This window comes from Nocardioides turkmenicus (genome assembly GCF_011045035.1).
GTDB lineage: Bacteria > Actinomycetota > Actinomycetes > Propionibacteriales > Nocardioidaceae > Nocardioides > Nocardioides turkmenicus.
The window spans coordinates 226686-284356 of record NZ_JAALAA010000004.1 but is presented as its reverse complement, the minus strand read 5'-3'; the positions used below and the strand labels follow the sequence as shown (position 1 = coordinate 284356).

At 70.7% G+C, this 57671-nt stretch carries 54 protein-coding genes and 1 pseudogene (2 of these 55 cut by a window edge); 40 read left to right on the top strand and 15 right to left on the bottom strand.

Annotated features, from left to right (window positions below; all coding sequences use genetic code 11):
- The 13 genes from G5C66_RS06755 to G5C66_RS06695 all read left to right on the top strand — a co-directional run.
- On the top strand, positions 1–874 hold the 3' portion of the coding sequence (locus G5C66_RS06755; RefSeq protein ID WP_206443786.1) for a 2-hydroxyacid dehydrogenase. Its footprint begins 56 nt before the window's first position; 874 of the gene's 930 nt are visible here — the last part of the coding sequence; the start codon falls outside the window, past its left edge; its stop codon occupies positions 872–874.
- Between the two features lie 89 nt (positions 875–963).
- Positions 964–1068, top strand: a complete 105-nt coding sequence (mftA, locus tag G5C66_RS06750; protein WP_008355686.1) for a mycofactocin precursor MftA — start codon at positions 964–966, stop codon at positions 1066–1068.
- Positions 1068–1352: a mycofactocin biosynthesis chaperone MftB gene (gene mftB / locus G5C66_RS06745; RefSeq protein ID WP_165110195.1), complete on the top strand. Its 285-nt coding sequence runs from the start codon at positions 1068–1070 to the stop codon at positions 1350–1352. Before mftA ends, mftB begins: the two co-directional genes overlap by 1 nt.
- The gene (mftC, locus tag G5C66_RS06740; RefSeq protein WP_165110194.1) at positions 1349–2581 is read left to right on the top strand and encodes a mycofactocin radical SAM maturase; all 1233 of its coding nucleotides are present in this window, start codon (positions 1349–1351) and stop codon (positions 2579–2581) included. Before mftB ends, mftC begins: the two co-directional genes overlap by 4 nt.
- Positions 2578–3780: a pre-mycofactocin synthase MftD gene (mftD, locus tag G5C66_RS06735; protein ID WP_165110193.1), complete on the top strand. Its 1203-nt coding sequence runs from the start codon at positions 2578–2580 to the stop codon at positions 3778–3780. The genes mftC and mftD overlap by 4 nt, the downstream gene beginning before the upstream one ends.
- Positions 3764–4459 carry a mycofactocin biosynthesis peptidyl-dipeptidase MftE gene (mftE, locus tag G5C66_RS06730; RefSeq protein ID WP_165110192.1) on the top strand — a complete coding sequence of 232 codons (696 nt, stop codon included), beginning with the start codon at positions 3764–3766 and terminating at the stop codon, positions 4457–4459. Before mftD ends, mftE begins: the two co-directional genes overlap by 17 nt.
- A complete protein-coding gene (locus G5C66_RS06725; RefSeq protein WP_165110191.1) occupies positions 4456–5244 on the top strand; it encodes a mycofactocin-coupled SDR family oxidoreductase in 789 nt (262 codons plus the stop codon). Before mftE ends, G5C66_RS06725 begins: the two co-directional genes overlap by 4 nt.
- Positions 5241–6647, top strand: a complete 1407-nt coding sequence (gene mftF / locus G5C66_RS06720) for a mycofactocin biosynthesis glycosyltransferase MftF (RefSeq protein WP_165110190.1) — start codon at positions 5241–5243, stop codon at positions 6645–6647. The genes G5C66_RS06725 and mftF overlap by 4 nt, the downstream gene beginning before the upstream one ends.
- 102 nt (positions 6648–6749) lie before the next feature.
- Complete coding sequence (gene mdo, locus G5C66_RS06715; protein ID WP_165110189.1) at positions 6750–8042, top strand: NDMA-dependent methanol dehydrogenase; 1293 nt, start codon at positions 6750–6752, stop codon at positions 8040–8042.
- An 81-nt stretch (positions 8043–8123) separates the two neighbouring features.
- On the top strand, positions 8124–9308 hold the full coding sequence (locus G5C66_RS06710; protein ID WP_165110188.1) for an AAA family ATPase: 1185 nt from the start codon (positions 8124–8126) through the stop codon (positions 9306–9308).
- A 19-nt stretch (positions 9309–9327) separates the two neighbouring features.
- Positions 9328–10848 (top strand): VWA domain-containing protein, encoded by a 1521-nt coding sequence (locus tag G5C66_RS06705; RefSeq protein WP_165110187.1) that lies wholly within the window; start codon positions 9328–9330, stop codon positions 10846–10848.
- Positions 10845–11765, top strand: a complete 921-nt coding sequence (gene mftM / locus G5C66_RS06700) for a mycofactocin oligosaccharide methyltransferase MftM (protein WP_165110186.1) — start codon at positions 10845–10847, stop codon at positions 11763–11765. The genes G5C66_RS06705 and mftM overlap by 4 nt, the downstream gene beginning before the upstream one ends.
- Positions 11766–12010: 245 nt before the next feature.
- Positions 12011–12616, top strand: a complete 606-nt coding sequence (locus G5C66_RS06695; protein ID WP_165110185.1) for an acetate uptake transporter — start codon at positions 12011–12013, stop codon at positions 12614–12616.
- A gap of 257 nt (positions 12617–12873) precedes the next feature.
- Here G5C66_RS06695 and G5C66_RS26735 read toward each other — a convergent pair whose 3' ends face one another.
- From G5C66_RS26735 to G5C66_RS06665, 6 genes and pseudogenes are all read right to left on the bottom strand, one after another.
- Positions 12874–13485, bottom strand: a complete 612-nt coding sequence (locus tag G5C66_RS26735; RefSeq protein WP_338144090.1) for an HNH endonuclease signature motif containing protein — start codon at positions 13483–13485, stop codon at positions 12874–12876.
- Positions 13486–13640: 155 nt separating this feature from the next.
- Positions 13641–14018, bottom strand: a pseudogene (locus G5C66_RS27055) (DUF222 domain-containing protein); the annotation flags it as partial.
- A 466-nt stretch (positions 14019–14484) separates the two neighbouring features.
- A complete protein-coding gene (locus G5C66_RS06680) occupies positions 14485–15168 on the bottom strand; it encodes a MadR family response regulator transcription factor (protein ID WP_165110182.1) in 684 nt (227 codons plus the stop codon).
- An 18-nt stretch (positions 15169–15186) separates the two neighbouring features.
- Positions 15187–16554, bottom strand: a complete 1368-nt coding sequence (locus G5C66_RS06675; RefSeq protein WP_165110181.1) for a MadS family sensor histidine kinase — start codon at positions 16552–16554, stop codon at positions 15187–15189.
- Positions 16555–16564: 10 nt separating this feature from the next.
- Entirely contained in the window at positions 16565–17806 is a 1242-nt protein-coding gene (locus G5C66_RS06670) for an iron-containing alcohol dehydrogenase (RefSeq protein WP_165110180.1), read from the bottom strand.
- Between the two features lies 1 nt (position 17807).
- Complete coding sequence (locus G5C66_RS06665; RefSeq protein WP_165110179.1) at positions 17808–19019, bottom strand: helix-turn-helix domain-containing protein; 1212 nt, start codon at positions 19017–19019, stop codon at positions 17808–17810.
- 146 nt (positions 19020–19165) lie between these two features.
- Here G5C66_RS06665 and exaC point away from each other — a divergent pair, with 146 nt between their 5' ends.
- From exaC to G5C66_RS06635, 7 genes are all read left to right on the top strand, one after another.
- A complete protein-coding gene (gene exaC, locus G5C66_RS06660; protein WP_165110178.1) occupies positions 19166–20689 on the top strand; it encodes an acetaldehyde dehydrogenase ExaC in 1524 nt (507 codons plus the stop codon).
- A complete protein-coding gene (locus G5C66_RS06655; protein ID WP_165110177.1) occupies positions 20689–21099 on the top strand; it encodes a DUF779 domain-containing protein in 411 nt (136 codons plus the stop codon). The genes exaC and G5C66_RS06655 overlap by 1 nt, the downstream gene beginning before the upstream one ends.
- Positions 21074–23017 carry an acetate--CoA ligase gene (gene acs, locus G5C66_RS06650; protein ID WP_165110176.1) on the top strand — a complete coding sequence of 648 codons (1944 nt, stop codon included), beginning with the start codon at positions 21074–21076 and terminating at the stop codon, positions 23015–23017. The genes G5C66_RS06655 and acs overlap by 26 nt, the downstream gene beginning before the upstream one ends.
- Before the next feature lies 1 nt (position 23018).
- Positions 23019–23300: a hypothetical protein gene (locus G5C66_RS06645; RefSeq protein ID WP_165110175.1), complete on the top strand. Its 282-nt coding sequence runs from the start codon at positions 23019–23021 to the stop codon at positions 23298–23300.
- 20 nt (positions 23301–23320) lie between these two features.
- Positions 23321–23443, top strand: coding sequence for a hypothetical protein (locus G5C66_RS26405; RefSeq protein WP_277602111.1), 123 nt, complete (start codon positions 23321–23323; stop codon positions 23441–23443).
- A 152-nt stretch (positions 23444–23595) separates the two neighbouring features.
- Positions 23596–24696 carry an S-(hydroxymethyl)mycothiol dehydrogenase gene (locus G5C66_RS06640; protein WP_165110174.1) on the top strand — a complete coding sequence of 367 codons (1101 nt, stop codon included), beginning with the start codon at positions 23596–23598 and terminating at the stop codon, positions 24694–24696.
- On the top strand, positions 24693–25304 hold the full coding sequence (locus tag G5C66_RS06635) for an MBL fold metallo-hydrolase (RefSeq protein ID WP_165110173.1): 612 nt from the start codon (positions 24693–24695) through the stop codon (positions 25302–25304). Before G5C66_RS06640 ends, G5C66_RS06635 begins: the two co-directional genes overlap by 4 nt.
- A 9-nt stretch (positions 25305–25313) precedes the next feature.
- On the opposite strand, the gene G5C66_RS06630 is transcribed toward G5C66_RS06635, so the two are convergent.
- From G5C66_RS06630 to G5C66_RS06620, 3 genes are all read right to left on the bottom strand, one after another.
- A complete protein-coding gene (locus G5C66_RS06630; protein ID WP_165110172.1) occupies positions 25314–25529 on the bottom strand; it encodes a heavy-metal-associated domain-containing protein in 216 nt (71 codons plus the stop codon).
- Between the two features lie 73 nt (positions 25530–25602).
- Positions 25603–27045, bottom strand: coding sequence for an MFS transporter (locus tag G5C66_RS06625; RefSeq protein WP_165110171.1), 1443 nt, complete (start codon positions 27043–27045; stop codon positions 25603–25605).
- Positions 27046–27102: 57 nt separating this feature from the next.
- Positions 27103–30210 carry a BTAD domain-containing putative transcriptional regulator gene (locus G5C66_RS06620; protein WP_165110170.1) on the bottom strand — a complete coding sequence of 1036 codons (3108 nt, stop codon included), beginning with the start codon at positions 30208–30210 and terminating at the stop codon, positions 27103–27105.
- A 146-nt stretch (positions 30211–30356) separates the two neighbouring features.
- On the opposite strand from G5C66_RS06620, the gene G5C66_RS06615 reads away from it, so the two are divergent.
- The 5 genes from G5C66_RS06615 (at position 30357) to G5C66_RS06595 (ending at position 36652) form a co-directional block, all read left to right on the top strand.
- The gene (locus G5C66_RS06615) at positions 30357–31256 is read left to right on the top strand and encodes a hypothetical protein (RefSeq protein WP_165110169.1); all 900 of its coding nucleotides are present in this window, start codon (positions 30357–30359) and stop codon (positions 31254–31256) included.
- Between the two features lie 44 nt (positions 31257–31300).
- On the top strand, positions 31301–31507 hold the full coding sequence (locus G5C66_RS06610) for a heavy-metal-associated domain-containing protein (RefSeq protein WP_165110168.1): 207 nt from the start codon (positions 31301–31303) through the stop codon (positions 31505–31507).
- Positions 31508–31581: 74 nt separating this feature from the next.
- Positions 31582–33849, top strand: a complete 2268-nt coding sequence (locus tag G5C66_RS06605; protein WP_165110167.1) for a heavy metal translocating P-type ATPase — start codon at positions 31582–31584, stop codon at positions 33847–33849.
- Between the two features lie 431 nt (positions 33850–34280).
- Positions 34281–35987: a cation:proton antiporter domain-containing protein gene (locus G5C66_RS06600; protein WP_165110166.1), complete on the top strand. Its 1707-nt coding sequence runs from the start codon at positions 34281–34283 to the stop codon at positions 35985–35987.
- Between the two features lie 95 nt (positions 35988–36082).
- Positions 36083–36652, top strand: coding sequence for a DoxX family protein (locus tag G5C66_RS06595; protein WP_241248306.1), 570 nt, complete (start codon positions 36083–36085; stop codon positions 36650–36652).
- On the opposite strand, the gene G5C66_RS06590 is transcribed toward G5C66_RS06595, so the two are convergent.
- The 3 genes from G5C66_RS06590 to G5C66_RS06580 form a co-directional block, all read right to left on the bottom strand.
- Positions 36558–38141 (bottom strand): multicopper oxidase family protein, encoded by a 1584-nt coding sequence (locus G5C66_RS06590; protein WP_165110165.1) that lies wholly within the window; start codon positions 38139–38141, stop codon positions 36558–36560. The genes G5C66_RS06595 and G5C66_RS06590 overlap by 95 nt on opposite strands.
- Positions 38138–38548, bottom strand: coding sequence for a hypothetical protein (locus tag G5C66_RS06585; protein ID WP_165110164.1), 411 nt, complete (start codon positions 38546–38548; stop codon positions 38138–38140). Before G5C66_RS06585 ends, G5C66_RS06590 begins: the two co-directional genes overlap by 4 nt.
- A gap of 73 nt (positions 38549–38621) precedes the next feature.
- Entirely contained in the window at positions 38622–39782 is a 1161-nt protein-coding gene (locus G5C66_RS06580; protein WP_165110163.1) for an ROK family transcriptional regulator, read from the bottom strand.
- A gap of 165 nt (positions 39783–39947) precedes the next feature.
- On the opposite strand from G5C66_RS06580, the gene G5C66_RS25850 reads away from it, so the two are divergent.
- The 4 genes from G5C66_RS25850 (at position 39948) to G5C66_RS06560 (ending at position 43901) form a co-directional block, all read left to right on the top strand.
- A complete protein-coding gene (locus G5C66_RS25850) occupies positions 39948–41117 on the top strand; it encodes a glycoside hydrolase family 19 protein (RefSeq protein ID WP_165110162.1) in 1170 nt (389 codons plus the stop codon).
- 222 nt (positions 41118–41339) lie between these two features.
- The gene (locus G5C66_RS06570; protein WP_338144088.1) at positions 41340–42203 is read left to right on the top strand and encodes an alpha/beta hydrolase family protein; all 864 of its coding nucleotides are present in this window, start codon (positions 41340–41342) and stop codon (positions 42201–42203) included.
- Positions 42204–42282: 79 nt separating this feature from the next.
- The gene (locus tag G5C66_RS06565; protein WP_165110160.1) at positions 42283–42645 is read left to right on the top strand and encodes a non-heme iron oxygenase ferredoxin subunit; all 363 of its coding nucleotides are present in this window, start codon (positions 42283–42285) and stop codon (positions 42643–42645) included.
- A complete protein-coding gene (locus tag G5C66_RS06560; RefSeq protein ID WP_165110159.1) occupies positions 42642–43901 on the top strand; it encodes an FAD-dependent oxidoreductase in 1260 nt (419 codons plus the stop codon). The genes G5C66_RS06565 and G5C66_RS06560 overlap by 4 nt, the downstream gene beginning before the upstream one ends.
- 56 nt (positions 43902–43957) lie before the next feature.
- On the opposite strand, the gene G5C66_RS06555 is transcribed toward G5C66_RS06560, so the two are convergent.
- Complete coding sequence (locus tag G5C66_RS06555) at positions 43958–44488, bottom strand: Dps family protein (protein ID WP_165110158.1); 531 nt, start codon at positions 44486–44488, stop codon at positions 43958–43960.
- 138 nt (positions 44489–44626) lie between these two features.
- On the opposite strand from G5C66_RS06555, the gene G5C66_RS06550 reads away from it, so the two are divergent.
- The 7 genes from G5C66_RS06550 (at position 44627) to G5C66_RS06520 (ending at position 51238) form a co-directional block, all read left to right on the top strand.
- The gene (locus G5C66_RS06550; protein WP_165110157.1) at positions 44627–45586 is read left to right on the top strand and encodes a helix-turn-helix domain-containing protein; all 960 of its coding nucleotides are present in this window, start codon (positions 44627–44629) and stop codon (positions 45584–45586) included.
- A 245-nt stretch (positions 45587–45831) separates the two neighbouring features.
- Positions 45832–47124: an ABC transporter substrate-binding protein gene (locus G5C66_RS06545; protein WP_165110156.1), complete on the top strand. Its 1293-nt coding sequence runs from the start codon at positions 45832–45834 to the stop codon at positions 47122–47124.
- Entirely contained in the window at positions 47121–47852 is a 732-nt protein-coding gene (locus G5C66_RS06540) for an ATP-binding cassette domain-containing protein (RefSeq protein ID WP_165110155.1), read from the top strand. Before G5C66_RS06545 ends, G5C66_RS06540 begins: the two co-directional genes overlap by 4 nt.
- Before the next feature lie 112 nt (positions 47853–47964).
- Entirely contained in the window at positions 47965–48690 is a 726-nt protein-coding gene (locus G5C66_RS06535) for an ABC transporter ATP-binding protein (RefSeq protein WP_165110154.1), read from the top strand.
- Entirely contained in the window at positions 48690–49556 is an 867-nt protein-coding gene (locus G5C66_RS06530) for a branched-chain amino acid ABC transporter permease (RefSeq protein ID WP_165110153.1), read from the top strand. The genes G5C66_RS06535 and G5C66_RS06530 overlap by 1 nt, the downstream gene beginning before the upstream one ends.
- Entirely contained in the window at positions 49553–50599 is a 1047-nt protein-coding gene (locus tag G5C66_RS06525) for a branched-chain amino acid ABC transporter permease (RefSeq protein ID WP_165110152.1), read from the top strand. The genes G5C66_RS06530 and G5C66_RS06525 overlap by 4 nt, the downstream gene beginning before the upstream one ends.
- 39 nt (positions 50600–50638) lie before the next feature.
- The gene (locus G5C66_RS06520) at positions 50639–51238 is read left to right on the top strand and encodes a TetR/AcrR family transcriptional regulator (protein WP_165110151.1); all 600 of its coding nucleotides are present in this window, start codon (positions 50639–50641) and stop codon (positions 51236–51238) included.
- A 19-nt stretch (positions 51239–51257) separates the two neighbouring features.
- On the opposite strand, the gene G5C66_RS06515 is transcribed toward G5C66_RS06520, so the two are convergent.
- The gene (locus tag G5C66_RS06515) at positions 51258–52487 is read right to left on the bottom strand and encodes an epoxide hydrolase family protein (protein ID WP_165110150.1); all 1230 of its coding nucleotides are present in this window, start codon (positions 52485–52487) and stop codon (positions 51258–51260) included.
- Positions 52488–52513: 26 nt separating this feature from the next.
- Positions 52514–52972: a nuclear transport factor 2 family protein gene (locus tag G5C66_RS06510; protein ID WP_165110149.1), complete on the bottom strand. Its 459-nt coding sequence runs from the start codon at positions 52970–52972 to the stop codon at positions 52514–52516.
- A 119-nt stretch (positions 52973–53091) separates the two neighbouring features.
- Here G5C66_RS06510 and G5C66_RS06505 point away from each other — a divergent pair, with 119 nt between their 5' ends.
- From G5C66_RS06505 to G5C66_RS06490, 4 genes are all read left to right on the top strand, one after another.
- Positions 53092–53943, top strand: a complete 852-nt coding sequence (locus G5C66_RS06505; protein ID WP_165110148.1) for an alpha/beta fold hydrolase — start codon at positions 53092–53094, stop codon at positions 53941–53943.
- Positions 53944–54061: 118 nt separating this feature from the next.
- Complete coding sequence (locus tag G5C66_RS06500) at positions 54062–55852, top strand: FAD-dependent oxidoreductase (protein ID WP_165110147.1); 1791 nt, start codon at positions 54062–54064, stop codon at positions 55850–55852.
- 27 nt (positions 55853–55879) lie between these two features.
- Positions 55880–56932, top strand: a complete 1053-nt coding sequence (locus G5C66_RS06495) for a maleylacetate reductase (protein ID WP_165110146.1) — start codon at positions 55880–55882, stop codon at positions 56930–56932.
- Positions 56932–57671 carry the 5' portion of a dioxygenase family protein gene (locus G5C66_RS06490; protein WP_165110145.1) on the top strand. 154 nt of this gene lie beyond the right edge of the window, so the window shows 740 of its 894 coding nt (coding positions 1–740); the start codon lies at positions 56932–56934; its stop codon lies off the right edge, out of view. The genes G5C66_RS06495 and G5C66_RS06490 overlap by 1 nt, the downstream gene beginning before the upstream one ends.

Genomic DNA, 57671 nt, shown 5'->3' with positions numbered 1-57671 from the left:
CGGACTGCGGGTGGAGATCTACGACGGCACCGGCGCTCCACCGGCCGACGTCTCCGACGTGGAGCTCTACGTGCTCCCGTACGGCAAGAGCGCCGGACGGGACCTGCTGCCGCGGATGCCCGCGCTCCGTGCCGTACAGAGCCTGAGCGCGGGGGTGGAGAAGGTGCTCCCGCTCATCGGTCCCGAGGTCACGCTCTGCAACGGGCGGGGCCTGCACGACGCCAGCGCCGCCGAGCACGGGCTCGGCCTGATCCTCGCGGCGCAACGGGAGCTGCCCCGCTGGGTGCGCGACCAGGACGCCGGCCGCTGGCAGCCGGAGCACACCCGGTCGCTGGCCGACTCGCGGGTCGTGATCGTCGGGTACGGGTCGATCGGCGCCGCGCTCGAGCAGCGGCTGCTTGCGTGCGAGGCCGAGGTGGTGCGGGTCGCGTCCAGGGCGGACGCCGACCGGGAGGTGCACGGCGTGGACGAGCTGCCCGCCCTGCTGCCGACCGCCGACATCGTGGCGCTCACGCTCCCGGAGAACCCCGGCACGATCGGCCTGATCGGCGCCGAGCAGCTCGCGCTGCTGCCCGACGGCGCGCTGGTGGTGAACATCGGCCGGGGCCGCACCCTCGACACCGACGCGCTCCTCGCCGAGCTCGCCACCGGCCGGCTGTGGGCCGCGCTCGACGTCGTCGACCCAGAGCCGCTCCCCGCCGACCACCCGCTCTGGTCGGCGCCGGGGGCGATCGTCACGCCGCACGTCGGCGGCGGCGCGGCGACCTTCTACCCGCGCGCCGAGCGCCTCGTGGCCGAGCAGCTGCGGCGCTTCGCCGAGGGGCGCCCGCTGCTCAACGTGGTGCCCCGACCGGGGGTCGCGACACCTCCCTGATCCTGCCCGCAAGACTCTCCGATCGGGGAGGTTGCTCCGCTCACGCCGTCACTAACGTGCGAACGGTCACCACGTGAGAGGAGCAGCAGATGGAACCCCAGAACGAGTCGAACCCGGTCGACATCGCCAGTGACGTCGCCACCGAGGACCTCATCGAGGAGGTCTCGATCGACGGAATGTGCGGCGTCTACTGATGTCCGATCGCATGCTCGAGGAGCCGTGGACGCTGTCGCCCTCGGTGGCGCTGCGTCCCGAGCCCTTCGGGGCTCTCGCCTACCACTTCGGCAACCGGAAGCTGACCTTCCTCAAGCGGCCGGAGTTGGTCGAGGTGGTGCGGCTCCTCGAGCAGCACCCTCGTCTCAGCGGCGCGCTCGAAGCCGCCGGCATCCCTCCGGATCAGCACGAGGCGTACGCAGCGGCGCTCCGCGCCCTCGCCGAGACCGACATGATCCGCCCCCGCCACCAGGAGGCAGTGTGACCATCGCACCTGAACGCCCCATCACTCCCCAGGCCCGTCCCGCAGGCGGCAGCCTCGTCGAGCAGTTCGAGTTCGGCCTCGACGCCCCGATCTGCCTGACCTGGGAGCTGACGTACGCCTGCAACCTCGAGTGCGCCCATTGCCTGTCGAGCTCGGGTCGCCGTGACCCGCGCGAGCTCAGCACCGAGCAGTGCAAGGCAGTCATCGACGAGCTGCAGCGCATGCAGATCTTCTACGTGAACATCGGCGGCGGCGAGCCGACGATCCGCCCCGACTTCTGGGAGCTGGTGGAGTACGCCGTCGATCACCAGGTCGGCGTGAAGTTCTCCACCAACGGCTTCCGGATCACCCCGGAGCGGGCCGAGTTCCTGGCCTCGACGGACTATGTCGACGTACAGATCTCCCTGGACGGCGCGACGGCGGAGGTCAACGACCGCGTCCGCGGAGCGGGTTCGTACGACACCGCGCTCAAGGCGCTGGCGAACCTCCGCGACGCCGGCTTCTCCGACGCCAAGATCTCCGTGGTCTGCACCCGGGAGAACATCGGCCAGCTCGACGACTTCAAGGCCATCGCCGACGAGTACGGCGCCACCCTGCGCCTCACCCGGCTGCGTCCCTCGGGTCGCGGAGCCGACGTCTGGGACGAGCTGCACCCCACACCTGCGCAGCAGCGGGAGCTCTACGACTGGCTGATGGCGCACGGCGACAACGTCCTCACCGGCGACTCCTTCTTCCACCTGGCCGCCTACGGCGAGTCGCTCCCGGGCCTCAACCTGTGCGGCGCCGGGCGGGTGGTGTGCCTGATCGACCCGGTCGGCGACGTCTACGCCTGCCCGTTCGCGATCCACGACCAGTTCCTGGCCGGCAACCTGCTCGGCGAGGGCGGGTTCCAGGAAGTCTGGCAGTCCTCCGACCTGTTCACCGAGCTGCGCTCGCCGCAGACCGGTGGTGCGTGCACGAAGTGCCAGTTCTTCGACGCCTGCCGTGGCGGCTGCATGGCCGCCAAGTTCTTCACCGGGCTGCCGCTCGACGGCCCGGACCCGGAGTGCGTCCAGGGCTACGGCGAGACGGCGCTCGCCGGCGACCGGCTCGTGCCGCCGGCGAGCAAGGACCACTCCCGCAGCCAGGCCAGCCGCAACGCGCCGGTGCTGCTCAATCTCGGTGCCACCAGGCGGCGCCCCGTCTCCGCCTGCAACGAGGACCCGCTCGCCGGAGGTGACCTGTCATGAAGCTCGAGAACCCGTGGAGGCGGAACCCGTGGTTCGAGTCGGTCGCGGTGGCCCAGGAGCGGGCCCGCCGCCGGCTGCCGAAGCCGGTCTACGGTGCGCTGGTCGCCGGATCCGAGCGCGGCCAGAGCATGACCGCCAACCAGGACGCCTTCGCCGACCTCGGCTGGGCACCCCATGTCGTCGGGCAGCACGCCCAGCGTGACCTCGGCACGACCGTCTTCGGCCACGCCATCCCGTTGCCGGTCCTGATCAGCCCCACCGGGGTCCAGGCGGTGCACCCCGACGGTGAGGTCGCGGTCGCCCGGGCCGCCGCGGCCCGCGGCACCATCATGGGGCTGTCCAACTTCGCCTCCAGGTCCGTGGAGGAGGTCACCGCGACCGGCGCGACGACGTTCTTCCAGATGTACTGGACAGGCGACCGCGACACCATGGTCGAGCGCATGCAGCGGGCGCACGACGCCGGTGCCCAGGGGCTGATCGCCACCCTCGACTGGTCGTTCTCGATCGGCCGCGACTGGGGCAGCCCGGAGATCCCCGAGAATGTCGACCTGCGCACGATGCTGCGGCTGGCGCCGCAGGTCGCGGCCCGGCCCCGGTGGGCGTGGCAGTTCGGGCGTACGGGCTCCTTCCCCGACCTCACCGCGCCCAACCTCGCGCCGCCGGGCGGGACCGCGCCGACGTTCTTCGGTGCCTACTACGAGTGGATGACCACCCCGCCGCCGACCTGGGACGACGTCGCCTGGATGCGTGAGCAGTGGCACCAGATCAGCGGCACGCCGTTCGTGCTGAAGGGCGTGTGTCGGGTCGACGACGCGATGCGTGCCGTGGACGCCGGGGTCGCGGGCATCTCGGTCTCCAACCACGGCGGGAACAACCTCGACGGCACCCCGGCCGCGATCCGGATGCTCAAGCCGATCGCCGACCGCGTCGGCGACCAGGTCGACGTGGTGATGGACGGCGGCGTACGCCGCGGCTCCGACGTCGTCAAGGCGCTCGCGCTCGGCGCGAAGGCGGTGCTGATCGGCCGGGCCTACCTCTGGGGGCTGGCGGCCAACGGCCAGGCCGGGGTCGAGAACGTCCTCGACGTGCTCAGCGGCGGTATCGACTCGGCCCTGCGGGGGCTCGCCGTCGGGTCGGTCGCCGAGCTGCAGCCGGAGCACCTGATCGTCCCGGACGGCTTTCATGTACGCACTGGGTGACGCCACCTGGCCGCAGGTGCGCCGGGGCACGGTCCTGCTGGTGCCGGTGGGCTCGCTCGAGCAGCACGGGCCGCACCTGCCCTTCGACACGGACACCACCATCGCATCGGCGGTCACGCAGGGGGTGGCTGACCGGCTCGCGGAGCAGGGCGTCGAGAGCTGGGTGGCGCCGCCGATCGCGATCGGCTCCAGCGGCGAGCACCAGTCCTTCGCCGGCACCGTGTCGATCGGGAGCGATGTGCTCCACCTGGTCGTGGTCGAGCTGGTCCGCTCGGCCCGCACCTGGGCGGAGCGGGTCGTGCTCGTCAACGGCCACGGCGGCAACGCCGCCGCGCTGACCAGCGCCGTCAACCAGCTCGCCTTCGAGCGGCAGGCCGCCTGCTGGCTGCCGTGCCGCACCGAGGAGTTCGACCTGCACGCCGGCCGCACCGAGACGTCGCTGATGCTGCACCTGCGCCCCGAGTCGGTACGCCTGGATCTGGCCGAGCCCGGTGACACCAGGCCGCTCGCCGAGATCCTGCCGGCGATGCGGGCAAGCGGCGTCGCGGCGGTCTCCGCCAACGGTGTCCTCGGCGACCCGACCGGCGCCACGGCGGCGGAGGGAGCGGAGTCGCTGGCCACGATGATCGAGCAGACCACCATGGGCGTGCTGGCTCCCGGCGGCGTGGCAGTGGGATGAGCACCTCCCGGCCGGTGGCCGTGGTCACCGGAGCCGCTCGCGGCATCGGCGCGGCCACGGTCCGCCGGCTGGCCGCCGCCGGCTACGCCGTGCTCGCGGTCGACGCCTGCGCCGGGCCGGACGCGGCGCCCTACCCCACGCCCACGCCGGACGACCTAGAGGCCGTCGCCGCCGGGTGGCCCGAGGTCGGGACGTACGTCGCCGACGTCCGGGACCGTGAGGCGCTGGTCGCCGCCGTGACGAGCGCCGAGGAACGCTGGGGGCACGTCGACGTCGCGGTGGGCGCCGCCGCTGTGGTCGCCGGCGGCAGGCCGTTGTGGGAGACGCCGGACGACGAGCTCGAGCTGCTGTGGGACACCGACGCGAAGGGTGTCTGGAACCTCGCCTCGGCGGCCGTGCCCGCCATGCTGCGCGGCCCGGACCCGACGCGCTGCCGGTTCGTCGCCGTCGCCTCGGCGGCCGGCAGCCACGGCCTGTTCCGGCTCGCCGGCTACACGATGGTCAAGCATGCCGTCGTCGGTGCGGTGAAGGGCCTCGCCGCCGACCTCGTCGGCACGGGTGTCACCGCCGTCGCGGTCTCGCCGGGGGCGACCTCGACGGACATGCTGCGGCAGACCGCTGCCCTCTACCCCGGCACCACCGTGGACGACCTGGCCGCCCACCAGCTGCTGCGCCGGCCGCTCGCCCCCGACGAGGTCGCCGCGGCCATCGCGCTCTGCTGCTCAACCGAGGGCGCCGCCCTCAACGGCAGCGTCGTGCACGCGGACGGAGGCTTCGGCGGATGAGATTCCCGATCGGCTTCCGGGCCCGCATCCGTGACGACGTACGCCGCATCGACGGCCGCCTGCTCGTCGGCGGTTCGCCGCTGCGGGCCGTCCGGCTCACCAAGGCGGCGCGGGCGCTGCTGGCCGACGGCGAGGTCACCGTGGTCGACGCGGTGACCGACGCCCTCGCCGCCAGGCTCGTCGACGGCAACCTGGCCGACCCGGTGCTCGCCGGGCCCGGGGTGGACCCGGCGGAGCTCACCGTCGTGATCCCGGTGCGCGACCGGCCCGAGCAGCTCGACCGCGCGCTCGAGCCGCTGAAGGGCCTCCATCGCATCGTCGTCGACGACGCCTCCCTCGACCGCGACGCCGTCGAGCGGGTCGCCCGCCGCCACGGCGCCCACCTCCTGCGGCTGCCGGAGAACCTCGGTCCGGCCGGAGCCCGCAACGCCGGCCTGCGCGCGGTGCGCACCGCGTACGTAGCCTTCGTCGACTCCGACGTGACCGTCGAGGCGAGCACGCTCCTGAGGCTCTCCCGCCACTTCGCCGACTGTCGCGTCGCGCTGGTCGCGCCACTGGTCCGCAGCCGCGCCCGCAGCCGGGCGCCGCGGTGGTTCGAGCGCTTCGACGAGGACGACTCCTCGCTCGCCCTCGGCACCCGCGCCTGCGTCGTGCGCCCGGGTGCCGCGGTGGGCTGGCTGCCCAGCGCCTGCCTGGTGGGACGTACGGACCGGCTCGGAAAGGGCTTCGAGGAGACGATGCGGGTGGGCGAGGACGTCGATCTGGTCTGGCGGCTGGTCGAGGCCGGTGAGGTGGTGCGCTACGACCCCGACGAGGTGGCCTGGCACGACACCCGCGCGACCGTCCGCGGCTGGCTGGGCCGCAAGTACCTCTACGGCACCGGTGGCGCCGACCTCGCCGTCCGCCACGGCCGCAAGGGCGCCCCGGCCGTGATGACGGTGAGCATGGCCGCGACGGCCGCGGCGCTGCTGGTGCACCGCCGCTGGTCGCTGTCGGTGGCCGCCGCCGGGATCGCCTACGGCACGCTCTCGCTGCGACGACGGCTTCCGGAGACGCCGGGAAGGGATCGGCTCGCGGTCCGGCTCTGTGCCCAAGGCCTCGGCTGGACGGTCCGCCAGGAGGCCGCGCTGCTGTTGCGGCACTGGTGGCCGCTGACCGTGCTGCTCGCGCCACGCAGCGCCCTCGTCCGGCGCGCCCTCGCGGCCTCCCTGGTCGTCGACGTGGTCGTCGCCCGGGTCGACAACCCCGGCACGCGATACCGCCCGTTGGCCCGGCGACTCGACGATCTGGCGTACGGCGCAGGCCTGTGGGCGGGCGCGATCAAGGCACGTTCGGCGACCTGTCTGCTGCCGCGTCGACCCAGCCAGATGACCAGCCAGGGAGGTACCTCTCCCAACGGGTAGGTAGGCCCCTCCCGGGGTGGCCTGTTTCCCGTTCCTCGCCTGTTCGCGGCCCTTTCGCCGTACCTAATGTGCTGAGCGTCACACACGCCAACGGAGGTTGCCATGCAGGTCGACGAACTACTCAAACCGTTCCCTATCAAGGAGTTCCACCCCTTCCCGCGCGCCCTCATGGGCCCCGGCGCTCACGAGATGATCGGACCCGAGGCCCTCAAGATGGGCTTCCGCAAGACCCTGGTGATGACATCCGGCCTGCGCGGCACGGACATCGTCAACAAGATCGTCGAGTCGATGAAGTACCACGGCCTCGAGGTCGTCGTGTACGACAAGGTCGAGTCCAACCCCAAGGACTACAACGTCATGGACTCGGTCAAGCTCTACCAGGAGAACGAGTGCGACTCGTTCGTCTCCATCGGCGGCGGCTCGTCGCACGACGCCTGCAAGGGCGCGCGCATCTCGGTCGCCCACGACGGCCGCAACGTCAACGAGTTCGAGGGCTTCAACATGTCCGAGAACCCGAAGAACCAGCCGCACATCGCGGTGTCCACGACCGCCGGCACCGGGTCGGAGACGTCCTGGGCGTACGTCATCACCGACACGACCACGGACCCCGACAACCCGCACAAGTACGTCGCGTTCGACGACGCCTCCGTCGCCAGCCTGGCGATCGACGACCCGGTGCTCTACTACGACTGCCCGGTCGACTACACCGCGCAGTGCGGCTTCGACGTCCTGGCGCACGCCAGCGAGCCGTACGTCTCCCGGATCAACTTCCAGCCGTCGCTCGGCAACGCGCTGCACGCGATCAAGCTGACCTCGGAGAACCTGCGCCAGGCGGTCTGGAACGGTCAGGACCTCGGTGGTCGTGAGGGGATGATGTACGCCCAGTACATCGCCGCCCAGGCCTTCAACTCCGGCGGCCTCGGCATCATCCACTCGATCAGCCACGCGGTGAGCGCCTTCTACGACACCCACCACGGCCTCAACAACGCGATCGCGCTGCCGCGCGTGTGGGCCTTCAACATGCCCACGCACTACAAGCGGTTCGCCGACATCGCCCGCGCGATGGGCGTCGACACCCATGGCATGACCGACGTGCAGGCCGCCGACGCTGCCCTCGCCGCGGCCATCCGGCTGCTCCGCGACGTCGGCATCACCGAGCGGTTCGTGGACGTCAAGCAGGACACGTACTCGAAGAACCGGCTGGGCCAGGGCCCGACCGCCTACTACGAGAACGCCAAGGAGATCGTCGGCGACGACGCGGACATCGACCGGATCACCAACCACGTCCTCGGTGACGCCTGCACGCCCGGCAACGCCAAGGAGTGCACGTTCGAGACCGTGCGCCCCGTCGTCGAGCACTGCCTGAACGGCGACCTGGACGACCTGCTCGGCTGATCGGTCCAGCTGATCCTTCGGTGTGGCGGGCCCGTCGACGGGCCCGCCACACCGGCCCACCCACCACCTCGAGGAGTGCACGTGTCGATCACCACCGAACCGATCCAGGGCTTCACCGACGTCGAGGACACCAGGGCCCAGCTGGCCACGTGCGGCTACCTCGCCGACGACCGGCTGGCCACCACGGTGTTCCTGCAGACCCGGCTGGAGAAGCCCGTCCTGCTCGAGGGCCCGGCGGGCGTCGGCAAGACCCAGCTGGCCGAGAGCCTCGCCGTCGCCACAGGGCGGCGTCTGATCCGGCTGCAGTGCTACGAGGGTCAGGACGAGACCAAGGCGCTCTACGAGTGGGACTACGGCAAGCAGCTGCTCTACACCCAGATCCTGCGCGAGAAGATCGGCCAGGTCGTCGAGGACGCCGCCGACCTGAACGAGGCCGTCGAGCGGATCGCCAAGCAGGACTCGGTGTTCTTCTCCCAACGCTTCCTCGCCGCCCGGCCGCTGCTCGAGGCGATCGACTCCGACACCCCGGTCGTGCTCCTGATCGACGAGGTCGACCGCGCCGACGAGGCCCTGGAGGCGGTGCTCCTCGAGCTGCTCGCCGAGTTCCAGATCTCCATCCCCGAGGTCGGCACGGTGACCGCCAAGACCATGCCGTACGTCGTGCTGACCTCGAACAACACCCGCGATCTCTCCGCCGCGCTCAAGCGCCGCTGCCTCCACCTCTTCCTCGACTACCCGGACGCGGCCCGGGAGCTGGAGATCATCCGGTCCAAGGACACCGGCCTCGCCGACTCGCTCGCGGCCCGGCTCGTCGACATCGTCCGCGGCATCCGCGACCTCGAGCTGCGCAAGGCGCCCAGCATCTCCGAGACCGTCGACTGGGCCCGTACGCTCGCGGTGCTCGGCGTCGAGGAGCTCACGGCCGACGTGCTCTCCACGACGCTCAACGTCGTCGTGAAGTACGAGCGCGACCTGAAGCGGGTGATGGACGCGCTGCCGCGGCTGGTCGACCCGAACGCCGAGGTGCCCGACCACCTGCACGGCCATGGTCACGGGCACGGTCATGGGCACTCCCATTCCCCGGCTGCCGACACGGCCGACGACGATCGCGACGGCCGTGCCGAGCGCAAGGCGAAGGACCAGCCCGGCCGGCACAACGCGGGCTACTACGGCGGCGCCGGCGGCACCGGGCCACGTACGGCCCCGGCGGTCTCGACGAGCCAGGGCAGCCGGGCGTTCCCGTCGGCCCGCAAACGCCCGCTCTGAGCCGGGATCGAGGCCCGACATGGAGACCGCACTGCACCGCTTCATCCGGCTGCTCCGGCTTTACGGCGTACGCGTGAGCACCGCCGAGGTGATCGACGCGATGCACGCGGTCGCCCAGCCCGGGGTGCTCGAGCAGCGCCACCTGCTCCACGCCGCGCTCACCGCGAGCCTGGTCAAGGACCGTCGTGACCTGGACACGTTCGACCTGGTCTTCGACCGGTTCTTCGGGCTGCGGCCAGTGGTCGAGGAGGCCGACGAGCACGGGCACACCCACGACGACCTCTCCGACGACGGCGAGCTCACCGACTTCACGCTCTCGGACGAGCCCGGCGAGGTGCCGGAGGACGGGCACAGCCACGGCAAGCCGGACGACATCAAGGAGTACTTCAAGCCCGAGGACATGGCGCAGCGCTACAACCTCCACCAGGAGGCGAACAAGATCGACATCGCCGCGCTCACCGACGAGATCGTCCTCTCCAACGACCCCAAGTCCAGCCCGGGCGAGGCCGCTCGGGTCCAGCTCTCGACCAGCCGGATGCACAACCCGGGCAACCCGGGCGAGCTGATCCGCGACGCCGGGATGCAGCTCGACACGGAGCTGTCGGTGCAGGAGGAGATCGCGCTGCTGAGCTGGCTCGAGGAGCGCGAGCCGGACAGCGGGATCGACGACGACGATGCCCTCGCGGAGCTCCGCAAGGCGCTCTCGCCGTGGCTGGCCACGCTCCCCGAGCGGATCCGCGACCACCTCGAGCGGCTGATGAGCATGGAGCGCGAGATCGAGTCGCGCGAGATCCAGGCCACCCAGGCGGAGACCGTCGCCGAGCACGACCGCGCCGCGCTGGAGGAGTCGCTGCGGCGGCTGCTCAGGAAGCTCCACGGAGCCCCGCGCCCGCGGCGTACGGTGGCCGCCCGCGGCATCGTCGACGGCCGCCGGACGATGCGCACCAACATGAAGTACGACGGGGTCCCGTTCCGCCCGGTCACCGTCGCGAAGGCGCACGACCGGCCGCGGCTGCTCGTGCTCTGCGACGTCTCCCTGTCCGTACGCTCCACCGCCCGCTTCACGCTGCACCTGCTGCACAGCCTGCAGTCGGTGGCCACCTCGGTCCGGTCGTTCGCGTTCGTGAAGGACCTGGTGGAGATCACCGACCTGTTCGCCGAGCACCGGATCGAGGACGCGCTGTCGCTGGTGCTGTCGGGGCTGCCCGCCGGCGGCGTGCTCGACGTGGACGCCGACTCGGACTACGGCTCCTCGTTCGAGCAGTTCCTGGAGCAGTTCGGCTCGGCGGTGAACCGGAGGACCACGCTGGTGATCCTCGGCGACGGGCGGGGCAACGGCAAGGATCCCGGCTTCGCCGCCTTCGAGGAGCTCACCCGGCGGGCCCGGTCGACGATCTGGCTCACCCCGGAGCCGCGCTACTCCTGGTCGCTCGGCGGCTGCGACCTGCCGGAGTACGCCGAGTGGTGCGACAAGGTCCAGGTCGTCCGCAACCTGCGCGGGCTCGACAACGTCACCCAGACGATGTCGGTCGGCCGATGACCACCCCGCCCGGCGAGCTGGCCGTGATCGACGCGCTCCGCCCCGGGCCGGAGGCGGGCGTCTACCGCGACGAGGTGGTCAGTGTCCGGGCCTGGCGCGGCCCCCGCCCGCGCCGCCAGCTGGGCACGATCCGCACCCGCCACTTCGATGTGCACCGCGAGGGCCACCACGTCCACCTGGTCCACTGCCTGCGGGCGGAGCAGATCGACGACGACCTCTCCGGGCTGCTGGCCGAGGAGCTGTTCCAGCCGGGCTGGCTGCGCGGGCCCGACCTGTTCGAGCGCCTCTTCACCGGCGTCGTGGTCAGCAGCGCCCCGGACCCGGAGCAGGCCTGGGCCGCGTTCTACCGCAACACCCTGCGCCACGTGGAGCAGGCACTGGAGCGCCCCGGCTCCACCGCCGCCGGTCACGGCACCGTCGCCGAGTACGCCCCCGTCTACCGCTTCGTCGAGCAGCAGCTGGCTCGTGGCTCCGTCCTCGAGGTCGGGTGCTGCTTCGGGTTCCTCTCGCTGCGGCTGGCCGCCACCGGACGGGACGTGACCGCCTCCGACCTCTCCGCGGGCACCGTCACGCTGCTCAGTGCCGCGGCGTCCCGGTTGAAGGTGCCGCTGACCACGCGAGCCGCCGACGCCACCCGGCTGCCCTGGGCCGACGAGACCGCCGACAACGTGCTGCTGATCCACCTGCTCGAGCACATCGAGCCGAGTCTCGGAGACCGGGCGGTCGCCGAGGCGATCCGGGTGGCGCGACGTCGAGTCGTGATCGCCGTACCCCTCGAGGACGAGCCCGACGAGACCTGGGGCCACGTCCGGACGGTGTCGCTGGACGACCTCGCCGCCTGGGGCGAGGCCTCGGGACACCCGCACCGGGTCGTCGAGCACCACGGCGGCTGGCTCGTCATCGACACCGACCGCTGATCGCGTCCTCACCGGGTGGACCTGTCCATCGGCGAAGCAGGTGCTCAACACCCCGTCCGGCGCCGCGTCAGGCCTGGTCAGAAGCGGGTCAGACCTGTCCGTCGGCCGCACGCACCCGGGCAGGAGGCCTACCCGAGGGCAGGTGCGCGACCGCCCACTCGGCGGGTCTGTCGATGTGTCGTACGTCACTACGTTGAGAGGGCCGTGGCCCAGCCCGGACGACGGCTGACTCCCTGGAGGAACTGATGACGAACACATCCATCGATGCAGAGGTGCCGACGGTTCAAGGCGCCACCACGACGACCTGGGGCGACCCGTTCCCGCTCGGCCTGGCCAGCTTCGGGATCTCGGCGCTCGTCCTGGCGACGGTGATGTCGGGGATCGTCGACCCCGCCGCCCTGCCGGCCGTGCTGCCGCTCGCGCTGGCGTTGGGCTTCGCAACCGAGCTCGTGGCCGGTCTGGTCCACTTCCGGCGTGGCGAGACGTTCCCGGCCCTGGTCTTCACCGCGTACGCCGGGTTCTGGCTCTCCTACGCGTTGCTGGTGCAGTTCTACGGCCCGATGGTGACCGCCGGCGGCGCCGCTGTCACCGGGATGTTCCTGCTCGCCTGGGCGCTGTTCACGTCCTACATGCTGCTGGCGGCGCTGCGCACCAACACCACCACGATCGTGATCTTCGTGCTCCTGGCCGGGGTCTTCTACCTGGCGGCCTTCGGGTCGTTCCTCGGCAGCGCGGCCCTGGGCCGGACGGCCGGCTACGTGCTGATCCTCGACGCCGTGGTGGCGCTCTACGCCTCGGCCGCGATCATCGTGAACACCACCTGGGACCGCACCGTTCTGCCCGTGCCGTGACGTGGTTCGGGCCGGCGTTCACCGTCGTCGGGGTGCCCCGCATCTCGAGCGATCCCGGTATGAGCCGCTCCCGGATCCGCCCATGCACGCAATCGTGTCGTGTCGGTGCAGATGCCTCAACAGACCGTCGGCCAGAAGCGGGACAGACGCGCCGACCCGACGGCTGTAGGTGGGGCAGATGCGCCGACTCGACCAGTTCTGGTGGGGCAGATGCGCCGGGTCGGGGAGTGTTGGTGGGCTGGATCTGACCGGTCGGTTTACGTGCGCCTGGTGAAGCGGATGTCGCCGTTGGGGAGGCGTTCGTGGAGGTAGGTGGGGTCGTGGGCGCGGTGGTGGTGATGGCTGCAGAGGAGTGCGGCGTTGGCCAGGTCGGTGGCACCACCTTGGGCCCATTCGATCCAGTGGTGGGCTTCTGCCCAGGTGCCGGGGATGTCGCAGCCTTCGGCCTCGCAGGTGGCGGATCTGAGGAGAAGGGCCCGGCGTTGGGCGGCGGTGAAGAGGCGTTCCCTACGCCCGAGATCGAGAAGCTCGGAGTCACCACCGAGGACAGCGGGCAGGATGCCTGCGGTGCAGGCCAGCCGCCGAGCCTCAGCGGCGGTGATCGGGCTGCCGCCGATGATCTGGGCGATGCCGGCCTCTTTGCGGAGTTGGTCGAGGTCGATGGTCACGATCACCGTGGTGGCGTCTCCGCCGTGGATGGGCAGCCGGGCTGGGTCGAGGGTTTCGAGCAGCTGGCAGAACGCCTGGCCGAGGCGGCGGTCGTAGGGCAGGTAGTCGCCGGTGTCGGTGCGGGTGCCGTCCTCGCGCCTGGGTGAGGCGAACGCCTCCAGGTTGGTGGCGAGCCGGTCCGCGGCCGCATCGGGGACCACGGCCGCGATCCGGGTGGTGCCGTCCCGAGGCGGCGCATGCTCAGCCGGGTCTTCTTGCGGGCGTGGGCTTCTTCGGCGGCGAGGCGTTTCGCTTCTTCGGCCTCGGCGATCTCGGGGGCGATGACCTCCAGGATCCGGCGGCCGAGCCGGCGGAGCTGGGCCGGGTCGAACTGGGTGGCGTAGGCGAGGAGGGTCTCCTCGGCCTTGGTCTTGATCTCGGGGTCCAGATCGGCGGGGAGTTCGTCGAGGGCCTGGGTGATCACCTGAGCCTGTGCCGGGTTGCACTCCCCGACCCGCATCGCCGCGGCGACCAGGCCGTAGGACCGGTCCAGCGCAGACGCGAGTCGCAGATCGGCCCGCAGTACTTCCGGACGTTGATGGGTGTGGTGGTGAAGCCAGGCCGCCACATCGCGCGCGGCGCTCTCCGCGGCGACATCATCAGCGGTCGCGAGCACGCGGAGTTCGAGCTCGGCCAGCTGGGCTTTGGCCCGAGCGATCTCGACCAGGGTGGTGGCCTTCTGGTCGGTGGCCATGAACGCCGGGTTTGCCTCCGCAACCTGGTCCAGTGCGCTGGTGACTGCAACCACTGCCTCGAGGACGGGGTGTTGGGGTTGTTGCAGCGTGGTCATCGAAGCGGTCACCTCCCGACGTACGAACTCTTCACACCCACCCACGCAGGTGTGTTCTGGTTCGCTGGTCTCGGAGGCCCGGCAGTACGGGCTATTACTTACCCTCGCAGCTCAGCGTTCACGCCCCTGGTTCCCCTGGAATACCCGCACATCGAATGATGGGGGCACGCCTCTTTCGAGGTGGTCGACCTTCACGTTCACGCCTGCACCGAGCCTACCATACAAAGCAAAATGAACCCAACCCAATCAGGGACAGGTATCCCCACCAAAACCCAGACCGCTGCTGGAACCCAGACACGCGACCAACGGACACACACCAAGCCCCCCACACGATCGCGGCGAGCGGGGGACGGCACAGCAACCCCGAGGATCAGAGGAGCCCCAGCTTGGACGCCTCGTACACCGCCTCGGCCCGGCGGCTGACCCCCAGCTTCCGCAGGATGTTGCCCACGTGGAACTTCGCGGTGGTGTCGGAGATGTAGAGCCGGTGGCCGATGGCACGGTTCGACAGCCCGTGGGCGAGCAGCTCCAGCACCTCCAGCTCGCGCGTGGTGAGCTCGGAGTCGTCGCTGGTCACCGGCATGTTCACGCCGCGGATCATCGCCGCCGCGGAGCGGGCGTCGAAGGCGCTGCCGCCGCTCGCGACGTCCCGGATCGCCCGGACCAGGCCGGTCGTGTCGACGTCCTTGACGACGTAGCCGCGGGCGCCGGCCCGGATCGCCTGCATCACCAGCTGCTCGTCCAGGAACGTCGTCAGCACCAGGATCAGGGCCTCTGGGTGTCGCTGGGTGAGGGCCGCGCACAGCTCCAGCCCCTCGGCGTCGGAGGACGAGGAGAGCTTGAGGTCGAGCAGCACGATGTCGGGGCGGGCGCTGTTGACCCGGGCCAGCGCCTCGGCCGCCGTCGCCGCCTCCGCGACCACCCGGAGACCGGGCTCGCGCTCGAGGATCGACCGCAGTCCCTGACGGACGATCGCATGATCGTCGACCAGCAGTACGTCGATGCCGGCCGTGGCCTGCTCCGGGATCGCCTGCGGTGGGCTGAGCGTGTTCATGGTTCCTCCTCGAAGCGGCTACTGCGGGTCCTCGATGAGCCCGCAGATCGTTCCTCGGCCGCGGTCGACGACCGGCAGCGGCACCCGGAGCTCGACCCGGACGCCGCCGAGATGTGAGCGCCGGAACGCGACCGTGCCGCCGAGCTCGCTGATCCGGGTCTCGATGTTCGCCAGGCCGCGGTGTCTGCCGTCGATCGAGGCACCGCGCTCGAGACGCAGCTTCCGGGCCAGCAGGCTCGGGTCGCCACGGCCGTCGTCGGCGACCCCGACGTAGAGCTCGTGCTTGCGGTAGCGGAGCCGGAGCACGGCCTGGGAGGCCTCGGCGTGGACCGCCACGTTGAAGAGCGCCTCGCCGACCGCGCGGGCGATGTCGTGCTTGGCCTCCGCAGGCATCGGGCACACCTCGCCCTCCACCCGCACCGAGACGTCCAGATGGGGGCGGTGGTGCTCGGCCACCTCGTGCAGGAGCTCGGGCAGCGACGACACCGTGTCGCGATGCGGCTGGTGCAGGGCGTAGATCGCCCGGCGCAGCTGCTCCACGGCGTCCTGGGTGAGTTGCTTGGCGGTGTTGAGGAGCTCGCCGATCCGTTCCCCGGCCGGGCCAAGCTCCTCGGTCTCGCCGCGCGCGACCTCGACCGACATCCCCGCCGAGAGCACGAACTGGGTCACGCTGTCGTGGAGCTCGCGCGCGATGCGGTGGCGCTCGTGGTCGACCAGCTCGCGCTGCCGGGCCACCAGCAGCCGCTCCTCGGCCTGGCGCAGCTCCCGGGTCCGTTGCTCGAGGTCGCGCTCCCGGGCGCCGACCTCGTCGTAGAGCCGCTGGGCGCGGCGGTGCTGAGCGAGCCCGGCCTGGTACTGCTCGGAGGTGTGCAGCGCCACCGCCGCCTCGTTGGCCAGGATGCGCAGCACGGACAGGTCGCCGGGCTCCGGGTCGTCGGCGAGACCGTGGAGGCCGACGAGGCTGCCGATCATCACGCTCTCCAGCGTCATCGGCACCCGCACCCAGCGAGCCGGCCCCGGCGCCCCGGTGGCATGGCCCGCCCGGATCGCGCCGAGCTCGCGGCGTACGACGCCGGGGAGCTCCTCCTCGTCGCCGACCACCTGGCCGTCGTGACCGACGACGATGAACCGGGGCCGAGCTCCCGTCAGGTGGCCGTCCGTCAGCGCCAGGATCGTCCATTCGGCGGCGAGGTGGACCGCGGCCGCGCGAGCCACCTCCTCCAGGAGCGCCCGCGGGCCCTCCACCGTGCGCACGAGTGCGCGTGAGATCGAGTCCATGGCGCGTACGGCCTGCTGCATCCGCTCGTCGGAGCGCAGGAACGCGCGGTAGTAGGACCGCTTGCCGGAACGTACGCCGGTCAGGGCTGCCAGATCGGGGGCGCTCACCGGACCACCTTCACAGGGCTTCCCGGAAGAGCGCGTGGATCTCGGCGCGGCTCGCCGGTCGCGGATTCGTGGTGAGACAGGCGTCGTCGAGCGTGGTCACCGAGAGGGTGTCGAGGTCGGTGTCGGTCACCCCGAGATCCCGCAGGCCACGGGGCACACCGACGTCGTCGGCCAGGCGCCGCACGTGGTCGGCCAGCATCTCGGCCGCGACGTCTCCGGGGACGCCGTCGACCGGCAGCCCGGCGGCCCGGGCCAGGCCGACGAACCGCTCCGGGACCGAGCGCGCGTTGTAGCGGATCACGTGCGGGAGCAGGACGCCGTTGACCACTCCGTGCGGGGCGTCGAGCAGCCCGCCGACCTGGTGGCTCATCGCGTGGGTGGCCCCGAGGATCGCGTTGGTGAAGGCCAGTCCCGCCTGCAGGCTCGCCTGCGCCATCATCGCGCGGTGCTCCATCGCGCCCGGATCGGTGACGGTCGAGCGCAGATGACGGCAGACGAGAGCCACCGAGCTCATCGCGTGGCCGTCGGCCAGCGGGTTGTGCGCCAGCGAGACGTACGACTCGATGCCATGGGTCAACGCGTCCAGGCCGGTGGCGGCGTTGAGCGCCTCCGGCATCGTGGTCAGCAGCCGGGGGTCGGTGATGGAGACGTCCGGGACCAGCGCGCGGCCCATGATCGTGATCTTCACCCGGCGGTCGGTGTCGGTGACGATGCAGAACTGGGAGACGTCGGCGCCGGTGCCGGAGGTGCTCGGGATCATCAGCATCGGCGGGATCGGTCGGGCGATCTGGTCGATCCCGGCGTAGTCGAGGATGTCGCCGCCGTTGCCCGAGAGCACCGCGACGCCCTTCGCGGCGTCCATGCAGGAGCCGCCGCCGATCGCCACGATGACGTCGGCCTCGGCCTCGACGTACCTCTCGTAGGCGCGGCGTACCTCGTGGTCCTTGGGGTTCGGGGTGACATCGGTCCACAGCACCGGGGTGAGCCCCTCGGCCCGGAGCAGCCGGAGCAGCTCGTCGACCCACCCGGCCTCGACGATGCCCGGATCGCTCACGACGAACGGCCGCCGGGCACCGAGCCGGGAGGCCGCGTAGCCCGCCTCGCCCAGCGAGTCAGGCCCGAAGACGACCTCCGGAGCCTGGAACTTCACCACCTGGTCGAGCGGGGCCGTGGTCGGGAGGACGGGCTCCTGCCGGGGCGAGACCTCCCAGGTGCGCGCCATCACGGCCGTGGGTGCGGTTCCGGCGGTCATCTCAGAGACCCACCTCGCGGTCCAGGCGGGCGATCTGGCCGTCGGCCAGCGCCAGCAGCGGGGAGCCGGCGGGCAGCAGGTCCCGGAGGCGGAGCCACATCTCGTAGTCGTCGGCGCCCCAGGCCGACCGGGTCCAGGTCGAGACCAGGTCGGGCTGGCCCGACTGGAGCACAGCGGCACGCAGCTGCTGCGCCAGTGTCTCGCGCAGCCGGACCACACCGGGCGCGACCGAGCGCGGCAGGATCGGCCCGCGATAGCAGCGGAGCGCGCCGGCGACGTCGCCCACCGCGAGCCGTGCCTCGACCCCCAGCCAGTCGCCGGTGACTTCGGTCGTGAGTCGGTAGGGACGGGAAGCCAGGAACTCGTCCCCGAGCAGGTTGCGCAGCCGGTTCAGCTCGGCGCGGAGCGTTGAGGAGCCGCCGTCGTCCTCGTAGAGCAGGACGGCGAGCTCGTCGCCGGAGAGTCCGCGCGGGGCGCTGGCGAGAAGGAGGAAGATCTCGCTGTGCCGCGGCGAGAGCCGTAGCTGCGCGCGATGGCCGCGGCCGTCGTCGATCGAGAGCAGCAGGTCCTGGCGGCCCAGGGTCTCGACGGCGATCCGGGCCCAGCCCGGCCGGGTCTCGGGCTGCCTCGGCAGCAGCTGCTCGCGCGCGAGCTCCGACTCCGCGAGCCTCGCGGCAGCGCGCACCATCGCCATCGTCTGGGGCACCACGATGGAGTCTCCGCCGGTGATGTCGAGGACGCCGAGCAGGCGGGAGTCGCCCGGGTCGTGGATCGGGGTGGCGGCACAGCTCCACGGCTGCACCGAGCGCCGGAAGTGCTCGGCGGCGATGACGCTGGTCGGCCGGTCGAGCCGGAGCGCGAGGCCGGGTGCGTTCGTGCCGGCGAGCCGCTCGTCCCAGTTGCTGCCCTCGACGAAGCCGATCCGCTCCGCGCGCCGGAGCGCCGCCGGGGCACCGCACACCCACAGCAGCTGGCCGGCCTCGTCCGAGACCGCCATGATCGCGTCGCAGTCGCGCGCCGCCTGCCCGAGCACGTCGTCGAGGAGCGGGAACACCCGCGCCAGCGGATGCGCCGCGCGTACGTCCCGGAGCTGGTCCTCCGGGAGCGTGATCGGCGCGCACGCATCGTCGGCGGTCACCCCGGCGGCAGCGGAACGGTGCCACGAGTCCGCCACGGCTGCGCGCATCGAGGGGCTCTGCTTCGTATCGCTCATCCGGACCTCCTCTGGTGACGAGGGTCACATTTGAAGGTTGCATTCACGTTGCATCGGTCGCGCAACGTGGCTGCAACCTCGGCGTTCCTAGCGTCTGTGACCACGATCACGCCCGAATGCCTGACTTTGCCTGAGGAGAAACTCCGATGACCGTATACGCAGCTCCCGGCCAGCCCGACTCGCTGGTCACCGTCCAAGGCCGCTACGGCCACTACATCGGCGGCCAGTGGGTCGACCCGGTCAAGGGTGCCTACTTCGAGAACATCTCGCCGGTGAACGGCAAGCCGTTCACCGAGATTGCCCGAGGCACCGCCGAGGACATCGAGGCCGCCCTGGACGCCGCACATGCTGCCGCTCCGTCGTGGGGGAAGACCTCGACGACGGAGCGGGCCAACACCCTGCTCAAGATCGCCGACGTGATGGAGGAGAACCTCACCGCCATCGCCGTCGCCGAGACCTGGGAGAACGGCAAGCCGGTCCGCGAGACCCTGGCCGCCGACATCCCGCTCGCGATCGACCACTTCCGTTACTTCGCCGGTGTGCTCCGTGCCCAGGAGGGCACCATCGGCGAGATCGACGAGAACACCGTGGCGTACCACTTCCACGAGCCGCTGGGCGTCGTCGGCCAGATCATCCCGTGGAACTTCCCGATCCTGATGGCCGTCTGGAAGCTTGCGCCCGCCCTGGCCGCCGGCAACGCGGTCGTGCTCAAGCCCGCCGAGCAGACCCCGTGGTCGATCCTCAAGCTCATCGAGCTCGTCGGCGACCTGCTGCCCGCCGGCGTGCTCAACGTCGTCAACGGCTTCGGCGTCGAGGCCGGCAAGCCGCTCGCCTCCTCGCCCCGCGTCGCCAAGGTCGCGTTCACCGGTGAGACCACGACCGGCCGGCTGATCATGCAGTACGCCAGCCAGAACATCATCCCGGTGACCCTCGAGCTCGGCGGCAAGAGCCCGAACATCTTCTTCGACTCCGTCGCCGCGGAGAAGGACGCCTTCTACGACAAGGCGCTCGAGGGCTTCACCATGTTCGCCCTCAACCAGGGCGAGGTCTGCACCTGCCCGTCGCGTGCGCTCGTCCAGCGCTCGATCTACTCCGACTTCGTCGGCGACGCGATCGCCCGGGTCGAGAAGATCAAGCAGGGAAACCCGCTCGACGACACCACGATGATCGGCGCCCAGGCCAGCAACGACCAGCTCGAGAAGATCCTGTCCTACATCGAGATCGGCAAGGACGAGGGCGCCAAGGTGCTCACCGGTGGCGAGCGGAACATCCTCGAGGGCGACCTCGCCGAGGGCTACTACGTGCAGCCCACCGTCTTCGAGGGCGACAACTCGATGCGGATCTTCCAGGAGGAGATCTTCGGCCCGGTCGTCTCGCTGACCGGCTTCGACGACGAGGCCGACGCCCTCAAGGTCGCCAACGACACCCTGTACGGCCTCGGTGCCGGCGTCTGGTCGCGCGACGGGTCGCAGGCCTTCCGTGCCGGCAAGGAGATCAAGGCCGGCCGCGTCTGGACGAATTGCTACCACGCCTACCCGGCCCACGCCGCCTTCGGCGGCTACAAGCAGTCCGGCATCGGTCGCGAGACCCACAAGATGATGCTCGACCACTACCAGCAGACCAAGAACCTGCTCGTCAGTTACAGCCCCGACGCCCTCGGGTTCTTCTGATGAGCGCGACCCACGCCTCCTCCCTTCCGGCGCGGGTCGCCGTGACCGGCGAGGCGGCGGAGCTGCTCCGCCGTCTCGTCGGTAACCACGGGCCGGTCATGTTCCACCAGTCCGGCGGATGCTGCGACGGCTCCGCCCCGATGTGCTACCCGAGCGGCGACTTCATGCTCGGCGACGCCGACATCCACCTGGGCGACCTCGACATCGGGCTGGACGACCAGGTGCCCGTCTGGATGTCGCGCTCCCAGTTCGAGTACTGGTCGCACACCCACATCACCATCGACGTCGTCCCCGGACGCGGCGCCGGGTTCTCCCTGGAGGCGCCCGAGGGCGTGCGCTTCCTGATCCGGTCGCGACTGTTCACAGACGAGGAGGCACAGCGCCTTGACCGAGAAACTGCTCAGCACTGACCACCAGATCCGCTTCGACCCGCCCGCCGACCTGGCCGCCGCCGCCAACGTCACCGCCGAGGCGTACGCCCGTGCCGCCTCCGACCTGGAGGGCTTCTGGGCCGAGCAGGCCGAGCGGCTGACCTGGGCCGAGCCGTTCACCGAGGTGCTGGACTGGTCCGACGCACCCCGGGCTCGGTGGTTCGCGGACGGGAAGCTCAACGCGGCGTACAACTGCGTCGACCGCCACGTCGAGGCCGGCCGCGGCGACCAGGTCGCCTTCCACTTCGTCGGCGAGCCCGGCGACACCCGAGACATCACCTACGCCGACCTCAAGGACGAGGTCTGCCGAGCGGCCAACGCGCTGACCGCCCTCGGCGTGGGCAGCGGCGACCTGGTCGCGATCTACCTGCCGATGATCCCCGAGGCCATCGTCGCGATGCTGGCCTGTGCCCGCATCGGCGCCACCCACACCGTGGTCTTCGGCGGGTTCTCGGCCGAGGCCCTCGCCTCCAGGATCGAGGACTGCCGGGCCAAGCTGGTCATCACCTCCGACGGCGGCTACCGGCGCGGGGGGCCCTCGGCGCTGAAGCCGGCCGTCGACGCCGCGCTCGCGCGACTCGGCAGCCAGAGCCCGGTCGACCACGTCCTCGTCGTTCGCCGCACCGGGGAGTACGTCCCGTTCGACGACGCCACCGACCTGTGGTGGCACGACGCCGTCGACAGCGCCTCCCCCGAGCACATCCCCGAGGCGTTCGACGCCGAGCACCCGCTGTACGTCATGTACTCCTCGGGCACCACCGGCAAGCCCAAGGGCATCCTCCACACCACCGGCGGCTACCTGACCGGCGCGGCCTACACCCACCACGCGGTGTTCGACCTCAAGCCGGACACCGACGTCTACTGGTGCACCGCCGACATCGGCTGGGTCACCGGCCACAGCTACATCGTCTACGGCCCGCTCGCCAACGGCGTCACCCAGGTGCTCTACGAGGGCACCCCGGACAGCCCGCACCGAGGTCGCTGGTGGGAGATCATCGAGAAGTACGGCGTGACCCTCTTCTACACCGCCCCGACGGCGATCCGGACCTTCATGAAGTGGGGACGCGAGATCCCGGACGAGTACGACCTCACCTCGCTGCGCCTCCTCGGATCGGTCGGCGAGCCGATCAACCCCGAGGCGTACCTCTGGTACCGCGACGTCATCGGCGGCGACCGCTGTCCCGTGGTCGACACCTGGTGGCAGACCGAGACCGGTCAGATGATGATCAGTCCCCTCCCCGGGGTCACCGCAGGCAAGCCCGGCTCGGCGATGCGGCCGCTGCCCGGCATCGGCGCCGACGTGGTCGACGAGGAGGGTCGCTCGGTGCCCAACGGGTCGAGCGGCTACCTGGTCCTCACCAAGCCGTGGCCGGCCATGCTGCGCACGCTGTGGCAGGACGACGACCGCTTCGTCGAGACGTACTGGACCCGCTTCGCGGACCTCGGCTACTACTTCGCCGGCGACGGTGCCAAGAGGGACGAGGACGGCGACATCTGGATCCTGGGCCGCGTCGACGACGTGATGAACGTGTCCGGCCACCGCCTCTCGACCAGCGAGATCGAGTCGGCGCTGGTCTCCCACCCGCGGGTCGCCGAGGCAGCCGTCGTCGGCGCCGCCGACGAGACCACCGGGCAGGCGGTCGTCGCGTACGTCATCCTGCGCTCCGGGGACGGCAACACCGGCGAGGCACTGGTCCAGGAGCTGCGCAACCACGTGGCCAGGGAGATCGGAGCCATCGCCAAGCCGCGGCAGATCACGATCGTCCCGGAGCTGCCCAAGACGCGGTCCGGGAAGATCATGCGCCGTCTCCTGCGCGACGTCGCCGAGGGCAGAGACGTCGGCGACACCACCACGCTCAGCGACCCGAGCGTCATGGCGCTGATCGCGGAGGGGTGAGATGACCGCCCCTGCCACCGGCGTCGATCCCAGGACGATCGGACGCAGCTGGATCATCGTGGCCCGGCACCGCCAGCCCGCCGCCGGGCCCTCGGCTCCCGCGCCGTGGGGCGAGGCGCATCTCAAGCGGATCGGCACCCCGCTGACCCTCTGTGGTGCGCCCGCCCAGGGCTGGCACGCGTTCTGGCAGCTGCGGTCCGAGGACGTCCGCCGGTGGTGCCCCACCTGCTCCGGCGCGGCCCGTCCGACCCGCACCGTGTCGGGATCCCTGAGTGCCATGTGACCCCAAGAGGAGGACGATCGATGAAGACCGCGACCTACAGCTGCAGCTGCCCTGAGGTGTTCCACGAGCTCGGGCTGCACACTCGCGAGGGCGTGCTGCCGCGTCCGCGCTGGCTGCGGGTGCTGGCACAGCTTCTGCGCTGAACGTGACGAAGTCGCGTACGACTCGGGCCGTTGTGGCCGTCAGATCTCCGAAACTCGCTCGTCGCCGGGATCAGCCCTTGCTGAGATATATCAGAAACCTCCAGAATGATGTACCAGGAACCGGACGCCTCCGGTGCCTCGAGAGGAGAGATATGCAGCAGGTCAAGGCCGTCATCGCCCGCGCCGAGGGAGCCCCGGTGGAGCTGGTGACGATCAACGTGCCCGACCCCGGCCAGGGTGAGGCGGTGGTGAAGATCCAGTCGTGCGGGGTCTGCCACACCGACCTCCACTATCGCGAGGGCGGGATCAACGACGAGTTCCCGTTCCTGCTGGGCCACGAGGCCGCCGGCGTGGTGGAGGCGGTCGGTCCCGACGTCACGAGCGTGGCGCCCGGCGACTTCGTGGTGCTCAACTGGCGCGCGGTCTGCGGCAGCTGCCGGGCGTGCAACCGAGGCGAGCCGCAGTACTGCTTCGCCACGTTCAACGCGACCCAGAAGATGACCCTCGAGGACGGCACCGAGCTGTCGCCTGCGCTGGGCATCGGCGCGTTCGCGGAGAAGACGCTGGTCGCGGCCGGTCAGTGCACGAAGGTCGACCCGAGCGCTCGGCCCGCCGCCGTCGGGCTGCTGGGCTGCGGTGTCATGGCCGGCATCGGCGCAGCCATCAACACCGGGGGTGCGACCCGCGGCAGGTCGGTCGCCGTCATCGGCTGCGGCGGCGTCGGCATGGCTGCCATCGCCGGCGCGGCACTGGCCGGGTCGAGCCCGATCATCGCCGTCGACATCGACCCGAAGAAGCTCGAGCAGGCCAAGACGATGGGCGCGACCCACACCGTCGACTCGTCGGCGACCGACGCCGTGGAGGAGATCCGGCGGATCGCCGCCGAGACCTACCCAGGTGCCGAGGGCGCCGACATCGTCGTCGAGGCGGTCGGTCGCCCGGAGACCTGGAAGCAGGCCTTCTACGCTCGCGACCTGGCCGGCACCGTGGTGCTCGTCGGCGTACCCACCCCGGACATGAAGGTGCCCGACCTCCCGTTGATCGACGTCTTCGGCCGCGGTGGCGCGCTCAAGTCCAGCTGGTACGGCGACTGCCTCCCCAGCCGCGACTTCCCGATGCTCGTCGACCTCTACCAGCAGGGTCGTCTCGACCTCGACGTCTTCGTCAGCGAGGAGATCGGCATCGGCGACATCGAGGCCGCCTTCGAGAAGATGCACCGCGGAGAGGTGCTGCGCTCGGTGGTGGTCCTGTGAGCGGCGTACGTGTCGACCACGCGGTCACCAGCGGCACCTTCAGTCTCGACGGCGAGACCCACCAGGTCGACAACAACCTGTGGGTGGTCGGCGATGACCAGGAGTGCCTGGTCATCGACGCCCCTCATTCGGTCGAGGACATCCTCGCCGTGGTCGGTGACCGCCGGGTCAAGGCGATCGTGTGCACGCACGCGCACGACGACCACGTACGCGTCGCACCGGCGTTGCGCGAGGCCGTCCGGGCGCCGATCCTGCTCCATCCCGACGACAGGCCGCTGTGGGAGCTCACCCACACCGACGAGCTCTGGGACGCCGACCTCTCCGACGGGCAGGTGATCGAGATCGGTGACACCTCGCTCACGGTCCTGCACACGCCGGGCCACGCCCCGGGTGCGGTCTGCCTGTGGTCGGCCGATCTCGGCTGTGTGTTCACGGGCGACACCCTCTTCCAGGGCGGGCCCGGCGCGACCGGACGCTCCTTCAGCGACCGGCCCACGATCGAGGCGTCGATCAAGGCCAAGCTGTTCGCGCTCCCCGGTGACACGGTCGTCCACACCGGCCACGGCGACGACACCACGATCGCGGCGGAGGCAGCGGCGTTGGCCTGACGGAGCCGGTCACCGAGCAGGGTGCAGGACCTCGGCCGTGAAGCTGCTGCCCGCGAGCGCGTCGAGCAGGTCGGCGGCGGAGACGTCTCCGGTGACGGTGATCTGGCCGGTGCCGCGGTCGGCGGTGAGGGTGGCGACGCCCGGGAGGTCCCGGAGCCGGGCGGTGGCCTCACGGACGCAGCGAGGGCAGCGCATGCCCTCGACGTACAGCTGAACGGTCTGCATGGCGGTCTCCTCGTGGGTTTCCCAGTGCCTTCGTGGCCCCGGAGGAATCCGGGGCCACGAAGGGTGTGGACTGCTACCGGCCGGCGGGGACAGACTCGGCCGCGGTCTCGGCGCGGACCGACCTCCAGCCGATCCCGGTGACGACGGCACCGGCGAGGGCGATCCCGGCGGCTCCAAGGAACCCGGCCGAGAAGCCGTCGGTCATGGCGGCCAGGTCACCGACCTGGTCGGAGCCGTACGCCGCGGCCACGACGGTCATCGCCGCCAGCGCGAGCGCGGAGCCGACCTGGTAGCTGGTGTTGACGATCCCGGCTGCGAGGCCACCCTCCTCGGGGGCGGCCGCGCCGAGCGCGGTGCTCAGCGAGGGGATGAAGGCCAACGCCATGCCCGCTGCGGTGACCAGCGTCGCCGGCAGCACGTCGACGGCGAAGCTGCCGTCGGCGTCGATCCGGGAGAGCCAGACCAGGCCGAGGCCGAGGACGACGAGACCGCCGACGGTCATCGCCTTCGGGCCGAACGCCGCGGTCAGCCGCGGGGCGACGGCCACCATGCCCAGCATGATCGTCACCGTCATCGGCAGCAGGGCCGCGCCGGACTCGAAGGCACCGAGGCCGAGGACCTGCTGCAGGTAGAGGTTGATGAAGAAGAACATCGGGATCCAGGCGGCGCCGAGCAGCAGCTGGGCGATGTTCGCGGCGGCCAGGTTCGGTGCCTTGAAGATGCCCAGGCGCATGAGCGGCGCCGACGAGCCTGCCTGCAGGGCCACGAAGGCGATGAGCAGCGCGATGCCGATGGCGCCGGCGACGAGCGTGCTGGGCGACCCCCAGCCGACCTCGGGGACGCGTACGACCGCGAAGACCACCGCGGCGAGACCCAGGGTGACGGTCAGGGCTCCGAGCAGGTCGATGCGACCACGCTGCGCGGTACCAGCCGGCATCGTGCCCGGCGTCAGGGCGAGGACGGCGATCGCGATCGGGAGGTTGATGAAGAAGACCCACGGCCAGGACAGGTACTCGGTGAGCACGCCGCCGAGGAACACACCGGCCGTTCCACCGGCCGGAGCGGCCGCGCCGTAGAGCGCGAGCGCCTTGGTCAGCTCCTTCGGGTTGGCCCCGAAGTTCATGAACAGAAGGGTCAGCGCCGAGGGCGCGATGAGCGCGGATCCGGCGCCCTGGACGGCGCGACCGGCGATCTCGACGGCGACGCTGTCGGCCAGTCCGGCGACGAGCGAGCCGACACCGAGGACCAGCCAGCCGATGGCGAAGATCCGGCGCGCGCCGAGCAGGTCGGAGAGCCGTCCGCCGAGCAGGAGGAAGCCACCGAAGGCCACCACGTACGCGTTGAACACCCAGCTGAGGTCCTGCGGGGCGAAGCCGAGATCGCGTTGTATCTCGGGGAGTGCGACTCCGATGATGGAGGTGTCCATGATGACCATGAACTGGGCGGCGGCGATGAGGCCGAGGGCGAGCCAGCGGCGGCTGTTGGCACCCGCCGCCGGGGATGCTGTCGAAGACATGGTTCTCTCTTTTCGTCAGGGCGGCCGTTCGACCGCGTGAGGAGAACCTGTCCCGCGCTACTGTCCCTGGTCTGTCCGGGCGCCGTCCGTGCCGCTCAGCCGGTCCAGCGCTTCGGTCGCCTGGTCCGCGAGGGCGACCTCGCCGGTGGCGAGGCCGAGGGCGCGGGCCTCCTGGTAGCGCTCCACGGCCGCCTCCACCTCGGACGCCTGCTCGTGGCATCGGGCCAGCGCGAGCGTCGCCTTCGCCGTCATCGCGGGAGTCTCCAGCGTCTCGAAGCCCTGGATCGCGGTGGTCAGCAGGTCGATCGCCGTCGACCAGTCCTGCCGACGCTCCGCGAGCCGGCCACGTCCGTACGCCGCCAGGACCGACCCGGCCCGGTCGCCGACGTGACGCGACGCCAGCTCCGCGCGGCGGAACGCGTCCTCGGCCGACTCGTGGTCGTCCAGTCCCAGGTGGGTGATGCCGAGGTCGGCGAGGGCCCACTGCACGGTGTTGTGGATGCCCGCTGAGGCGGCGACGTCGATCGCCTGCTCGAGTGTTCGGGCCGACTCTCGCAGGCGCCCGAAGTGCCGAAGGCCGTAGCCGAGGTGGTAGAGGACCGCGCTCTGACCCCAGGGGTCGTCGAGGTGGCGGAACTCGGCCGCCGTTGCCCGCCCGAGGCGCATCGCGGTCGGCTCGTCGCGCGCCTTGAGGGCGGTCTCGAGCCGGACGAATCCGGCGACGGCGAGGCCCCAGCGGTCGCCGCGGTCACGGAAGGACCGCTCGGCCTCGTCCAGGAGCGCGGCGGCCTCCGGGGACGACCCGTTGACGCCCTCGACGGCGAGCAGCACCTGCGAGACCGCGGTCCCGTCGGCGTCCCCGCTCTCGGTGAAGATCGCCAGGCTCTCGCGGGCAGCCGCGGCACAGCGCGGATGAGGGTGGACGACGCAGGCCCGCGGTCGCTCGACCAGCGACACCGCCTGCAGGGCAGCGGCCCGTGCAGGGGCGCTCCCGCGATTCTGCTCGAGGAGGCGACGCAGGATCCGGCGGCCCTCGAGGTGGCGGCCCTGGTGCCAGAAGAGGCCGAGGTGACCGGCCAGCCGCAGCGCGGCGTCGATGCGATGTCCTGAGCTTGTCGAAGGGTCGCCGGCCGGGCCCTCGAGCCAGGCGATCGCCGAGCGTACGTTGGCCTGCTCGTCGACCAGGAGGTTGCGCGCACGGGGGTCGCCCTGACCGCGCAGCGCCTGTGCCGACCGTTCGGCGACCTGGGCGAAGTGGTGCGCGTGCCGGGTGGCCAGTGCGTCGCTCCGGCCGGTCTGGGCCAGCCGGTCGGCGGCGTACTCGCGCAGCGTCTCGAGCATCCGGTAGCGGGTGACCGGGCCGCGTTCGGCGACGATCAGGGACTGCTCGACCAGGCGGCCCACGGCGTGGATGACCTCGCTCGGGTCGGTCTCGTCGTCGGCGAGGACCTGCTCAGCGGCGGTCAGCGTCCAGCCGCCGTGGAACACCGCGAGCCCCTCGAAGACGCGCTTCTCCAGGTCGTCGAGCAGGTCGTAGCTCCAGTCGACGGTCGCGCGGAGGGTGCGCTGCCGCTCCTCGGCCGTACGAGGTCCCGAGGTGAGCAGGGTGAACCGCTGGTCGAGCCGGTCGGCGAGGTCGCTCGGGGACAGCGAGGCCGCCCGGGCTGCGGCGAGCTCCAGCGCCAAGGGCATGCCGTCGAGCGCGCGGGCGATGCGACCGAGCGCGGCGTACGTCTCCGGGTCGGTCTCGCTCCCGGGCAGGCCCGTCGCGATCCGGCGGACCAGGAGCTGCACGGATGGCGACGACGCGATCGTCTCGGGGTCGTCGTCCTCGAGCGGTGTCGGGAGCGGACCGACGAGGGTCTGCACCTCGCTCGGCAGGGCGAGGGGCTCGCGGCTGGTCGCGATGACGGTGAGCTGCGGACAGCGGCCGAGCAACTCCTCGACGAGGGTCGCGACGGGGTCGATGAGGTGCTCGCAGTTGTCGATGACCAGGAGCAGGTGCTTGTCGGCGAGGAAGTCGACCAGCCGGGTCTGGAGGTCGATCGCCGAGCCGTCCTGCGGCATCGCCACGGCCGTGGCGACCGCCGGCACGATGTGCTCGCGGCTCCGGATCGCGGCCAGCCGGACGAGGAAGGTGCCGTCCGGGAACCGGTCGGCGAGGCGCCGGGCGGCGTGCAGACCGAGGGCGGTCTTCCCGGAGCCGCCCGGGCCGACGAGGGTGGTGAGCCTGGAGGTGCCGGCCCGCTCGCTCAGGGCCTCCAGCAGCTCCTCGCGACCGATGAGCGGGGTCAGGTCGGCCGGGAGGTTGGAGAGTTGCGCGCCGGACCTGGCGCGGCGGGGCGCGGTCGCCGGGGTGGACAGGGTGACCTCGCCGGACGAGCCGAGCGACGGGTCCTGCCGGAGAACCCGCTCGTGGAGCGATCGGAGCGAGGCCGACGGCTCGAGGCCGAGGTCGGCGTCCAGCGTCTTCCGGGTGCGGGTGAAGACCTCGAGGGCATCGGCCTGCCGGCCGGCGCGGTAGAGCGCGACCATCAGCAGACCGGCCATCGCCTCGTGCGTCGGGTCCGTACGCAGCAGCGGCTCGAGATCGGTGACGACCTCCGCGTGCCGGCCCAGCGACAGCGCGATCTGGGCACGCTCGGCGTACGCCGTCCGGCGGAGGTCCTCCAGCCGGACGGACTCCGGCACCGCCCACGGCTCGGTGGCGAAGTCGGCGAGCGCGTCGCCCCGCCAGAGCCCGAGCGCCGCGTCGTAGCTGGCCAGATCCTCCTCGGTGGGGCTTCCGGACCCGGCGACCGACGCCCGGACCTCGCGGATCCGGCGCTCGAACGCCTCGGCATCCAGGCTGTCGGGGTCGATCGCGGCCCGATAACCACCGCCGTCGCGCTGCACCAGGTCGAGCCCGACGGCCTTGAACACGCGGCGCAGCTTGGAGACCCGGAGCTGGAGGGCGTTCAGCGGGTCGGCCGGCAGGGACACATCGGCCCACAGCCGATCGATCAGCGCCGACGCCGGCACGATCCGCCCACGCGCGAGCAGCAGCACCGCGAGCAGGGCCCGCTCCGCCGACCCGGGGACCTTCACGACGACACCGTCGACGGTCGTCTCGAACGGGCCGAGCAGCCCGAAGCGTACGTCGGGCGAGGTCGGGGTCGGCAGCACATCGCGATCGTAGTCAGCCCCTTCGTGGGCGCCGAACAGATATCTGTCCGGAGCCCGACAACCCCGGGACAGTACGCAGACAGATCGCGCGAGCAGCCTCTGGCACGTCAACGAGAGTCATCGAGATTCGAGCCAGGAGAGATCACATGAACGCCATTGCCAAGGTCGGTGCGTTCGCCGGAGCCGTCGTTGCCCTCGGCGGCCTGGGTTCCGCCGTGGGCGCCTCCGTCGGCCCCATCGGCGAGCCGGAGCGCCCGAGCCACCAGGAGCACGGAAAGGCCGGTGGCCACGGTGGCCACGCCGGGCACGGCGCGACGAAGGCGCCCGCGGCCACCGGGCTCAACGTCAGCGAGGCCGGCTACACGCTCGACCTCGTCGAGGACCGCTACCAGCGCACGGCCGACGCCACGCTGCGGTTCCGGATCCTCGGTGACGACCACGAGCCGGTCACCCGGTTCGAGACCGCCCACGGCAAGAAGCTCCACCTGATCGTCGTACGCCGCGACCTGGCCACCTTCCAGCACGTGCACCCGGTCATGGCGGCCGACGGCACCTGGTCGGTCGGCGCCGACCTGGCCGAGGCCGGGACCTACCGCGTCTTCGCCGACTTCAAGCCGAAGGGCGCGGACGAGGGCCTGACCCTGGGGCAGGACCTCTTCGTCGCCGGCCCCTACGAGCCGCAGCCGCTCCCCGCGGCCGCCGCCACCAGCGCGGTCAGTCCCTACCAGGTCGACCTGGACGGTCACCTGGTCGCCGGGAAGACCTCGCGCCTCACCCTGACCGTCACCAAGGACGGCGAGCCGGTCACCGACCTGGAGCCCTACCTCGAGGCGTACGGCCACCTGGTCGCGCTCCGCGACGGCGACCTCGCCTACCTCCACGTCCACCCCGAAGGAGCCCCCGGCGACGGGCGCACGGAGCCCGGTCCGGAGATCACCTTCTCCGCCGAGGTGCCGTCGGCCGGGACGTACCGGCTGTTCCTCGACTTCCAGCACGCCGGCGAGGTGCGTACCGCGGCCTTCACCGCGGTCGCCGAGGCCCACTGATCCCCCTGCTCGAGCAGGGTCCACCACAGAGAGAGGAAAGCACCATGTGCAGCACCACCTACACCGTTTCCGGGATGACCTGCGGCCACTGCGTCAGCTCCGTCACGGAAGAAGTCACCCAGATCGCGGGCGTCTCCTCCGTCGACGTCGACCTGGCCACCGGCCAGGTGACCGTCACCTCCGAGAACGAGCTCGACCCGGCGCTGGTCCAGCGCGCGGTCGAGGAGGCCGGCTACCAGCTGGCCGGCTGACCCACCCGCGTCGGCTCCCCCTCCCCTGAGCGGGGAGCCGACGCGCCCGATCCATTCACCGAAGGACACCAGTGATGACCATCTCCGGAACCTCTGCACCCACCACCGACTTCGAGCTCGAGATCAACGGCATGACCTGCGCGTCGTGCGCGAACCGCATCGAGCGCAAGCTCAACAAGCTCGACGGCGTCGCCGCCACCGTCAACTACGCGACCGAGAAGGCGAAGATCTCCGTCGCCGCGGACAAGACCGACATCGACGCCGGCGTGCTGATCGCGACCGTCGAGAGCGCCGGGTACGGGGCGAAGGAGCCCCGTCGCGAGGACCCGTCGTCGAGCGCGCCCGTCGACGGCGAGGCCACCGACCCCGTCGCCCGGCTCCGGCAGCGGCTGCTGATCTCGGCGCTGCTCAGCGTCCCGGTGGTGCTCCTGGCGATGGTGCCGGCCCTCCAGTTCGAGAGCTGGCAGTGGCTCTCGCTCACGCTGGCCGCGCCTGTCATCGTCTGGGGCGCGGCGCCCTTCCACCGGGCGGCCTGGACCAACGCGCGCCACGGCGCGGCGACCATGGACACGCTGGTCTCCATCGGCACCCTGGCAGCCTTCGGCTGGTCCCTGTACGCCCTGTTTCTCGGCACCGCCGGCGAGCCCGGTATGACCCACCCGTTCAGCCTCACCATCGAGCGCACCGACGGGCTCGGCAACATCTACCTCGAGGCGGCCGCCGGCGTCACCACGTTCATCCTGGCCGGCCGCTACTTCGAGGCCCGATCGAAGCGCCGTGCCGGCGCCGCCCTCACCGCGCTCCTCGAGCTCGGCGCCAAGGAGGTCGCTGTCCTCCGCGACGGCTCCGAGACCCGGATCCCGATCGACGAGCTCGCCGTCGGCGACCTCTTCGTCGTACGTCCCGGGGAGAAGGTCGCCACCGACGGCATCGTCGAGGACGGGTCCTCCGCCATCGACGCGGCGATGCTGACCGGCGAGTCCGTTCCTGTCGAGGTCGCACCCGGGGACGCGGTCACCGGGGCCACCGTGAACGCCGGCGGACGCATCGTCGTCCGGGCGACCCGGGTCGGCGCCGACACCCAGCTCGCCCAGATGGCGCGGCTAGTCGAAGAGGCCCAGACCGGGAAGGCGGCGGCGCAGCGGCTCGCCGACCGGATCTCGGGGATCTTCGTACCGATCGTGCTCGCCCTCTCGGCCATCACCCTCGGGTTCTGGCTCGGGGCGGGCGCGGGTGCCGCCACCGCCTTCACCGCGGCCGTCGCGGTGCTGATCATCGCCTGCCCGTGCGCGCTCGGCCTGGCCACGCCCACGGCCCTGATGGTAGGCACCGGCCGTGGCGCCCAGCTCGGCATCCTGATCAAGGGCCCGGAGGTGCTCGAGAGCACTCGTCGGATCGACACGATCGTGCTCGACAAGACCGGAACCGTCACCAGCGGCACCATGACCCTGACCGACGTGATCGCCGCTCCCGGCGAGGACGCCGACGAGATCGCCCGCCTGGCCGGCGCCCTGGAGTACGCCTCCGAGCACCCGATCGCCCGGGCCATCGCGTCCGGGGCCGAGGCCCGCGTCGGCACCCTTCCCGCGGCCGAGGACTTCGCCAACGTCCCGGGTCTGGGGGTGCAGGGCATCGTCGAGGGCCACGCCGTCCTCGTCGGCCGGGTCCGGCTGCTGGAGGAGTGGAGCCAGCACCTTCCCGGCGATCTGGCCCTCGCGATGGCCGAGGCCGAGAGCGAGGGCCGGACCGCGGTCGCCGTCGGTTGGGACGGACAGGCGCGGGGTGTCCTGGTCGTCAACGACGTGATCAAGCCGACCTCGGCCGAGGCGATCGCGGAGTTCCAGCGCCTGGGCCTGACCCCTGTCCTGCTCACCGGCGACAACGAGACCGTGGCCCGCAGCGTCGCCGCCGAGGTCGGGATCCCGGTCTCCGCGGACACCGTGATCGCCGAGGTGCTCCCCGAGGACAAGGTCGCCGTGGTCCGCCGGCTGCAGGAGGAGGGCCGCGTGGTCGCGATGGTCGGCGACGGCGTCAACGACGCGCCCGCGTTGGCCCAGGCCGACCTCGGCCTCTCGATGGGCACCGGCACCGACGTCGCCATCCAGGCCAGCGATCTCACCCTGGTACGCGGCGACCTGCGGGTCGCGGCCGACGCCATCCGGCTCTCCCGGAAGACGCTGACCACCATCAAGGGCAACCTGTTCTGGGCCTTCGCCTACAACGTCGCGGCCATCCCGCTGGCCGTCGCCGGGCTGCTCAACCCGATGCTCGCCGGCGCCGCGATGGCCTTCTCTTCGGTGTTCGTGGTGAGCAACAGCCTCCGGCTGCGACGCTTCCGCTGACCCTGGAGCCGGACCGTGCTCCTCGGGCGTGACCACGCCCGAGGAGCACCCTGAATAGGGGATTCACATCACCGCTCGCGGGGCGCATCGTGAAGGCGAGGTCTTCCTGCGATCGGAGCTCAATCATGCGTCTCCTCGCCCCACTGCTGTCAGTGGCACTCCCGTGACACCCGTGCTCCCACCGTATCGCGCAGGTCGGCCAGCTGCTCGGAGTCGGTGCTGAGGTTCCCGGCCTGCGGGTAGCGCGGTCGCCGAGAGTGGTCGAAATGGGCCTCTAGGCGGCCGGGCCGAGGGCCCAAATCGACCACTCTCGAGGCAGGCCGAATGGCCGCCGGGTGAACGTCGTCCGCGTCAGCTGCGCGGCGTCGCGGTTGTCGAACCGGCCGGTGATGAGCGACTGAAGACCGTCGGCGAAACATAGACTCACTGGCGTGGACCATCGGGTGATGCTGATCGTCGGGGCGGCGCTGGTGATCATGATCGCGGCGTCGGTGTTCTCGCGGCGTACGGGGGTGGCGGCGCCGCTGCTTCTCGTGGGGCTCGGGATCGGGGCGAGCTATCTGCCCGGCGCGCCGGAGATCGAGCTCGATCCGGAGCTGGTCCTGGCCGGCGTACTGCCGCCGCTGCTCTACTCCTCCGCGGTCAACCTGCCGGTGATCGACTTCCGACGGAACCTCCGGCTGATCAGCTGGCTCTCGGTCGTGATGGTGATCGTCTCGGCGCTGGTGATCGGGGCGGTCGTGCACTGGCTGTTCCCGGACATCTCGTTCCCGCTCGCGGTCGCGCTCGGCGCGGTCGTCAGCCCCACCGACGCGGTGGCGGCGACGGCGATCGGGCGCCGGGTCGGGCTGCCGCCGCGGGTGATGACGGTGCTGGAGGGGGAGAGCCTGGTCAACGACGCGTCCGCCCTCGTCGTGCTCCGCACGGCCGTCGCCGGGATCGCGGCGACCAGCTCGTTCTCGCTGGGACGTACGGTGCTGGAGTTCGGGTGGGCGGTGCTCGGCGCGCTCGTGATCGGTGGTGTCGTCGGGTGGCTCACCGTAGTGCTCCGGCAGCGGCTCGACGACCCGGTGCTCAACACGACGATCTCGTTCGCGGTGCCGTTCATCGCGTACTTCCCAGCCGAGGAGCTGGACGCGTCCGGCGTGCTCGCCGTGGTCGTCGCCGGCCTGGTGACCGGCGGGCTCGGCAGCCGCCGGTTCAGCGCCCGCGACCGGCAGACCCAGGCCACGACCTGGACCACGTTCAACTTCATCCTGGAGAGCGGCGTCTTCCTGGCGATGGGCTACCAGCTGCCCGACTTCGTCGACGCCGCGCAGGGCGAGACAACGCCAGGAGAGATGACCGGGCTCGTCCTGGTCGTCGTCGGCCTGCTGGTCGCGCTCCGGTTCGCCGGCCTCGCCGGGCCGGCTCTCCGGGGTCGGAAGGACAGCCCGGACGACGTACGCAACCGCCTGGACCAGTTCGAGGAGAAGCTCGACTCGCTGACCCCTGCCGACGACCGGGAGGACGCCCGGATCACCGCGGCCAGGCGGCGGCTGGCGCGGGGCCGGGCGGACATCGACTTCGAGGAGCGCGAGCCGATCACGAGGCGCGGCTTCCTGACGATCGGCTGGGCCGGGATGCGCGGCGTCGTCACGGTCGCTGCCGCCCAGACCATCCCGGTCGGCACCTCCCACCGGGCGACCGTCGTGCTCGCCGCCTTCCTGGTCGCGCTCATCACCCTCGTGCTCTTCGGGCTCACCCTTCCGGCCCTGATCCGCCGGATGCGCTTCTCCCCCGAGAGCGCCAAGGACAAGCACGACGCGTTCCGCGCCCTGCTCCGCCAGGTCGGTGAGTCGGCCGTCGACACCCTCGGACCGCTGGAGGCGCAGACCATCGACGGCGAGCCGATCGACCCGAAGCTGGTGACCAAGCTCAAGGACCGCATCCTCCCGCGCGTGCTCGCGGGTGTGCGGGAGGCGCCGAGAGTCCGGCCGGCGGTGATGGAGCAGACGATGATCCTGCAGATGCGCTACCTCGACGCGATGCGCGAGGCGCTCGCCGCCGAACGCAGCATCGGCGCCTACAGTTCCCACACGTACGCGAGGGTCGAGTCCATCCTCGATGACATGGAGAAGCGGCTCGACGTGAGCTGAGCCGATGCGAGTCGGTCGGAGGAACCTTGCTGTCGTGACGACTGGCGGAGTCATTCGAGCAACAGCGTGAGCGCCTGGTGGCGATCGCCTATCGGATGCTCGGATCGCGGGCTGACGCCGAGGACGCGGTGCGGGAGGTGTGGATCCGGCTGGCGCGGCAGGACGAGGCCACGATCGACAGCCTGGTCGGTTGGCTGACGACCGTGGTGGGTCGTCCAACGCAGGGGTTGTTGACCGCCGTCTACCTGCTCTCCGGGTTCGGGAAGCTGTTCGTCCCCAGGGAGAAGATGGCCGCGATGGGTGACGCCTCGCGGTGGGTCCTCGACTTCCGACCCGGTTCCCTCAAGGCGATCGGAGGACTCGAGATCCTCGGCGCTGGCGGCCAGCGGCGTGTCGCTGGTCATGATTGGTGCCGTGATCCTGCGGATCCGCCGTGGCGAGACCAATCTCGCGCTGCTGGACGCGATCTACCTGGCCCTGGCCGCTTCCGTGGCGATCGGCCGCTTCGCATGGGCACCTTCTCGCCGGCTGACCAATCCGACTCCCGGAAGGGGCCTGGCCGGCGCCGAGTCACACGGTCTCGAAGCCGGCCATCATCGCCATGTCCTCGTGCTCGAGGTTGTGGCAGTGGATCAGGAACCGGCCGGCGTACTTCTCGAACCTGACCCGGACCCGGACGGCCTCGTAGGGACGGACGTCGACGGTGTCCTTCCAGCCGAGGTCCATCGGACCGGGGCCGTGGTTGCCGCGGCGGAGGACCTGGAAGGGCGAGAGGTGGACGTGGACCGGGTGGTGCGCGTCGGTGAAGAACTCCCAGATCTCCGTGGAGCCCAGCGGCACCTGGGCCTGGGGGACGGCCGGGTCGAACGGCTTGCCGTTGATGCCCCAGCCGCGGCGGCCGTGGACGCTCGCCTTGCGGAAGTGCCACCTGCGGACGACCGCGCCGTCGGGCTTCTCGGGCTCGGGTACGTCGGCCAGCCTCTCCGGGAGCCGGACGTCGTCGGTCGCTCGGCGGGTGATCCGGAACCGCATCACCTGAGCGGTCCGGCCGGTGCCGAGACCGTTGCGCATCTCGACGGTCGTCCCGGGTGGCAGCGAACGGAAGTCGACGACGACGTCGAACCGCTCACCCGACGCCATCGTGATCTCGTCGTGCTCGACGGGGGCGGCAAGGAGCCCGCCGTCGGAGCCGATCTGCGTGAACCGCACAGGCGTGCCGGAGTCGGTGCGCAGGCGGAGCGTGTAGCGGCGCGCGTTGGAGGCGTTGAGCAGCCGCAAGCGATACTGCGCAGCCTCGATCTCCGCCTCCGGCCAGGGGGCGCCGTTGACCAGGATGACGTCGCCGAGCACGCCGGCCATGTAGCGGTCCTCGACGCCCGGCTGGCCGAGCAGCTCCGGGTCGAGTGCGGGATAGCGCAGCGCGCCGTCCTCGTCGAACGCTCGGTCGGCGATCATCAGCGGGATCTCCCGCTCGCCGCGCGGCAGCGAGAGCGCGTCCTCCTCGTCGTCACGGACGATGTGGAACCCGGCCAGGCCGCGCCACACCTGCGGGGCGGTGAAGTCCATCCGGTGGTCGTGGTACCAGAGCGTCGTCGCGGGCTGGTCGAGCGGATAGCGGTAGTCCCGCTTTCCGGTCCTGACCTGCGCCTTCGGGTCGTCCATGGTCTCGTGGTCGCCGCCATGACCTCCGCCGTGGCCGCCTGTGTGGCCGGCTCCGTGGCCGGCGTGACGCGCCTCGAACCCGGGCGGCACCAGCAGATCCGTCGGCCAGCCGTCGCTCTCCGCCGGGGTGTGCCCGCCGTGGAGGTGCGTCGCTGTCGGCAGGGTGAGGGAGTTGGTGTGGCGTACGGTCACGGTCTCGCCGCGACGGGTCTCCAGCGTCGGCCCGGGGAAGACCCCGTCGTACGTCATCATCTCGGTCCGCAGCCCGGGCAGGATCTCCACCGAGGCACTGCGCTGCTCGATCGAGATCAGGCCGCTCGCAGGGCGCTTGACGGGCGGCAACGGCAACGGCGTCGTGTACGCCTTCGGCAGTCGTGCCGCGCTGCGCAGGATCCGTCCGGTCTGACCGGGGGCGTCGCCGCAGGAGACCAGCGATCCGGCGACCGGAGCGGCCAGCCCGGCGCCGAGGAGGGTGCGTCGGCTGAGCTTCATCGCCGCACCTCCCGCGGGTTGCCGGCGCCGCGGCGCAGCGAGGCGAGGGCGAGGGCCACCGCGATCCCGACGGTGAGGACGCCGACCGGGACGTGCAGCTGGAGGACCCGGGTGTAGCCGAGGATCGCCTGCACGTGGATGAGGAAGAAGAGGGCGACCGACCAGATCAGGAACCACCAGCGGCCGCGCATCGCGACGACGGCGCCTGCGGCGATCGGCAGCAGCAGGCCGAGCGCCTGCAGTGCCGCCGCGCCGGCGGAGTGGAGTCCCAGCGCCTCGAAGGTGCCGGAGAAGTAGGAGCCGATGAAGATCGGTTGCCCGATCGCGAAGAGCGCGGTCACGACCGCCACTGCTCGGAAGCAGAAGAGGCTGATGCGTGGTCGACGCTGACGTATCTCTGTGGTCACATCTCGACGATATGTAGTCGAGATACGTATGGCATCGGGCGTTCCCCTGATCGCCGAAGCGGGGTCGTCGGGGTCAGCCCTGGTTCGAGAAGACCTCGTCGCGAGCCGTGTCGAGGCCGATCTGCAGGGCGCCGCGGAGCACCGGGTCGCCGGAGATCGCGGTCGGGACGACCGTGGGGACGTTGGGGCCGAGGGAGGCGATCGCCTTCTGCACCCGCGCGGCCAGGACCTCGCCGCCGGCGCGCCCGACCTCGCCGGCGAGCACGCACAGCTCGGGGTCGAGCACCACGCAGATGCCCGCCAGGCCGAGGGCGAGCCTGCGGGCCAGCTCGTCGAGGAACGGCTCGGCGTCGGGGTCGCCCTCGACCGCGGAGCGTACGCAGCCCACACCGTCACCGCTCAGCCCGAACGCACGGGCGAGGGTGTCCATGGCCTCGACGCTGACCAGTGACTGGAAGGCGGCGTGCTGCGGGCTGTCGGTGCCGTGGGGCGTGGAGGCGCCGGGGACCGCCAGGTAGCCGATCTCGCCCGCACCGCCACCGGCGCCGCGGTGGAGGCGGCCGTCGACGATCACCGCGAGCCCCAGGCCGCGGTCGATCCAGGCGAGCACCGAGTCCTTGACGCCGTGGGTCGCGCCCGCGGACTGCTCGGCGAGCCCGGCCAGGTTGACGTCGTTCTCGATCAGTATCGGCCGCTGGAAGCTGCGGCGGAGGTCCTCGAGCACGCCGGCGCGCCAGTCGGGCAGGTCGTTGGCGAAGCGGATGTCGCCGGTGCGCGGGTCGATCATGCCGGGGGTGCCGATCGAGAGACAGCGGAGCTGCTCGATGGTGATGCCGGCGCGCTCGGTGGCGTTGGCGACGGTGGCCCGCACCGCCTCGACCGGGTCGGAGGCCTCGTGGGGGTCGAGCTCGCCGGTGGCCAGCTCGGTGCCGGTGATGTCGGCGACCGACGCGGTGATCTGGTCGGGTCCGATGTGGAGGGCGGCGACGTAGCCGGCCGACGGGACCACGCCGTAGAGTGCGGCGTTGGGGCCGCGGCCGCCCTGCTGGGTGCCGACGACCTGGACGAGGCCGCGGTCGCCGAGCCGGGTCAGCAGCTGTCCGGCGGTCACCTTCGAGAGGCCGACGAGCTCGCCGAGCCGGGTCTTCGTCACCGGCCCGTCGGAGAGCATCAGGTCGAGCGCCGCGCGGTCGTTGGTGTCGCGGATCAGGTGTGTCTTGGGTGCTCTCGACATCGGCGGCGCTCCTTTCGAGGGGGAGGGTGGCGTACGGAAAACCAACCTAACAATTCCGGGCGTCGCGCCGGTGATTGTCCGCATGGGGGCTGGACGGTAACTGTAAAGGAACCTTACAGTAGGGCTTCGATCGCCATCCATCTCAACCCCCTCAAGGAGCTTGGAATGCGTACGACAACGAAGATCGCCGTTCTCGGCGGGATCTTGCTGGCGCCCGTCCTGGCAATGCTGCCGACGAGCCCCGCAAGTGCGCACGGCTACATCTCGAACCCCCCGAGCCGACAGGCGCAGTGCGCTGCCGGCACCGTGGAGTGCGGGGACATCAAGTACGAACCACAGAGCGTCGAGGGCCCGAAGGGCCTGACCAGCTGCTCCGGGGGCAACTCCCGGTTCGCCGAGCTCGACGACGACTCGAAGAACTGGCAGGCCACGCCCGTGGGCAAGACCCAGACCTTCACCTGGTCGCTGACCGCCCGGCACAGCACCAGCACCTGGCAGTACTTCATCGGTGGCACCAAGATCGCCGAGTTCGACGACGGCGGTGCGCAGCCGCCGGCCACCGTCGAGCACCAGGTCGACTTCGGCTCCTTCACCGGCCGGCAGAAGGTGCTCGCGGTCTGGAACGTCGCCGACACCGCGAACGCCTTCTACGCCTGCATCGACGTGAACATCGGCGGCACCGCCACCGACCCGGAGTCCCCGGAGCCGGTCGCTGGAGAGTTCCCGGTCAGCGAGGCGCAGTTCAACCAGCTCTTCCCCAACCGCAACCCCTTCTACACGTACAGCGGCCTCGTCGAGGCCCTGAGCGCCTATCCGGAGTTCACCAATTCCGGTGACGAGGCGACCCAGAAGCGCGAGGCCGCCGCGTTCATCGCGAACGTCGCCCACGAGACCGGTGACCTGCAGTACGTCGTGGAGCAGAACGAAGCCAACTACCCGCACTACTGCGACACGTCCCAGCCCTACGGCTGCCCCGCAGGCAACGACCAGTACTACGGCCGCGGCCCGGTCCAGCTGAGCTGGAACTTCAACTACAAGGCCGCCGGCGACGCGCTCGGGATCGACCTGCTGAACAACCCGAACCTGGCCGCCACCGATCCGGCGGTCGCCTGGAAGACCGGGCTCTGGTACTGGAACACGCAGAGCGGCCCCGGCACCATGACCCCGCACGCGGCCATGGTCAACGGCGCCGGCTTCGGCGAGACCATCCGGGCCATCAACGGCGCCATCGAGTGCAACGGCGGCAACCCGGCGCAGGTCCAGAGCCGCGTCGACAACTACCGCGAGGTCACCTCGCTGCTCGGGGTCGACCCGGGCGGGAATCTGTACTGCTGAAGCGGAGCCCGAAGCGATAAGCACTGCTGACGCCACACCCCGCACAGAAACCGGCGGCGTACGCAGCCCCACCTGCGTACGCCGCTTGTTTCTGTTTTGTGACAGGCGCACAAACAGGTTCTGCCTCCGTGCCGGTGCCCGGCGCCCGCCGACGCCCCTACCTTCGAGTAGCAACCGGAACCCCGGACAGCCCGGGGCCGGATGGACGAAGGAGCATGCTCGGTGCTCAGATCACTCTCTCTCCGAATCGCCGCGGTCGCCGCGGCCGTCACTCTCCCCCTCTTCGGCCTGGTCGCGCCGGCCGACGCGGAGAGCCCCTACGAGCGCGGGCCGGACCCGACGTCCGCCAGCGTCCTGGACAACGGCACGTTCTCCCTCTCCTCGACGTCGGTCTCCTCGCTGGTGACCGGCTTCGGCGGCGGGACGATCTACTACCCCACCACGACGACGGCGGGGACGTTCGGCGGTGTCGTCCTCGCGCCGGGCTTCACGGCGTCGTCCACCTCCTACGCCTCGGTCGCCCGCCGCGTCGCGTCGCACGGGTTCGTGGTCTTCGCGATCGACACCAACTCGCGCTACGACCAGCCGGAGAGCCGCGGGACGCAGATCCTCGCCGCCGTGCGCTACCTGAAGTCGAGCGCGTCCTCCGCGGTCGCCACCCGTCTCGACGAGTCGCGGATCGCCGTCTCCGGCCACTCGATGGGCGGCGGTGGCACCCTGGAGGCCGCCAACCAGGACTCCTCGATCAAGGCCGCGGTCGCACTCCAGCCCTGGCACACCGACAAGACCTGGCCCGGCATCCAGATCCCGACCATGATCATCGGCGCGGAGAACGACTCGGTCGCGCCGGTCGCCTCGCACTCGATCCCCTTCTACACCTCGGCCACCGGGGCTCGGGAGAAGGCGTACGGCGAGATCAACAACGGCGACCACTTCATCGCCAACACCGACGACGACTGGCAGGGGCGGCTCTTCGTCACCTGGCTGAAGAGGTACGTCGACGAGGACACGCGCTACTCGCAGTTCCTCTGCCCGGCACCGTCCTCGATCTACCTGTCCGACTACCGCAACACCTGCCCGGACTGACCCCTCGGTCCGGACGCGAGAACCGGCCACCCCGGGGGAGGTGGCCGGTTCTTCGTGGTCCACGTTGGAAGATGGGGGCATGACCGGAAACAGTGGAAACGGCGGAAACAGCTCAGGCATCCGCGTCGCCTCCCTCGACGACATCCCCGAGGGCGAGGGCATCGCGATCTCCTCGAAGATCACCGGCACCGAGGACGACATCGCGATCCTCCGCGACGACGACGGCACCTGCTGGGCCCTCAACGACACCTGCACCCACGAGACCGCCTCGCTGGCCGAGGGCTGGGTCGAGGACGGCGACGTCGAGTGCCCGCTGCACTCCTCGCGGTTCAACCTCAAGACCGGCAAGGTCGACGGCCTCCCGGCCACGGTCGACACCGTGCCGCACCGCGTCGAGGTGCGTGACGGGGAGATCTACCTCTTCCCCGGCGAGAGGCCGTGACGGTCTCGTCCGTCGTCGTCGTCGGTGGCGGCATCGCAGGTGTCTCGACCGTCGCGGAGCTGCGGAAGAACGGGTACGCCGGCGAGCTGACGCTCCTCACCATCGACCCGTTCCCGTACGACCGCCCGCCCCTGTCCAAGGACTACCTCTTGGGCGCCAAGGACCTCGAGTCGATCGCGCTGCAGGCTCCGGAGTGGTACTCCGAGCAGCGGATCGACCTTGTGCCTGGATTGGTGGTGGCGCTGGATCCGGCTGCTGGCACGGTCACGCTGTCTGACGGCCTGGAGCTCTCCGCCGACAGGATCGTGCTGGCGACGGGCGGACACTCGCTGTGGCCGGACGTCGAACGCGTCGTCACGGAGCGGCTCGACCGTCCACCGGCCGGTCTCGGGATCCCGCGCTCGACCACGGGGATCCACACACTGCGAAGTGCCGAGGACGCCGATGCCCTGCGGCACGTGCTGCTCCCAGGCGCTCGGTTGCTGGTGGTCGGGGCGGGGCTGATCGGGGCCGAGGTCGCCTCGACCGCTCGGAAGCTGGGCAGCGAGGTCGTTCTGGTCGATCCGGCCGACCCGCCGATCGCGGCTGCGGTCGGCACCCAGGTCGCTGCGTGGCTGCACTCCTTGCATGCGGTCCACGGTGTGGAGGCGGTGACCGCCACCGTCGAGAAGCTCGAGTCGACGCGTGCCGGCGTCGTCGCACACATCGCGGGCGAGACGGAGCCGCGTACGTTCGACGCCGTTCTCCTCGCCGTCGGGATGGCGCCGGACACGGCCGTGGCGAAGGCCGCTGGGCTGGAGGTCGACAACGGCGTCGTCGTCGACGACCACCAGGTCACGACCCACCCGAAGGTGCTCGCCGTCGGCGACTGCTCCCGGCGCCGCGGCCACCGCCGCGCCGAGCACTGGGAGGCGGCGGTGCACGACGGCCAGCGGGCGGCGAGGACGATCCTCGGCATCGACCCTCCGGCGGAGACCGTCCACTGGTTCTGGACCGACCGCTACGGCCTGCATGTCGAGGTCGTCGGCGAGATGCGCTCGCCTGACGGCGACCACCAGACAGTCGTACGCGGCGTGGTCGGCGAGCCGCCCTTCTCCGTCTTCACTCTCCGCGGTGAGCGCGTCATCGGCGCGGTCGCGGTGGACGACCCCAACGCCGTGCGCGCGGCGCGGCGGATGATCGACCGAGGGGTCGACGTACGGGCTTCCGATCTCGCCGATCCCGCCAAGAACCTGCGCAGTCTGCTGCGGGGTTAGCCGGGACGACGAAGGACGGCGCCCCGCGATCGCGGGACGCCGTCCTCAGGGAAAGATCAGACGGTCAGCTGAGCCGGCTCGGACTGGTTGGCGACGCGGTTCTCGGCGTCGATGAACCAGGCCAGCTGCTCGAGGCGGGTGATGATCGCGTGGAGCAGGTCGGCGGTCGTCGGGTCCTCGGCGTCGATGTCGTCGTGGATCTCGCGAGCGGTCTTCGAGGTGGCGTAGAGCGCGGCGGCGGCCAGGTCGGCGGCGGTCGCGGTGTCGACCTCGGTCGACGGGAGCGGCGCGAGGCTGGTGTCCTCGGCGACGGTGCCGGTGCGGCCGTCGGGGAGGATGTAGAGCGCACGCATCCGCTCGGCGACCTCGTCGGTGAAGTCGCGGGCGGCGTCGACGACCTCGTCGAGGACGAGGTGCATGTCGCGGAAGTTCTTGCCCACGACGTTCCAGTGCAGCTGCTTGCCCTGCAGGCTGAGCTCGGTCAGATCGACGAGCAGGCGCTGCATCTGCGTCGCGAACGCCGGGCTCGGGATGAACGCGGGGTGCGAGGTGTGCGTGGCGCTGCTCGTGTCGGTCTTCGTTGCCATGTTCGGTGGGTCCCCCAGATCGAAGTGTCGGTCTTTCCTGGTGACACCCACTGTGCCATCTTTTCTTGAACGATTCCAGAAAGGTAAGTCTTCCCTAAGTCATCGCCTCGGGCTCTCGGCACGCCGTAGAGTCGTTGCGTGCCGCAATCTCCTCTCGTCGAGCGGGTACGTCGCCCGGAGGTCTTCGAGACCAGTCGGCTGAGTGCCGATGCACAGGTCGAGGCCTGGGAGCGCCACAACGCCTGTGCCCTGGTCGCGCTCGCGTGCCGGCCGATCGAGGGGCACGGGTTCGACGCGCAGGAGGTCAACCTGCAGCTCGACGAGGTCCATCTCGCCCGGGTCCGAGCCACCCGCCACGTCGTCGAGCGCCCGGCCAGCCTGGTCAAGGAGATCCCGGCCCGATCGATCGCCGTCTACGCCAGCCTCCGTGGCGAGGCGATCCTGGAGTACGCCGGCCGACGCAAGGTCATCCGCCCCGGCCAGCTGATCGTGTGCGACGTCGACGCGCCTTTCCTGCGCGGCTTCGGGCACGGTCTCGAGGAGCTCGCGGTCAAGGTGCCGGTCGACGCCTTCGCGGCCCGCACCGGGATGGCGTCGATGCCGTCGCCCCTCGTACTCGACGTGGGCCGCGACCACGACCCGCACGGCCGGGCCCTGGTGCAGATGGTCGGTCGTGCGCTCCGGCCCCACGACCCGGTTCCGGCCGACGAGGGCGCCGTGCTCGACCTGATCTCGGTGATCGCCACCGAGGGCAAGGTCTCCCTGGCCACCGCCCACCGGGCCGCTGCGAAGGCGTTCATCGAGGACCACCTCGCCGACCCCACCCTCTCCGCCACGGCGATCGCCGCGGGCGCCGGCATCTCCGAGCGCCACCTCTCCCGGCTCTTCGCCGACGCCGGCACCAGCGTCCCCCGCCACATCCTCGGCCGCCGCCTCGAGCTCGCCTACGCCATGCTCGCCACCGGCTCGGACCCGACCATCCGCACCGTCGACGTCGCCGAGAGGTGCGGCTTCACCTCCGCCTCGCACTTCTCCCAGGCCTTCCGCAAGCGTTTCGGCGTCGCCGCCGGAGACGTACGCCGCGCCGCCCGCGCCTGACCCAGCCCGAGTCCGCACTTGTGGCGGGCCGAATCCTCAGTTGTGGCGTACGAAAGTCGAGTTTCGTACGCCACAACTGACTTCTCGGCGCCCAGAACTCACTTCTCGGCGCGAAAGAGTGACAAGTCCACCAAAGTCCGATAGGTCTTCCATGCGATTTTCCGCCATCAAGACCCTGCTTCCCACCCGTAGGGGCGCTGGCGGACGACACTCTCGTTCACCCCACACTCTCTAAGGAGACGTACGTGCGCAACGGACTCACCACCGGACGCGGCCTGAGCCTGGCCGCCGCTGGTGTCGCAGCGATGGCGCTGACCTTGACGGCCTGCGGATCGGGCGGCATCGACGACGAAGGCGGTGGCGGCGAGGACACGCTCACCATCGGGTTCGTCTCGACGGAGACGGGCTCCTCGGCGCCGTTCGGCGAGGCGAACAGCTTCGTCGTCGACGAGCTGGAGACGTACTTCAAGGACAACCCGGTCAAGGCGGGCGACAAGGAGCTCGACGTCGAGATCGTGGTGCGCGACGCGCAGAGCGACACCACGAAGGCCGGGGCGGTGGCCGGCGACCTGATCAACAAGGACGGCGCCGACATCATCGTCGCCTCCTCGACGCCCGACATCGTCAACCCGGTCTCGGAGCAGTGCGAGGCCAACTCGATCCCGTGCATCACCACGGTCGCCCCGTGGCAGCCGTTCGCGATCCGCAGCGGCGACAAGCCGGCCGAGCTGAAGTACAGCTACCACTTCTTCTGGGGCCTCGAGGACGTCTCGACGGTCTACGCCGACATCTGGGGCAAGGTCGCGAACAACAAGAAGGCCGGCGGCCTGTTCCCGAAGGACCCCGACGGCGAGGCCTGGGGCGCCAACTTCCCCGCGCTCACCGAGGCGTCCGGCGTGAAGATCGACAACCCGGGCAACTACCCCAACGGCACCAAGGACTTCTCCGCCCAGATCAGCGCCTACAAGGGTCACGACGTGCTCGTCGGCGTCCCGATCCCGCCGGACTTCACCACCTTCTGGCAGCAGGCGAAGCAGCAGGGCTACAACCCGAAGGTCGCCACCATCGGCAAGGCCCTCCTCTTCCCGAGCAGCGTCGAGGCGCTGGGCCCGATCGCCCACAACCTCTCGACCGAGGTCTGGTGGACCCCGACCGCGCCCTACAAGTCCTCGCTGACCGGCGAGTCCGCGCAGGAGCTGGCGGACGCGTACGAGGAGAAGACCGGCAAGCAGTGGACCCAGCCGCTGGGCTTCGCCCACGCCCTGTTCGAGGTCGCGACCGCGGCGGTGACCGAGGCGGGCTCGACCGACGCCGACGCGATCACCAAGGCGCTGGCCGGGCTCGAGGTCTCCACGGTCGTCGGTGACGTCGCCTGGGGCAAGGACGAGAACGTCCCGCCGTACGTCGCCAAGACCTCCCTCGCGGGCGGTCAGTGGCGCCAGGTCGAGGGCGGGGAGCACCCGTTCGAGCTGGTCGTCGTGCAGAACTCGCTGGCTCCCGACGTACCGCTCGGGGGCGAGCCCGAGGCGCTCAAGTGACGTTGTTGCACGCTGACGGCCTGGCCAAGTCCTTTGGCCAGGTCGTCACGGCCCGCTCGGTCTCCTTCCACGTCGCCGCGGGCGAGGCGCTCGGCATCGTCGGGCCCAACGGCGCCGGCAAGTCCACGCTGCTCAACCTGGTCACCGGCACCCTTCCGGTCGACGCCGGCACCATCCGGTTCGACGGCGCCGACGTCACCCGGATGCCGGCGGCGCGGCGTACCGCTCTCGGGATCGGACGTACGTTCCAGGTCCCCCGCCCCTTCGAGGGCCTCACCGTCTTCGAGAACGTGCTGGTCGGCTCCACCTTCGGCGCGGGTACGCGCCGCCGCGAGGCGAACGAGCAGGCCTGGCAGGCGCTGGAGACCGCGTCGCTCACCCACCTCGCCAACACCCCCGCCGGCTCGCTGCGGCTGCTCGACCGCAAGCGGCTCGAGCTCGCCCGTGCGCTGGCCACCCAACCGCGGCTGCTGCTCCTCGACGAGATCGCCGGCGGTCTCACCGAGCACGAGCTCCCGGCCCTGATCGAGACCATCTCGGCGATCCGCGACAGCGGCACCGGTGTCGTCTGGATCGAGCACATCGTGCACGCGTTGCTGCAGGTCGTGGACCGGTTGATGTGCCTGGCCCAGGGCGACGTCGTCGCCACGGGCGACCCCCGCGAGGTGATGGCGAGCGACGCCGTCGCCGCCGTCTACCTCGGCTCGCCTGATCTGGAGGGCGCGTGAGCCCGGCGAATGCTCACCGAGGTAACTCGGTGGACGCCCACTCCCCTCGCGGAGTTCCACGAAGCCAGTACCCATTCACCGAGTTACCTCGGTCAGCATTCGAGGGAAACCGATGACCCTGCTCGAAGTCGACGCGATCGACGTCGCCTACGGCGACTTCCGCGCCCTGCACGGCATCACCCTCACGGTCGCCGAGGGCGAGACGCTGGCCGTGATCGGCGCCAACGGTGCGGGCAAGTCCACGCTCCTGAAGACGATCGCCGGTCTGCTCCGCCCGAGCGCCGGCCAGATCCGCTTCGACGGCCACAACGTCTCCCACACCCCCGCTCACCGGCGGGTCCGCGAGGGCATCGCGCTGACCCCGGAGGGCCGCCGGATCTTCGGCTCGCTCACCGTCGAGGAGAACCTCAAGGTCGGCGCGCACGGCCGCTGCCCGGGCCCCTGGAATCTGCGGACCGTCTACGACGCCTTCCCGCTCCTCGCCGAGAAGCGGGGACGCCGCGGCGCGCACCTGTCCGGCGGCGAGCAGCAGGCCACCGCGATCGGCCGGGCGCTGATGTCCAACCCGAAGCTGCTCCTGCTCGACGAGGTCTCGCTCGGGCTCGCCCCGGTCGTGATCGCCGACATCTACCAGGCGCTCCCCGCGATCGCCGAGAAGGGGACGACCGTGCTCGTGGTCGAGCAGGACCTCACTCAGGCACTCGCCGTCGCTGACCGGGTGCAGTGCCTTCTCGAGGGCCGCACGGTCCTCGAAGGAGCAGCGGCCGAGGTCACCCGGGAGCAGATCCAGGCGGCGTACTTCGGGGTCGACGACACCGACGGAAGGGAGGTCGGCTGATGGACTGGATCAACGCGGTCCTGCAGGGACTCCTGCTCGGCGGGCAGTACGCACTCCTCGCCTGCGGCCTGAGCCTCATCTTCGGGGTGATGCGGATCGTCAACCTCGCCCACGGCATCCTCGCCGTCGCCGCGGCCTACCTCGCGCTCTGGCTCGCCCAGCAGACCGGAATGCCGTCGTTCCTCACCCTCGTCGTCGTCATCCCGGTGCTCGCCACGGTCGGCTACGCGATCCAGCGCGGCCTGTTCAACGCCGCCCTGCGCCATGGTGAGCTGTCGCCGCTGCTGGTCTCCTTCGGCCTCGCCGTCATCGGCGCCAACCTGCTCCAGGAGATCTTCACCGCCGACTCCCGCAAGATCTCGATCGGCGACCTGTCCACGGCCTCGGTCGAGCTCGGGCAGCTCAGGCTCGGCGTCTTCTCGCTGATCACGCTCGTGGTGGCGGTCGCGGTCATCGTCGGCCTGCAGCTCTACCTCTCCCACACCCGCATCGGCCGCGCCATGCGCGCGACCAAGGACGACCCCGAGGCGGCCACGCTCATGGGGATCGACGAGAGGCACATGTACGCCCTCGCCACCGCCATCGCGATCGGCACCGTCGCACTGGCCGGCGTCTTCCTCGGCATGTCGACGCAGTTCAGCCCGACGTACGGGGACCTGGTCCTCATCTTCGCCTTCGAGGCGGTCATCATCGGCGGTCTCGGCTCGCTGTGGGGCACGCTCCTCGGCGGGCTCGTGCTCGGCGTCGCGCAGACCGTCGGCGCCCAGATCGACCCGGCCTACGGCGTCCTCGCCGGCCACCTGGTCTTCCTGGTCGTCCTCCTGTTCCGGCCCCAGGGTCTGCTCCCGAAGGCGGTGGTCGCATGAGCACCTCAACCCTCGCTCCACAAGACCTGAAGGTCGTACGCGGCGGCTGGCCGTCACTGGCCGGCGGCGGTGTCCTGACCGCGATCGTGGTGTTCCTGGCTGCGGCGCCCTGGTTCGTGTTCAGCCCAGGTGACGTGACGAACCTGGTCACGCTCTTCGCGTTGATCATCCTCGGCACGACCTGGAACCTGATGGCCGGCTACGGCGGGCTGGTCTCGATCGGGCAGCAGGCGTTCATCGGTGCGGGCGGCTACGGCGTGATCAAGCTCGCCGATGTGGTCGGGCTGCCGATCCCGGTGGCGGTGGTGGCGGCCGGCCTGGTCTGCGCGGCGCTCGCCGTCCCGACCTCGTTCCTGCTGTTCCGCCTGGTCGGAGGCTATTTCGCGATCGGCACCTGGGTGGTGGCGGAGGTGTTCAAGCTGGTCACCCAGGAGCTGCCGGGCTTCGGCGGCGGCTCCGGTCTCTCGCTCACCGCCTTCCAGGGTGTCGACCGGGTGACCCGGATCGCGACCGTCTACTACCTGGCGCTCGTGCTGGCCGTGCTCGTCGTGCTCGCGACGTACGTCCTGATGCGCTCGCGCGTCGGCCTCGGCCTGACCGCGATCCGCGACGACGCGGTGGCGGCGGCGTCGCTCGGTGTCGCGGTGCGGCGCTCGCAGCGGCTGGTCTATGTCGCCGCGTCCGGTGGCGCAGGCCTGGCCGGTGCGCTGATCGCGGTCAACGGTCTGCGGGTCTCGCCGGACTCGATGTTCTCGGTGCAGTACACGGCCTTCATGATCTTCATCGTCGTGATCGGCGGGCTGGGGACGATCGAGGGCCCGATCCTGGGAGCGGTGATCTTCTTCGCGCTGCAGCAGCTCCTGGACTCCTACGGCACCTGGTACCTCATCGCGCTCGGAGCGGTCGCGATCGCCGTCGTGCTGCTGGCACCGCGCGGCCTGTGGGGGCTGGTGGCGCGGGGACGCTACGAGGTCTTCCCGGTCGGTCACCAGGTTTATCCACAGGCTTCTCCACAACGGGCCCAGTCTGTGGATTTCGATTGATTTTGGACCAGTTGGTCCGATAATCGATAGGCTCGTCGCATGGCGTTCACCACCAAGGGCATGGCCACGCGCCAGCGTCTGCTCGAGGGTGCGGCGGCCTACCTCCGCAGCACCGACCCCGGAGCTGCGACGCTGGACGACATCCGCGCGGCCACCCAGACGAGCAAGAGCCAGATCTTCCACTACTTCCCGGGTGGCAAGGAGGAGCTGTTCCTCGAGGTCGCCCGCCTCGAGGCCGCTCGGGTCATCGACGACCAGCAGCCGCACATCAGCGAGCTCGACTCCTGGGCCGCCTGGGACCGTTGGCGCAAGGCGGTCCTCGCCCGCTACCAGGCCCAGGGTGCCCACTGTCCGCTGGCGTCGCTGATGAACCAGGTGGGCAGCGTTCCCGGGGCTGCAGAGGTCTCGACGACGCTGATCGGCCAGTGGCAGGACCATCTCCGGCGCGGCATCGAGACGATGCAGGCGAACGGTTCGGTGAGCGCCGAGATCGACGCCCGGCGTACGTCGGCCGCGATGATCGCCGGCATCCAGGGCGGAGTCTCGGTGCTCATGGTGACCGGCCGGACCGACCACCTCGAAGCGATCCTGGCGCTGCTGATCAGCCACCTGCGCGACTCCGGACGGGCTGCGGCCTAGCCACAGCCCGTCGGAGAGGTCAGCCGAGGATCCTGCGGAAGGTCTCCTGCAGGTCGGCCGCGAAGGCCTCGGGGTTCTCGTAGTGGACGAAGTGGCCGCCCTTCTCGTGGGCGTTCACGTTGACCACGTTGAACAGGCCCCGTGTCGGGCCGTTCTCGAAGTGAGCGATGCGGTCCTCGACGGTGTCGATGGCAGGCGGGTACGCATCGCCGAGGAGGAACGTGAAACCGGCCGGCGCCTCCACGACGGGCTGTCGGTCGTGGGAGGGCACGAACCGGTAGCGCTCCGCGTTGCGATACATCCGGATCGAGGTGCCGATCGACTGCGTCACCCAGAAGATGGTCGCCTGGGTGAGGATGAAGTCACGCGGGAACGCCGCCTCGAAGTCACCCCGCTTGTCGCTCCACGACTTCCAGCGCTTCAGCAGCCAGGCCAGCATGCCGATGGGAGAGTCGTTGAGACCGTGCGTCAGCGTCGAACCGTCGAGCATGTGCGCAGCGACGTGTGAGGCGTACGTGTCGACGAAGCTCTTCCAGCCGGCTCGCCACTCCTCCGAGGCGTCGTCCGGGGTCTTCGCCCCGTCGGTCAGGTCCCAGAACCGCTCGTTCTCGAACATCCCCGGCGGGAGGTCATGGCCGAAGTGCAGGCCGATGATGCTGTCGGCATACTTGTGGCCCAGGGCGCTCGTGACGAGTGCGCCGTAGTCGGAGCCGGCCACGGCGTACTTCTCGTGGCCCAGGACCTCGGTCATGAGCTCGTGGATGATGTCGGCGATCTTCCAGTAGTTCAGATCGCCCCGGCCGACGGGCGTCGAGAAGCCGAACCCGGGAAGGTCGGGGATGATCACGTCGAACGACAACGACGGGTCGCCCCCGTGGGCTCCTGGATCGGTCAGCGGGCCGATGAGCTGGTAGCTGAACTCGCCGGGCCACGGCCAGCCGTGCAGGACGATCAGCGGGATCGGGTTCTCACCCTTGCCGCGCGCGTGCACGAACTGCACGGGCGTGCCGCCGATGTCGAGCTGATGCCGTTCGTAGGTGTTGAGCCGCTCCTCCTGTGCCCGCCAGTCGAAGCCGTCGGCCCAGTACTCGACCAGGGGCTTCAGGTAGGCGGTGCTGATGCCGTAGTAGCCCTCCTCGTTGTCGAGGTCGTCGAAGTAGCGGGTCTTCCGCAGGCGGTCCTGGAGATCGTCCAGGGCGTCCTGAGGGATGTCGATCTTGAAGGGGGCGAGCTCGGTGGTCTTGTCCATGGTGAGTGCTGCTTTCCGGGTGAAGGTCAGTGGGTGAAGTCGAGTCGGATGCGGGTCTGGGTCAGCTCGGCGATCCGCCAGGAGCCGTCGGTCCTGACGAACCGGGCGTGGTAGTGGCCGAACCCGTGCATGCGGCGGAAGGGGATGGTCTCGGACACCTCGGCGTCCTCCGGCCGGGTGACGATGTCCTCCATCGCGAAGACGCCGCGCGCGGTCTCCGCCGAGTCGACGTCGATCTCGTCGGAGAACAGGTGATGGACCAGGGTGACGCCGGGGCCGCCGCTGGCGCCGACGGTTGCGCTGATCTCGTCGCGCCCGTTCATGCGCAGCCAGACCGATCCGTCCGGCTTGTGCGGGGTGAACGTGCCGTCCTCGGTGAAGAGGCCGGCCAGATCGTCCCAGCGTTGGTGGTCGGCGTAGCGGACGTAGCGCGCCATCAGGCGACGTACGTCCTCGATGATGCTGAGTCGCTCGAGGGTCTCCACGGCATTCCTTCCTGTGTGGACTACTTGGTCCAAACAGGATGCTCTGCGAAATTTGGACCCACAAGTCCAGAATCTCGGCTGAGTCAACCACTCGTCTTACTGGCGGGTAACATTGCCGCGTGACCGAGACTTCGACCCCCACGACCACCCCCGAGGCGCACCCGATCGAGCGTGCCGAAGGCACCAGCTTCACGCTGACCGTGGTCCGTGCAGCCGACCCCGAGGCGCCGACAGTGCTCGTCGTGCCCGCGATGGGCATGCCCGCGGGCTACTACGACAAGCTGATCATCGCCTTCGCGGAGGCGGGGATCAACGTCGGGCGGATGGAGCAGCGGGGTCACGAGGAGCTCGGTGGGCGCGTCGCCGGCTGGGGCTACGACTTCGGCTACGCCGACCTGGTCGACGACATCGCCGCCGCGGTCGACCGTCTCGGCGAGCTGGTCCCGGCATCGGCCGGCGCGACGTACGTCCTCGGGCACAGCCTCGGCGGTCAGGCCGCCAGCGCCTACGCGGCGCTCCACCCCGACCGCGTCGCCGGGCTGATCTACGTCGCGTCGCAGACGCCCTACTGGCGCAACTACGGCCCGGGCTTCCTGGTCGCCAGCCAGGCGATGGGCCTGATCGGCCGGGTCGTCGGGCACTTCCCCGGCAAGCAGCTCAAGTTCGCCGGACGCGAGGCGCGCACGCTGATGAAGGAATGGGCCCGGTACGCCCGCACCGGCCGCCTCCGCCTCGGCAGCCCGGCGCGCGACGTCACCACGGACATGCGAGCCCTGGCCAAGCCCGCGCTGATCGTCTCCATCGAGGGCGACTGGCTGGCGCCCAGCGCGACCGTCGACGAGATCCACCGGCGGATGCCCGGGCTCGAGGTCGAGCGGGTCCACCTGGACGAGCCCGGAATCGACCACTTCAAGTGGGCCCGGAAGCCCGACTCGACGATCGCGGCGATCTCGGAGTGGCTCGCCCGCTAGTTGCGTACGCATTTCCGCCAACCCGCGAGCCCACCTTTGATGCCGCCCGAGCGGGGCGGTAAGACTCGCCCTGAGACTGCGATCACACACCCCACCGCGGTCTCAGAAAGGTGAGGAAATGCCAGTCTTCGACGACGGCCAGAAAGAGACCGAGATCCCGGAGACCGAGGACGTCGTGACCACCGACGTCCTCGTCGTGGGATCCGGCCCGGCCGGTGCGTCCGCCGCGCTCTTCCTGAGCGAGCTCGGTGTCGACAACATCATGATCACGAAGTACCGCTGGACCGCGAACACCCCGCGGGCGCACATCACCAACCAGCGCGCGATGGAGATCTTCCGCGACCTGGGCATCGAGGAGCAGGTGCTCGCCGACGCGACCCCGCACGAGCTGGTCGGTGACACCGTCTTCTGCACGAGCATCGCCGGCGAGGAGATCGGCCGCATCCGCACCTGGGGCACGCGCCCCGACCGCGAGGCCGACTACCAGCTGGCGAGCCCGTGCCTGACCGTCGACATCCCGCAGACCTACCTGGAGCCGATCCTGGTCCGCAACGCCACCGAGCGCGGCACCCAGACCCGGTTCTCCACCGAGTACGTCTCGCACGTCCAGGACGAGGACGGCGTCACCACGATCGCCCGCGACCGGCTGACCGGCCACGAGTACAAGATCCGGTCGAAGTTCCTCATCGGTGCCGACGGTGCCCGCACCCAGGTCGGCGCCGACATCGACCTCCCGATGGAGGGTGCGATGGACATCGCCGGGTCGATGAACATCACCTTCAAGGCCGACCTCTCCGAGCTCGTCGACCACCGCCCCTCGGTCCTCTACTGGGTCATCCAGCCGGGCTCGAACGTCGGCGGCATCGGCACCGGCCTGGTCCGCATGGTCCGCCCGTGGGACGAGTGGCTGATCGTGTGGGGCTACGACATCAGCCAGCCGCCGCCGGAGCTCACCGAGGAGTACGCGGTCAAGGTCATCCGCGACCTGCTCGGCATGCCCGACCTGGAGCCGGAGGTGACCGGCTACTCGCTGTGGGGCGTGAACGAGATGTACGCGACCCACGCCCAGAAGGGCCGCGTCTTCTGTGCCGGCGACGCCATCCACCGGCACCCGCCGTCGAACGGCCTCGGCTCCAACACCTCGATCCAGGACTCCTACAACCTGGCCTGGAAGCTGGCCGCGGTGCTCCAGGGCTACGCCGAGCCGTCGCTCCTGGAGTCCTACTCCGCCGAGCGCGCGCCGGTCGCCAAGCGCATCGTGACCCGGGCCAACCAGTCCGCGCGCGAGTTCGGCGAGCTCTTCGAGGCGCTCGGTGTCGTCGGCCTCGAGGGCGAGGAGATGGCCAAGGCCATCGAGGAGCGCAAGGCCAACACCCCCGAGGGCGCCGCCAAGCGGGCCGCGCTGGTCACCGCGATGGAGCGCAAGAACTACGAGTTCAACGCCCACGGCGTCGAGCTCGGCCAGTTCTACGAGTCCAACGCGATCCTCTCCGACGGCACCCGCCCGGCGCCGACCGACGACGATGACCTCTACCACCGGATGTCGACCTGCCCCGGTGCGCACCTGCCGCACGCCTGGATCGGCGACAACGTCGAGAAGCACGCGATGCTCGACCTGGCGCCCTATACCCAGTGGACCCTGATCACCGGCATCGCCGGCGAGGCATGGTCGGAGGCGGCGGAGGCGGCGCGGACGAAGTTCGGGATCCCTCTCGAGACCGTCGTGATCGGCCCCGGCCGCCCGGTCACCGACCTCTACTTCGACTGGGCCAAGCTCCGCGAGGTCGAGGAGTCCGGCGCCATCCTGGTCCGCCCCGACAAGCACATCGCCTGGCGCGCCATGTCGCTGCCCGAGGACCCCGGCACCGCGCTGGGCGACGCGGTCGCGACGCTGCTGGGCAAGGCCTGATCGATCCGGTCCGAGCGGGGGGAGCACATGAAGTTCACGCATGAGTCGCTGCCGCAGCGGGTCCGCTTCGCCACCGGCGAGGCGCCCGCCGCGGTGGCGGCGGAGATCGACGAGCTCGGCGCGCGGCGGGTGATGGTCATCGCCGGCGAGCGCGAGGCCGAGATCGCCGCCCGGGTGACCGCCGACGTACCGGTAGCGCTGCGCCACGACGAGGTCGTGATGCACGTCCCGGTCGAGGTCGCCGAACGGGCTCGCGAGCGGGCGGCCGAGGCCGCTGTCGACGCGCTGGTGTGCGTCGGCGGCGGCTCGACCACCGGGCTCGCCAAGGCGGTCGCGCTCACCACGGGGCTGCCGATCGTGGCGGTCCCGACGACGTACGCCGGGTCGGAAGCGACCAACGTCTGGGGGCTGACCTCGGGCGAGACCAAGACGACCGGCATCGACGCCCGGGTCCTGCCGCGCTCGGTCGTCTACGACGCGACGCTGCTGACCACCCTGCCCGGCGAGATGACCGTCGCCAGCGGGCTGAACGCGCTCGCCCACTGCGTCGACGCGATGTGGGGGCCGCGGGTCGACCCCATCGACCAGGTCAACGCCGCCGAGGGGATCCGCGGGCTCGCCGGTGGGCTGCCGTTGGTCGCGGCGGACGGCGCGAGCGTAGAGGGGATCGAGCAGACCCTCTACGGCGCCTACCTGGCCGCGGTCTCGTTCACCTCCGCCGGGTCGGGCATGCACCACAAGATCTGCCACGTGCTCGGCGGCATGTTCAACCTGCCCCACGCCCAGACCCACGCGGTCGTGCTCCCGCACGTGCTCGCCTTCAACGCCCCGAACGCCCCCGAGGCGGAGGCGCGGATGGCGGCCGCGTTCGGTGCACCGAGTGCCGTGGCGGGGCTGGCGGAGCTGCGTACGACGCTCGATGCGCCGAAGGCGCTCCAGGACTACGGCATGCCCGAGGACGGCATCGCCAAGGCGGTCGCCCCGATCATGGCCGCCATCCCCGACAACAACCCCACCCCGGTCACCGAGGAGAACCTGACCGCGCTGCTGACCGCGGCGTGGGCGGGAGAGGAGAGCTGATGAGCGACGGAGCCGACGTATCGCCGGAGCAGCAGGCGGTCGAGCAGACCCTGGTCGACGCCGTGGTCGCGTCCTTCGACGCGTGCGAGGACCCGCGCCTGAAGGAGGTCATGGTCTCGCTGACGCGTCACCTGCACGCCTTCATCCGCGACGTACGCCTCACCGAGGAGGAGTGGGGTGCGGCCATCGAGTTCCTGACCAAGGCCGGCCACATCACCGACGACGTACGCCAGGAGTTCATCCTCCTCTCCGACACCCTCGGTGCCTCGATGCAGACGATCAACATCAACAACGCCGCGTACGCCGACGCGACCGAGGCCACCGTCTTCGGGCCGTTCTTCGTGGAGGACTCCCCGGCGATCGAGCTCGGCGGGGACATGGCCTTCGGAGCCCCGGGCGAGCCCTGCTGGGTCACCGGGACCGTCACCGACACCGACGGGAAACCGCTGGTCGGAGCCAGGATCGAGGTCTGGGAGGCGGACGAGGACGGGCTCTACGACGTCCAGCGCGACGCGGGTGCCCGGGCTGCCCGGGCGCACCTGTTCACCGACGAGGAGGGCGGCTACCGGTTCTGGGGGCTGACGCCCACGCCGTACCCGATCCCCGACGACGGCCCGGTCGGCAAGATGCTGGCCGCGGTCGGGCGCTCGCCGCTGAGGGCCTCCCACCTGCACTTCATGGTCACCCACGAGGGCTGTCGCACGCTGGTCACCCACATCTTCCCGGAGGGCGACCCGGT

Bases quoted from the DNA above. Each gene is read 5' to 3' on its own strand.
- G5C66_RS06655 (WP_165110177.1), top strand. From the start codon at position 20,689: ATGAGCGCGACCCACGCCTCCTCCCTTCCGGCGCGGGTCGCCGTGACC.
- G5C66_RS06535 (WP_165110154.1), top strand. From the start codon at position 47,965: ATGACCCTGCTCGAAGTCGACGCGATCGACGTCGCCTACGGCGACTTC.
- G5C66_RS06525 (WP_165110152.1), top strand. From the start codon at position 49,553: ATGAGCACCTCAACCCTCGCTCCACAAGACCTGAAGGTCGTACGCGGC.
- G5C66_RS06605 (WP_165110167.1), top strand. From the start codon at position 31,582: ATGACCATCTCCGGAACCTCTGCACCCACCACCGACTTCGAGCTCGAG.
- G5C66_RS06610 (WP_165110168.1), top strand. From the start codon at position 31,301: ATGTGCAGCACCACCTACACCGTTTCCGGGATGACCTGCGGCCACTGC.
- exaC (WP_165110178.1), top strand. From the start codon at position 19,166: ATGACCGTATACGCAGCTCCCGGCCAGCCCGACTCGCTGGTCACCGTC.
- G5C66_RS25850 (WP_165110162.1), top strand. From the start codon at position 39,948: ATGCGTACGACAACGAAGATCGCCGTTCTCGGCGGGATCTTGCTGGCG.
- G5C66_RS06680 (WP_165110182.1), bottom strand. From the start codon at position 15,168: ATGAACACGCTCAGCCCACCGCAGGCGATCCCGGAGCAGGCCACGGCC.
- G5C66_RS06500 (WP_165110147.1), top strand. From the start codon at position 54,062: ATGCCAGTCTTCGACGACGGCCAGAAAGAGACCGAGATCCCGGAGACC.
- G5C66_RS06630 (WP_165110172.1), bottom strand. From the start codon at position 25,529: ATGCAGACCGTTCAGCTGTACGTCGAGGGCATGCGCTGCCCTCGCTGC.
- G5C66_RS06520 (WP_165110151.1), top strand. From the start codon at position 50,639: ATGGCGTTCACCACCAAGGGCATGGCCACGCGCCAGCGTCTGCTCGAG.
- G5C66_RS06705 (WP_165110187.1), top strand. From the start codon at position 9,328: ATGGAGACCGCACTGCACCGCTTCATCCGGCTGCTCCGGCTTTACGGC.
- mftF (WP_165110190.1), top strand. From the start codon at position 5,241: ATGAGATTCCCGATCGGCTTCCGGGCCCGCATCCGTGACGACGTACGC.
- mdo (WP_165110189.1), top strand. From the start codon at position 6,750: ATGCAGGTCGACGAACTACTCAAACCGTTCCCTATCAAGGAGTTCCAC.
- G5C66_RS06595 (WP_241248306.1), top strand. From the start codon at position 36,083: ATGCTCGGATCGCGGGCTGACGCCGAGGACGCGGTGCGGGAGGTGTGG.
- G5C66_RS06555 (WP_165110158.1), bottom strand. From the start codon at position 44,488: ATGGCAACGAAGACCGACACGAGCAGCGCCACGCACACCTCGCACCCC.
- G5C66_RS06590 (WP_165110165.1), bottom strand. From the start codon at position 38,141: ATGAAGCTCAGCCGACGCACCCTCCTCGGCGCCGGGCTGGCCGCTCCG.
- G5C66_RS06725 (WP_165110191.1), top strand. From the start codon at position 4,456: ATGAGCACCTCCCGGCCGGTGGCCGTGGTCACCGGAGCCGCTCGCGGC.
- G5C66_RS06670 (WP_165110180.1), bottom strand. From the start codon at position 17,806: ATGACCGCCGGAACCGCACCCACGGCCGTGATGGCGCGCACCTGGGAG.
- G5C66_RS06615 (WP_165110169.1), top strand. From the start codon at position 30,357: ATGAACGCCATTGCCAAGGTCGGTGCGTTCGCCGGAGCCGTCGTTGCC.
- G5C66_RS06530 (WP_165110153.1), top strand. From the start codon at position 48,690: ATGGACTGGATCAACGCGGTCCTGCAGGGACTCCTGCTCGGCGGGCAG.
- mftE (WP_165110192.1), top strand. From the start codon at position 3,764: ATGTACGCACTGGGTGACGCCACCTGGCCGCAGGTGCGCCGGGGCACG.
- G5C66_RS06695 (WP_165110185.1), top strand. From the start codon at position 12,011: ATGACGAACACATCCATCGATGCAGAGGTGCCGACGGTTCAAGGCGCC.
- G5C66_RS06640 (WP_165110174.1), top strand. From the start codon at position 23,596: ATGCAGCAGGTCAAGGCCGTCATCGCCCGCGCCGAGGGAGCCCCGGTG.
- mftA (WP_008355686.1), top strand. From the start codon at position 964: ATGGAACCCCAGAACGAGTCGAACCCGGTCGACATCGCCAGTGACGTC.
- G5C66_RS06495 (WP_165110146.1), top strand. From the start codon at position 55,880: ATGAAGTTCACGCATGAGTCGCTGCCGCAGCGGGTCCGCTTCGCCACC.
- G5C66_RS06625 (WP_165110171.1), bottom strand. From the start codon at position 27,045: ATGTCTTCGACAGCATCCCCGGCGGCGGGTGCCAACAGCCGCCGCTGG.
- G5C66_RS06515 (WP_165110150.1), bottom strand. From the start codon at position 52,487: ATGGACAAGACCACCGAGCTCGCCCCCTTCAAGATCGACATCCCTCAG.
- mftB (WP_165110195.1), top strand. From the start codon at position 1,068: ATGTCCGATCGCATGCTCGAGGAGCCGTGGACGCTGTCGCCCTCGGTG.
- G5C66_RS06665 (WP_165110179.1), bottom strand. From the start codon at position 19,019: ATGAGCGATACGAAGCAGAGCCCCTCGATGCGCGCAGCCGTGGCGGAC.
- G5C66_RS06645 (WP_165110175.1), top strand. From the start codon at position 23,019: ATGACCGCCCCTGCCACCGGCGTCGATCCCAGGACGATCGGACGCAGC.
- mftM (WP_165110186.1), top strand. From the start codon at position 10,845: ATGACCACCCCGCCCGGCGAGCTGGCCGTGATCGACGCGCTCCGCCCC.
- G5C66_RS26405 (WP_277602111.1), top strand. From the start codon at position 23,321: ATGAAGACCGCGACCTACAGCTGCAGCTGCCCTGAGGTGTTCCACGAG.
- G5C66_RS06580 (WP_165110163.1), bottom strand. From the start codon at position 39,782: ATGTCGAGAGCACCCAAGACACACCTGATCCGCGACACCAACGACCGC.
- mftD (WP_165110193.1), top strand. From the start codon at position 2,578: ATGAAGCTCGAGAACCCGTGGAGGCGGAACCCGTGGTTCGAGTCGGTC.
- G5C66_RS06565 (WP_165110160.1), top strand. From the start codon at position 42,283: ATGACCGGAAACAGTGGAAACGGCGGAAACAGCTCAGGCATCCGCGTC.